This is a genomic window from Stenotrophomonas maltophilia, from assembly GCF_047497515.2.
Lineage (GTDB): Bacteria > Pseudomonadota > Gammaproteobacteria > Xanthomonadales > Xanthomonadaceae > Stenotrophomonas.
In genome coordinates this window covers 1-56,144 of the sequence record NZ_JAXAXL020000003.1, presented here as the reverse complement: position 1 = coordinate 56,144, position 56,144 = coordinate 1, and the positions used below count along the sequence as shown (strand labels likewise).

Sequence of the window (56,144 nt, the reverse complement as noted above, 5' to 3'; positions counted from 1 at the left end):
CCAGCGCCCGCAATGAGCCCTGGAACGCACGCAGATCCTCCACGATGCTGCGCTGCCCAGCGGCATCCAGCGCCGGTACCTGCCAACGCTCGAAGATCGCCTCGGCCACCAGCTCGCGCAGTGCCGCCAGATTCGCCACATGCTTGTACAGCGCGATATGGCTGACACCCAGTGCCGCCGCCACGCCGACGAAGCTCAGCCCCGGCAGCGTCATGGCAATGCCGGCGTCGGCGATGCGCTCGCGGGTGATGCTGGGCGGTCGCCCACGGGAGGCGGTCTTTTTTTGTGCAGCCATGCGGTAACGGTTCCTGCGTGATGCGCGGGCAAGGGCTGTCATGGTGGTCCGCCGCCACGCAGTGGTCAACGCGTCGCGTGTCCCTCGGACAGGCCCGGGTTGCGGCGCGATCAATTTAGTTTACTATGATGTAACTAATTCGCATCTGCAGTGTCCAGGATCGTTGTCGATGTCAGCGTCCCCCACGTCAATCACCCCGGCCGGGCCGCTGCGCAGCGCCGACCATGATCGCGGCCTGCAGGCGCTGCAGGTCCAGGTGGTCGCGGTCGTGCAGCCGTGCGCCAGCCTGCTGCGCCTTCTGGTCCAGCTGCCGGAACACGCAGAACTTGCGCCCTGGCAGCGTGCCAACACCGCGGTGCGCATCCAGCTGGGCGCCGGGTTCGGCGATGTGTCACGGATCTACACCGTGCGCAGCGTCGATGCCGCCACCCGCCAGTTCACCCTGGACGTAGTGCTGCACGAGGCGCCGGGGCCGATGCTGGCGTGGGTACGTGCGCTGCGCCCCGGTGATGCCTTCGGTCTGACCGGGCCGCGCCCCCATCTGCAGGTGCCGCAGCGCGAAGGCACCTGCGCCCTGCTGTTCGCAGACCAGAGCGCCATCCCAGCCCTGTTTGCCCTGCTGCAGCAGTGGCCTGTCGGTCAGCGTGCGCAGGCCTGGGTCAGCTCGGAGGATGCTTTCCCGGTAGACGAGCTGCCGCACCTCGACGGTGTCTGCGTGCATCGCCTTGCCACCGGTGACGCGCCCTTGCTGCAGCAGGCGCGCCAACAGCAGCCGCCGCCTGGCAGCACGGTCTGGGCGGCCGGGGAGCGCGAGGAAATGCGCGCCCTGCGCCGCCACTTCATCGAAACGGTCGGCCTGCCACGCACCGATGTTGCCGTTGCCGGCTACTGGAAGCGTGGCGAGACCACCACCGAAACCGACCAGCGTCGCCGCCGCAACTACGAGCGCGTGCTGGCACGCGGCGGTGGCCTGCAGGACCTCGACGACCTCGCCGACGATATCTGATCCACACGGCAGCATCCGCGCCACGCGCTTCGTTCCACCCAGCCACAGATCGCCCACGCACCTCGCGTGCAGCACTGCCACAGCGGCAGCGCCGTGCCCTCTGCCAGCCATTCCACAGCTCGCGTCGTCCTGCCCCTGCAGGTCATCGACGGCGCCGTGCTGGCCGATCGCACGACCCACCACACGAGAACCGCCATGTCCCTCCCCCTGCGAACCCTGCCCCTCCCACGCCGCTCGGCGCTGTCCCTGGCCGCCCGTGCAGCGTTGCTGCCCACTCTGCTGATCGCCATCGCCGCGCACGCCAACGATGCACCCGATGGCGCCCGCCAGCTGCCCACCGTGAACGTGCGCGCCGACAAGACCGCCCCCACCGATGCCTATGCCGGTGGCCAGGTCACGCGCGGCAGCCGCGTCGGCCTGCTCGGCGAGCTCGACTTCATGGACACGCCGTTCAGCACCACCCGCTACACCGCCGACTTCATCGACAACATCCAGGCGCCGGACCTGGTACGGGTGATCGCGCTGACCGACCCCAGCGTCTACAGCAGTGGCTCCAGTGGTGGCATCACCGACTACTTCAACATCCGCGGTTTCGGTGTCGCCTCGTCGGATATCGGATTCGGTGGCCTCTACGGGCTGATTCCCTACTACCGCGTCACCCCGGAACTGGCCGAGAGCATCGAGGTGCTGAAGGGCCCGTCCGCGCTGCTCAACGGCATGCCGCCGGGTGGCTCGGTGGGCGGTGCGGTGAACCTGGTACCGAAGCGTGCCGGCGACACGCCGCTGACCCGCTTCACCGCCAGCTACGGCAGCGACGCGCAATTCGGTGGCCATCTGGATGTCGGCCGCCGCTTCGGCGCGGACAAGCAGTTCGGCGTGCGCCTCAATGCCGTGCACCGCGACGGCGACACTGCCACCGACCACCAGCAGCACAAGACGCAGCTTGCATCGCTCGGCCTGGACTGGCGTGGTGAGCGCTCGCAGGTGTCGCTGGACCTGTTCAGCAGCCGCGAACATGTGGATGGCCTCAATCGCGGTGTATCGCTGGCGCCCGGCCTGGCCGTGCCCCGCCCGCCGAAAGCCAGCACCCTGTTCGCACCGGACTGGACCTTCAGCACCGTCAAGGACCAGGCCGCTGCGCTGCGCTGGTCGTTCGACATCAACGACCACCTGCAGGCGCATGCCAGTTACGGGCACGGCCACACCGATTTCGACTCCATCGCCAGCGCCACCACGCTGATCACCAACGCAGCCGGCGACTTCCGCAACAACTTCGCCCACCAGCGCTTCATCTACAGCAAGGACACCGCCGAAGCCGGCCTCTCGGCACGGTTCCGCACCGGTACGGTCGATCATGCACTGGCGATCAGTGCGGCGTGGTACCAGCACGACCAGAAATTCGGCTTCAAGCGCAACCTGCTGGCCAGGGATTGGGTGACCAACATCTACAACCCGCAGTGGGGCCCGGCCATTGATCGAAGCTTCAGTGACGCGTCGCTGCCGAAGACCGCGGAAGTGCGCACCACCAGCTTCGGCATCGCCGATACGCTGTCCTTCATCGATGATCGCGTGCAGCTGACCGTTGGCATCCGTCACCAGACCGTGCTCAGCGATACCTTCGATGGCGGCACCGGCAAGCGCACCGCGCGCTACGACGCCAGCGCCAATACTCCGGCCGGTGCACTGCTGTTCAAGGCCAATGATCGCTTGTCGCTGTATGCCAATTACATCGAAGGACTGAGCCAGGGCAGCACCGCCCCGGCCACCGCCGCCAACGCTGGCGACGTGTTCCCGCCGTACAAGACGCGCCAGCGCGAGGTCGGTGCCAAGGTTGACTTCGGTCGCCTGGCCAGTGTGCTGAGCGTGTACGAGATCGAGAAGCCCGGCGCCTACACCGACCCGGCCACCAACGTGTTCTCTTCCGGCGGCCAGCAACGTAACCGTGGCGTGGAATGGACCGTGTTCGGCCAGGCCACCGAACAGCTGCGCGTGCTCGGCGGCATCGGCTGGCTGCAGCCGAAGCTGACCCGCACCCAGGGCGGCATCAACCAGGGTCGCCTGGCCACCGCCACCCCGCAGTGGCAGGGCAAGCTGGGCGTGGAATGGGATGTGCCCGCCGTGGCCGGCCTCACCCTCACCGGCAATGCAGTCAGCCTGTCCAAGGGCTACATCAACGCAGACAACAGCCAGTGGGTGGCGGGCCGCACCGTGTTCGATCTCGGCGCCCGCTATGCACTGCAGGCCGCCGGTCACCCGCTGGTGCTGCGTGCCACCGTGCAGAACCTCACCAACAAGGCGTACTGGGCCGGCAGCCTCGGCTCCGGGCTGGGCACGCCGCGCACCGCGCTGCTGTCGGCCACCGTCGATTTCTGATGCCTGATACACGGGCGCCCCGCCATCGCGCAGGGCGCCCCGGAGAACTGATGTGAGCGTTTCCCGTACCGCTTCCGTGCTGGCCTGGCTGCCGCTGGCCTCACGCATCCTCGCCGCGCTGTTCGGTGGCTACGCCTTGGCGGCCCTGTGCAGCATCGCCGCACTGGCGCTGCCCATCGATGGCCGCCAAGCCGTGTTCACCGGCATGCTTGCCAGCTTCCTGCTGTATGCCGGCGCCGTGGTCTGGGTATTCGCAGTGCGCTCGGCATGGCGTGCGTGGCTGGGCCTGGTCATCGCCGCGCTGCCGCTGTGGTTGATCGCACAAACGGTTGGCGACGGAGGCGGGGCATGAGCCAGGTGGATCGCTCCCCGAAGCCACGCGGCATCCGCCAGACCATGTCCGACCTGCATATCTGGGTGGGGCTGCTGGCCGGCTGGATCCTGTACGCGATGTTCCTCACCGGCACCGCCAGCTACTTCCGCGACGAGCTCTCGCGCTACACCCGGCCGGAAATCGCCACACCGTCTACGTTGCCGGACCCTGCTGCGGTCGCGCAGCGTACCGTCACGGCGATCATGGCCGACACGCCTGGGGCCAGCCAGATCAACCTCAGCCTGCCCAGCCAGCGCATGCCATGGGTGTCGGCGATGTGGGCCAGCCCGGGCGGACGTGGCCGCCACGGTTTCGACTCGGGCCTGTTCGATGCCAGCACCGGTGCACCGCTGCAGGCCCGCGATACGGGTGGCGGCGACTTCTTCTACGCCTTCCACTTCATCCTGCACTACATGCCGGCCATGTGGGGCCGCTGGATCGTCGGCCTGTGTGCGATGTTCATGCTGGTGGCTATCGTCAGCGGCGTGATCACCCACAAGAAGATCTTCGCCGACTTCTTCACCTTCCGCTGGGGCAAGGGCCAGCGCTCGTGGCTGGACGGTCATGCCGCGGTCTCGGTGCTCGGCCTGCCCTTCCATTTCATGATCACCTGGAGCGGGCTGGTGATGCTGGCGGTGCTGTACATGCCGTGGGGCCTGGCCAAACTGCCGGACAAGCGCCAGCAGGCCGAAGTGATCAGCGAGATGCGCCTGTTCCTGCCGCCGCAGAAGGCAGCAGGCCACCCTGCTCCGCTCACCCACGTCGGTGCGCTGGTGCAACAGGCCGAGCAGCGCTGGGGCACTGGCGCTGCAGGCAGCGTGCAGGTGCAGAATCCCGGCGACGAGAACGCACGCGTGGCCGTGGTGCGCGCGCAGTCCAGCCGTGTTTCCACCACCCCGAACTACCTGCTGTTCGACGGCAGCGATGGGCAGCTGCTACAGATCAAGGAGCACTCAGGCGTCGCCGCCGATACCCAAGGCGTGCTGTATGGCCTGCACCTGGGCCGCTTCGCCGATACCACCCTGCGCTGGTTGTACTTCATCGTCAGCCTGGCCGGCACCGCCATGGTCGGCACCGGGCTGGTGCTGTGGACGGTCAAGCGACGCGCGCAGCTGCCCGATCCGCAACGGCCCTACTTCGGTTTCCGCCTGGTCGAGCGGCTCAACATCGCCACCGTCGCCGGGCTGTCGGTGGCGATGGCCGCCTACCTGTGGGCCAACCGCCTGCTGCCCGTCGCCATGGACAGCCGCGCGGCCTGGGAGGTGCATCTGTTCTTCCTGGCCTGGGCGGCCATGTTCGTGCACGCCACGCTGCGTACACCGAAGCGCGCATGGATCGAACAATTCCTGCTGACGGCAGTGCTGCTGGCGCTGCTGCCGGTGCTCACTGCGATGACCACCTCGCACCCGCTGTGGCACGCGCTGGCGATGGCCGATTGGGCGTTTGCCGGCACTGACCTGACCCTGCTGGCATTGGCCGCCCTGCACTCATTGCTGGCCTGGCGCACCTGGCGGCATGCGCCGAAGGTGAAGCGCGCTCGGCCGTCTGCCGCGTCACGCAATGCGGTACCGGAGGCCGGCGCATGATCCACCTCGTTCTGTTCATGCTGTCAGTAGCGGCGTTCGCCTGCCTTGCACTGTCAATGGAACGCCATCAGCGGGACGTGGTGCGTCGCGTGCTGAGCGCGCAAGCGACCCAGCAGCTGCGGGCCATGGGGTGGGCGCTGCTGGTGTTCAGCACGGTATTCGCGGTGCGCGGGCTGGGGGTGGGATCTGGCCTGGCCGCACTATCCGGCCACACCAGCGTGGCCGCCGGCGTAGTGGTGTTGGCGATGGTGGCGCATGCACGACGGTATCGGTAGATGCCCACCAGACTAGTTTGGAATTGCTTCGGTAGGTGCCCACCTTGGTGGGCACGAATGCCCGGACGCTACAGGAACGCAGCCATGCGCTGCAGCTCATCGTCCAGCGCGCCCCGAAACACCTTGTCGCGGGCCAACGACCTGCCGGCATAGCCCACGCTCGATGCCAGTTCACCGTCGCGTACGCTGAGATTGGCCCAGCCCACCACCTGGTCGTGCCACAGCACCGGCAGTGCGTAATAGCCGTACTGGCGCTTCGGCGCGGGCGTGTAGGCTTCGAACTTGTAGACCCACTCCCACAGCAGCTCGAAGCGGCGGCGGTCCCACACTACCGGGTCGAACGGCGCCAGCAGGCGCACCTGCTCGTCCGGCGCATGGCGGCGCGAGCGTGGATTCTCATCTGCCGGCCAGTACCAGGTGGTACCCTCCAGCGTGCAGCTGGCCAACTGCTGCCTGGCCAGCGCCAATGCCTTGCGGGTCTGCTCGGCCAGATGCGGTGCGCCATAGCCCAGCAGTCGCACCAGGTAGGTCAGGCTGGCCGAAGGCAACGGCGCGTACTTGCGCACCACCAGGTCGATCAGGGCAGCGGCGCGCTCGATCTGCGCCTGTTCGCTGGCATCGGCTTCGGCGTGGTCGGCCACCGCATAGATGCGCGTGCCACTGTCACGCCGCTGCACGCGCAGCAGGCCGCGGTAGTGCATGCCATCGAGCAGATGGGTGCTGGCATTGCTGGTACCGCCCCAGTAGTTGGTCACCCGGCCGTGCGCGAAGGCCTGGTCGACCTCGCGCGGGTGCACGCTGCCGCGCTCGCGCACGAAGGCCAGCACGTCCGCCGCGCGACGCTGGGTTTCGGCGTCCCACGCGCGCCTGGACATCCGAGGATGCATCAGCGCCAGGTGCTCGCGTGGCAGGAAGCCGTAGTTCACCAGGCAATCCTCTTCCACCGGCAGGCGCGCATAGCGCCGCTCCAGATCCCCTGCGCGATAGTCCTTCACCCGATGGCGCAGGGTCAGATCCTGCGCGCGTGCCGGCGCACGGATCGGGTCGGCCTGCACGAAGCCCAGGCGGCGGATCGCGCTCAGCAGCGTGGTGGGTTTGAACAGCGTGCGCGCTACCGCGTAGCGGCGTAGATCATCGAGGGTGGGCGTGGCAGGCATGGTCGCATTGTAGATCTACGCCATGCGTGGATGGGGCCGAGGCCAACCGTGCAACGGCATCCACGCATGGCGTGGATCTACCGAAGCTTCAGCACTTCCAGCGAACCGATCACCAGCGCACGATGGGCTTGAACAGCGTGCGCGCTACCGCGTAGCGGCGCGGGTCGCATTGTAGATCCACGCCATGCGTGGATGGGGCCGTGGCGAACCGTGTAACGGCATCCACGCATGGCGTGGATCTACCGAAGCTGCAGCACCTCCAGCGAGCCGATCACCAGCGCACGCATGCCCTGCTTGAACTCGGTGATCACCTGCCCCTCTTCGTCATCGGCAATCGCGTAGATCGTGTCGGCACCGGCGATGCAGTAGAACGCGATGGTGGCCAGCAGCCAACGCGCCTTGTCCAGCGGCAGGCCGAACACTTCGGCCACATGCGCCTGGTGCGAGGCGATCTTGTCCAGCATCGGCGCGGTCGCCACCGAGCGCCGCAGCAGGTACGGCGGCAGCCCGGGGTGCGCCTTCACCACCTCGCACAGCGACGCCACGAAACCCATCAGATAGGCCTCCAGCCCGCCCGGCGCGTCGGCCGAGGCGCGCGGGATCTGCCAGCGCTGGAACACGGTATCGGCCACCAGCCGCTTCAGCGCCTCCAGGTTGGCCACGCGCTTGTAGAGCGCGGCCTGGGTCACGGCCAGTTCGGCGGCCACGTTGGCCATGGTCAGGTTCGGCAGGCCCAGCTTGATGCCGATGTCGGCCAGCCGATCGGGGGTGATGGTGGGCGGGCGGCCACGGGCCGGCGCCGGGATCTCGGAATGCATGTTCATACCGTTGCGAGGGTGCCAGCAAATGAACCCTCTTGTCCGCCCCGTGCAATTTAGTTTACTTTACTCAACTAATTCGGAATGCGTCTGGTTCGCAACCACGGCGCACGCCGGAATCGAGCCCGTGGCTCACTTCCCGCCAGGTTTCCACCCAGCCGACAACCCTGCGCTGCGCCCTCTCCCCGTGCTAGCCGATGGCAGCGCGCCAGGCGCGTTCGCACCTGCGATTCACAGGAATCTGGCATGACCGTGCAGTTCGTTCGCTCTTCGATCCTTCGTCCGGCCCTGGGTACCGGCCGTGTGCTGATGCATCCGCCGGGCGCGGCCCGGCGCTATCGGGCATCGGCGCTGGCGCTGGGCCTGCTGGCCTCGTTCGCTGCGCTGGCCGACTCGGCGCCGTCCACCCTGCCCTCGGTGCAGGTGCAGGAACAGCGCCGGGTGACCGGCGACTATGCCGGTGGCCAGGTGGCGTCCGGCAACCGCGTCGGCCTGCTCGGCGACAAGGACTTCATGGACACGCCATTCAGCACCGTCAGCTATACCGAGGCCTTCATCCGCGACCGCCAGGCCAGGGACCTGACCGATGTCATCGCCGCGTCCGACCCCACGGTGTTCAGCAACGGCGTCACCGGTTCGTGGAGCGAGAACTATTCGATCCGCGGTTTTGCCTCCAGCACCAGCGACACGACGTTCAACGGCCTCAGCGGCATGGCGCCGTACTACCGCACCTCGCCGGAGATGTTCGAGCGCATCGAGGTGCTGAAGGGTCCGTCCGCATTGCTCAACGGCATGCCGCCGGGCGGCTCGGTCGGTGGCAGCGTCAATCTGGTGCCCAAGCGCGCGGGCGAGCAGCCGCTGCTGCGGGTCAGCGCCAACTTCGCCTCCGATGCGCAGCTCGGCACGCACGTGGATCTGGGCCGCCGGCTGGGTACCGACAAGCAGTTCGGCATCCGCTTCAACGGCGCCTTCCGTGATGGCGACGGTGCCGTGGGCAAGCAGAGCAAGAAGGTGCAGCTGGGCGCGCTGGCGCTGGACTGGCGCGGCGCGCGCGCGCGCCTCTCCGCCGATCTGTACAGCGCCGACGACCGCGTCGATGGCCCCGCCCGTGGCGTTGGCCTGGCGCCGGGTGTGGCCATTCCGCGGCCGCCGCGCGGCGATACCCTGATCAACCCGGACTGGGCCTACGTCGACAGCCGCGACAAGGGCGCGATGCTGCGCGGCGAACTGGACATCAATGACAACCTGATGGCCTACCTGGCCTATGGCACCAGCAAGACCGACTACCGCTACAACGGTTCGATCAGCGCACAGGTACTGAACCCGGCCGGCGACTTCACCACGGTGATCGGCCAGCTCGCGTTCGACATCAAGAAGCAGTCCGGTGATGCCGGCCTACGCGGTTCGTTCCACACCGGCAGCGTCGGCCACCAGTGGGCCGCGAACGTAACCCATTACCAGCACACCCAGAACGACTACGGACGCCGCAGCGTGCCTGGCTGGGATTGGACCACCAACCTGTACCACCCGGTGTGGGGCCCGGCCGCGCCGTTCGTGGCACCGCACATCTCGCATACCGAGTTGAAGCTGGACAGCATCGGCTTCGCTGACACGCTGTCGTTCGCCGACGATCGCGTGCAGCTGACCGTGGGTGTCCGCCGCCAGCAAGTGCTGAGCGAAACCTTCAGCGTGGCCACCGGTGCGCGCACCTCGCGCTACGACGAGAGTGCCACCACCCCGGCCTTCGCCCTGCTGGTGAAGGCCACCGACAAGGTCTCGGTCTACAGCAACTACATCGAGGGCCTGAGCCAGGGGGCTACCGCGCCGATGACCGCCGCCAATGCCGGTGATGTGTTCGCCCCATTCCGTACCAAGCAGAAAGAGCTGGGCCTGAAGCTGGACCTGGGCCGCTTCGCGCACACGTTTGCCGTGTATGAGATCAAGCGACCGAGCAGCTACACCGATCCGGTCACCAATATCTTCTCGTTCGGTGGCGAGCAACGGAACCGCGGCGTGGAATGGGGCTTCTTCGGCGCACCGCTGGATGGCGTGCGCCTGATGGGTGGCGTGGCCTACGTGCAACCCAAGCTGACCCGCACCGCAGGCGGCGTGAATGAGGGCCGCATCGCTACGGCGGTGGCACAGCGCCAGGCCAAGCTGGGCGTGGAATGGGATGTGCCGGCGCTGGAGGGTTTGACCCTGACCGGCAACGCCACGGCGATGTCCAAGCAGTACATCAGCGCCGACAACCGCCTGTCGGTGCCAGGGCGTACCTTGTTCGACGTGGGCGCGCGCTACAGCACCACGATGACCGGCCGGCCGCTGGCGTTGCGCGCCAGCGTGAACAACGTGGCCAACAAGGCGTATTGGGGCATGCCGTTGTTGTCGAGCCTGGCGCTGGGAGCACCACGGACCGTGTTGCTGTCGGCGACGATGGACTTCTGAGCAGCAACCACGCATGGCGTGGACCTATTGGAGAGCCGAGCCCGCTCGGCTCTCCACATCAGCAATCACGAGTCCACCCGCTTGCTCAGGACGTCGGCGGAAACGGCTGCGGCGGATCCGCTTGTATCGCGCGCGAACACTTCAAGCGGGATCGAAGGCGTACGGTCCTCCACACGGCCCTCGAGTCTCGAGTCCAACGGTACACCGCGCTCACTGACGTGCATCAGTACGACCTTCACGGTTTCCCACCGTTCGCCATTCGCATCCGGCTCGGCCAGCGCTGCAACATGGACGTGCTCCCCGTCCTGCAGCGCCGCGGCAGATCCCCGGGGCATTCGAATCCTGGAGCTCCACTGAGCATCCTGCAGTGGTCCCGGCGGACGAGCGCGCCATCAGAAGCGCGTATGCTGGCCATCCCTGCTTGTGAGACACCCCCCATGACCCTGCGCACCCTGTACCCGGCCATCGAACCGTACCGCGAGTTCACCTTGCCGGTCAGCGATCTGCATACGCTGCATGTCGAGGAATGCGGCACGCCCGACGGTATCCCGGTGGTGTACCTGCATGGCGGGCCAGGTGCGGGTATCTCGCCCACCCATCGCCGTTTCTTCGACCCGGCGCGCTACCGCGTCGTACTGATCGACCAGCGCGGCAGCGGGCGCTCCACGCCGTTCGGCGAGCTGCGCGACAACACCACGCAGGATCTGGTGGCCGACATCGAAAAGGTGCGACAGCATCTGGGCATCGAGCGCTGGCTGGTCTATGGCGGCTCCTGGGGCTCGACACTGTCGCTGGCCTACGCACAGGCGCATCCGGAACGTGCCACTGGCTTGATCGTCCGCGGCGTGTTCCTTGGCCGCGAGATCGAGAATCGCTGGTTCGCAGAGGCCAACGGCGGTGCGCGCTGGATCTTCCCGGAACGCTGGGACCGCTACGAGGCCTACATCCCGGAGGGCGAGCGCGCCGACATGATCGCGGCGTACTGGACGCGCCTGGACAGCGCCGACGAGGCCACCCGCATCGAAGCCGCGCAGGCCTGGCTGGGCTGGGAGGACAACGCCGCCACCCTGCAGCACGATGTGGATGCCGTATCCACCGATGACCCGCTGGACACGCTGGCCAAGGCGCGCATCGAAGCGCACTACTTCCGCAACGGCATCTTCCTTGAACCCAACCAGCTGTTGCGCGACATCGATCGCATCCGCCACCTGCCTGCTGTGATCGTGCAGGGACGCTACGACATCATCTGCCCGCCGCGCAGCGCCTGGGACCTGGCCAAGGCGTGGCCGGAAGCGCGACTGGAGATGGTGACCTCGGGCCACAGTGCGAACGAACCGGCCACGGTCGATGCGCTGGTGCGGGCCACCGATGCGTTTGCCGACCTGCTCCTGCTGTCGCCTGCCTGACAATGTCGTCAGCTGGCGTGCCCAGGGGCGCATCAAGCAGCGCGTGAACGGCGTCCTACGCCACCGCCAGCATCGCCCGATTCTTCGCACACCGCTTACACACCGCCGCCGATGATCCGGCCGTGGGCGCCATGGTGGCCGCCCCTTCGTCTACAGGAGCACGCCATGACTGGTTTTCGTTTCCTTCCTGCTGTACTCGTCGTTGCCACCGGCCTGCTGCTGGGCGCCTGCTCCAAGCCGCAGGAAACCGGCACGCCGAAGGCCGCCGAGGACGTGACCGAAGTGAAGCTGATTCCAGCGTACGAATCACTGGACAAGGACAAGGACGGCATCGTCACCCTGGCAGAGGTCGATGCGGTGGCACCCGAGTGGGCCAAGCGCCTGAAGGCCTGCGATACCGACCGCGACCAGAAGCTGAGCCGCGGCGAGTATGACGTGTGCAAGCAAACCTCGGCCGCGTCCCATTGATTCAAAGGACCGGCGCGCCGACGCGCGCGCCGGCTCTGTTGACCGCGCTGGCCGTGCACGCTCTCCCGCCCGTGGCTATACCAAGGTATAGCCGGGCTAACCCACGAGCCTCTAGGACTGCCCCATTCAGGGGCGGACAATAGCGCCAATGGCCAGGGCAACCCTGGCCGGCACCCTCCCCTCATGGAGACGCAGATGGACCCCGACCCTGCCGGGCGCGACGCGCCCCGGATGCCTGCCTGTTGCCTGTTCCTGGCGCCTGCCAGCCGGTCCCTGCCTGCCTGAGTGACGGGGGATCGCCAGGTGCCGCCTGCCTGGAGATCGCCCCCATGTCCTACAAGATCCTCTACATCACCCTGCGCCGCCTGATCGGTGAGCGCGATGTTGCCGCCCTGCGCAGCCAGCTGCTGCAGCACGGCCCGGTCATGTTCGCCCGTTCGCTGTCGCTCGGCTCGCCACGCGTGGTGGCCGACGCGCTGTCACTGCTGCCGATCAGCGAGCGCATCAACGTGCTGCGCCATCTGCCCTACCCCCTGCGCGATGCGATGAAGCCGCTGTGCATCGGCGGCAGCCAGCGCCTGCACATGCAGCCGTGGTCGCCGGCGGTGCTGGCGATGCGCCACGCCTGACCTGTTCCATCCGTTCCGTTCGTGTTCCGGCCCCGGCCGGCTCTGACATTCGAGGAGAGTCCCATGAGCCTGCTCAACGCCTGGTTCAACGCCTTCCTGCGCAGCCGTCGCGCAGGCAACCTGTTCCGCCGCCGTGCGATGCCCGAGGCCGGCTTCGGCGCGGGCAGCGCTGAAGCGGCGCCGTTCGCGCTGACCACCGGCCTGGTCACCCTGGCCCAGCAGCCGGAGGCGGAGCTGTTGGCCACGCTGGATTCGCATGCCGATGGCCTCAGCCCGCACGAGGCCGGGGAGCGGTTGGCCACGCTCGGCCCCAACGAGGTCGATCACGAAAAGCCGCTGCCGTGGTGGCGCCACCTGTGGCAGTGCTACCGCAACCCGTTCAACCTGCTGCTGACCGTGCTGGCGGCCGTGTCCTGGGTGACCGAGGACCTCAAGGCGACCATCGTGATCGGCGCGATGGTGCTGCTGTCCACGCTGATCCGCTTCGTGCAGGAGGGCCGTTCCAACCGTGCAGCCGAGCGCCTGAAGGCCCTGGTCGGCAACACGGCGCGAGTGCTGCGCCGCAATCCAGGTACCGAGGCCGCCGACGTGGCCGACCAGTACTTCGGTGCGCACCTGCACAGCCGTCGCCCGGCGCGCCTGCTGGACCTGCCGATCCGCGAGCTGGTACCCGGCGACCACATCGTACTGTCGGCCGGCGACATGATTCCGGCGGACTGCCGCGTGCTGACCGCCAAGGATCTGTTCGTGGCGCAGGCGGCGATGACCGGTGAATCACTGCCGGTGGAGAAGTTCGCACACCCGGGCGATGGCCTGGCTGGCCTGCTGGAGCAGCACAACCTGCTGTTCATGGGCACCAACGTGGTGTCCGGCACCGCCACCGCCATCGTACTGGCCACCGGCAACCGCACCTACTTCGGCACCCTGGCCCAGCGCAGCACCGCCACCGACCGCGCGCCCACCGCGTTCCAGGCTGGCGTCAACAGTGTCAGCTGGTTGTTGATCCGCTTCGCGCTGGTGATGGTGCCGTTCGTGCTGCTGATCAACGGCTGGACCAAGGGCGACTGGACCGAGGCGTTCCTGTTCGCGCTGTCGGTGGCGGTGGGGCTGACCCCGGAAATGCTGCCGATGATCGTCACCTCAACGCTGGCCAAGGGCGCGGTGCTGCTGTCGCGGCGCAAGGTGATCGTCAAGCGCCTGGATGCGATCCAGAACTTCGGCGCGATGGAAGTGCTGTGCACCGACAAGACCGGCACCCTCACCCAGGACAAGATCGCGCTGGAACGCCACACCGACGTGTTCGGCAACGATTCGGAGGACGTGCTGGCGTTTGCCTACCTCAACAGCCACTTCCAGACCGGGCTGATCAACCTGCTCGACCGCGCGGTACTGGAGCACGTGGAGCTGCAGAGCTCGCTGCGGCTGTCGCAGGACTACCACAAGGTGGACGAAATCCCGTTCGACTTCGAGCGCCGCCGCATGTCGGTGGTGGTGTCCGAGCGCGAGGATCATCACGAGCTGATCTGCAAGGGCGCGGTGGAAGAAATGTTGGCCGTGTGCAGCACCGTGCGCGAGAACGGCCAGGACATGCCGTTGGACGAGCGGCGCTTGGCGCGCGTGCGGCAGACCACCGAGGAACTGAACGAACAGGGCCTGCGCGTGGTGGCGGTGGCGATGAAGGAAACCGCCGCCAGCCAGACCGCGTACTCGCAGGCCGACGAGTGCGACCTGACCCTGGTCGGCTACGTGGCCTTCCTCGACCCCCCGAAGGAGTCCGCCGCGCAGGCACTGCAGGCGTTGGCCGCGCATGGCGTGGAGGTGAAGGTATTCACCGGCGACAACGAACTGGTCACCGCCCGCGTCTGCGCCCAGGTCGGGCTGGACGCGGACACGATCCTGACCGGCCCGCAGATCGAGCGCATGGATGATGGCGCGCTTTCGCGTGCGCTGCATCACCATCGCGTGTTCGCCCGGCTGACCCCGCTGCACAAGGAGCGCCTGGTGCGTGAGCTGCGTGCTCAGGGCAAGGTGGTCGGCTTCCTCGGCGACGGCATCAACGATGCGCCTGCGCTGCGTGCGGCCGACATCGGCATCAGCGTGGACAGCGCCGTGGACATCGCCAAGGAGGCTGCCGACATCATCCTGCTGGAAAAGAACCTGATGGTGCTGGAGGAAGGCGTCATCGAGGGCCGGCGCACCTTCAACAACATGCTCAAGTACATCCGCATGACGGCCAGTTCCAATTTCGGCAACGTGTTCTCGGTGCTGGTGGCGTCGGCCTTCCTGCCGTTCCTGCCGATGCTGCCGCTGCAGCTGCTGGTGCAGAACCTGCTGTACGACATCTCGCAGATCGCCATCCCGTTCGACAACGTGGACGAAGAACTGGTGCGCAAGCCGCTGAAGTGGAACCCGGCGGGCATCGGCCGCTTCATGGTGTTCTTCGGGCCGATCAGCTCGATCTTCGACCTGACCTGCTTCGCCCTGATGTGGTACGTGTTCGACGCGCGCACCGCGGCCGACCAAGGCCTGTTCCAGTCCGGCTGGTTCGTGGTCGGCCTGCTGACCCAGACCCTGATCGTGCACATGATCCGCACGCCGAAGGTGCCGTTCCTGCAGAGCATCGCCGCGCCGCCGCTGCTGCTGATGACCGGCCTGATCATGGCCATCGGCGTGGCCCTGCCGATGAGCCCGCTGGCCGGCTACTTCAAGCTGCAGGCCCTGCCGGCCGGCTACTGGCCGTTCCTGGTGGCGATCCTGTTCGGCTATGCCGTGCTGACCACCGCACTGAAGCGCTTCTACATCCGTCGCTACGGCTGGCAGTAAGCGCCGGCCGCCTTGTCCAAGGAGAAGCACAATGGACATCAATCCGAACCTGCCGGCGTTCAACGCCGGCGCAACCCTGAGCTCGCTGATCAGCTTGACGGTGGCCTTCGTACTGGGTACGGCCATCGGCCTGGAACGGCAACTGCGCCAGCGCACCGCCGGGCTGCGTACCAACACACTGGTGGCAGTGGGCGCGGCGGTGTTCGTCGATCTCGCCGTGCGCTTCCATGACCTGTACGGCGGCCCGCCGTCGCCGCTGCATGTGGTGGCCTATGTGATTTCCGGCGTCGGCTTTCTCGGTGCCGGCGCGATCATGAAGGACGGTGCGCAGGTGTCCGGCCTGAACACCGCCGCCACCCTGTGGGGCTCGGCGGCGGTGGGTGCGTGCGCGGGCATCAAGCTGCTGCCGGAAGCGCTGATGGCCGCGATCTTCGTGCTGGCCGCCAACACGCTGTTGCGGCCGGTGGTCAATCGCATCCAGCGGCAGCCGCTGCCGGAAGCCTTCAGCGAGGCGACCTATGCGATCAACGTGGTCTGCCAGCGCGAACAGCAGGCCGACGTGCTCGACCAGCTGTTGCTGCTGCTGGAGCAGGCGCAGTACCCGGTTCGCGCGGTGGACCAGCGGCCGTTTGGCGAACGCGACGTGGAAATCGAGGCGGTGCTGTACGCCACCACGGTCGATGCCGGCGAACTGGATGCCGTACTGGCAACGCTGGCGACCACGCCTGGCGTACTGCAGGGCTTCTGGAACGCCAGCCTGGAGGAGTAGTGCCGGCCGCTGGCCGGCAGCCTCATGATCCCCCGACGCACTGTGCATCGCTTCGGTAGGTGCCGGCCGCTGGCCGGCACAAACCATCAGATGCCATGCCCACCGCTGGGGTAGTGCCGGCCGCTGGCCGGCAACCTCATGAACTCCGGCTACACCATGCAGCTGCCGGCCAGCGGCCGGCACTACCAAGCATCGCTTTGCTATCCTTTCCGCCCACGCCAGGGAGCTGTCCCGATGCCATCACTGTCGCCCCGTCGCCCGCTGGTGCTGCTGGCCCTGATCGTCGTGATGGCGGCGATCTTCCTGATCGACACCGTCACCGACTACGCCGTTGCGGCGGCGTGTTTCTACGCGGCGGTCATCCTGGCCGCCTCGCGCGTGCTGAGCGCACGCGGGCTTATCGCACTGGCCCTTGCCTGCATCGCGCTGACCGCTCTCAGCTTCTTCCTGACCCGCTTCGGCACCTACCGCATCGGCCTGGTCAATTCGGTGATCGGCATGCTGGTGATCGGCATCACCACCTATCTGGCCCTGAACATGGAAGCGGCCAAGGCGGCGGTACAGGAGGCGCAAGGACGGTTGCTGCGGGTCGCGCGCGCGTCCACTGTGGGCGAGCTGACCACTTCCATCGCACACGAGGTGAACCAGCCGCTGGCGGCCATCGCCAGCAGTGCCGAGGCGTGCCAGCGCTGGCTGGCACAGGACCCGCCGAACGTGGACAAGGCCCGGCAGACCGTGGCCCGCATCCTGTCCGATGCGCACCGCGCCGGCGACGTGATCGCGCGCATCCGCGGCCTGACCCAGGGTGCCGCGCCGGAGCGACGCGCCTTCGACCTGAACCAGGCAGTGGAAGAAATGCTGGCACTGTCACGCAGCGAGCTGGATCGACATGGCGTGGCGGTGGCGTTGCTGCTGGATGCCGACCTGCCACCGGTGCAGGCCGACCGGGTGCAGGTGCAGCAGGTGATCGGCAACCTGATCCTCAATGCGGTCGACGCGATGGAAGCGGTGCCTGCCGCCGACAGGCGCCTGTCCCTGCTGACCCAGCGCGACGGCCAGCGGATCAGCCTCAGTGTGCGCGATCGCGGTGTCGGCCTGCCCGCCGACCATCCCGAGCGTGTGTTCGATGCGTTCTGGACCACCAAGTCACATGGTCTTGGCCTCGGCCTCAGCCTCAGCCGTTCGATGATCGAAGCCAACGACGGCCAGATCCGCGCCGAGCGCCCGAGCGGCGGCGGGGCCTGCTTCGTCTTCGACCTGCCCATCGCCACGGATGTCGCTCATGCGTAAGCCCACCGCCCCTGTCGCCGATCCGGCACCGATCGTCTACGTGATCGATGACGATCCCTCGGTGCGTGCGGCGCTTGAGGATCTGTTGGCGTCGATGGGGCTGCAGGTAAGGGCCTTCGCCTCCACCCAGGCGTTCCTGGGCCACGAACTGGAAGATGCACCGGCCTGCCTGGTGCTGGATGTACGCATGCCCGGCCAGAGCGGGCTGGAGTTCCATCGCAGCATGGGCACGCATGGCCTGCAGCTGCCGGTGGTGTTCATCACCGGCCACGGTGACATCGCGATGGGCGTGAACGCGATCAAGGACGGTGCCATCGAATTCCTGACCAAGCCGTTCCGTGACCAGGAACTGCTGGATGCGATCCACAAGGGCATCGAGATCGACCGCCAGCGGCGCCGTGACGGCGAGGCGCTCGATGCCCTGCAGCAGCGCTGGAACACGCTCAATGCCGGTGAGCGCGAGGTGGTCGATGGCGTGGTGCGCGGTCGCCTCAACAAGCAGATCGCCGGTGACCTCGGGGTCAGCGAAATCACGGTGAAGGTGCGCCGCGCGCAGGTGATGCGCAAGATGGGCGCGCGCACCCTGGTCGACCTGGTGCGCATGTACGACCGGCTGCAGGCAGGCGCGGGCTGACCCTGCAGCAAGGCAGAGCCGTCGGCAGCGTCGAACAGCATTGTGCTTGCGCTATTTCCGGGTGGCCAGCACGATCACCCCGGCCACGACCAGGCCGATGCCGCTCCACTCGCGCAGGCTGGGCCGTTCACCCAACAGCAGATAGGCCAGCACGATCACCAGTACCACGCTGAACTTGTCGACTACGGCCACCTTGGCGAGTTCACCGCTCTGCAGCGCGCGGAAGTAGAACAGCCACGAGGCGCCGGTGGCGAGCGCCGACAGCACCAGGAACAGCTGGGTGCGCCCCGGCAGCAGCAGCGGGTTGGACCACTTGCCGGTGACCACCACCAGCGGCAGGATCACCGCCGCCACGATCAGGGTGCGGATGGCCATGGCCAGATCCGAATCCACGCCCCTGACGCCGACCTTGGCGAACAGCGCGGTCAGCGCTGCGAAACACGCCGACAATCCGGCCCAGACCAGCCACTGCGGAACATTCTGCATGTCGCGCCACTCCCGCTTCGAAGAGACCTCGTCGACAACGCTACTCCAATCGCGTGCCTGCGCAGGCCACGCCGTACCGGGTATGGATCAGCTGCGCTGCAGGCGCCGCTTCAGCCGCGTGTCCAGCAGTCCCACGCCCAGCAGCACCAGGCTGGTCAGCCATCCGGCGGCCAGCAGGTGCATCCATGGCAACGCCAGGCCCAGCACCAGCAGCGCGGCGGCGCCCAGCAGATGCGAGCGCGGCGCGTGCCCATAGACCACGCGCTTGTACAGGGCACTGCCCAGCAGATAGATCAGCGGGCCCGCCACCATCACGGTGGCGTACACCGTGCTGACGGCCGCCGCCGGATGGTCCATGACCAGATCGTTGCCCACTGCGGTGGCGATGATGCCGGCGATCAGCAGCGCGTGCACGTAATGAAAGTTGGCGCCCATCCGCCCCGGATCTTCGGCATGGGTGATCGCCTCGGTGGCATCGCGGCTGGAGATGCCGAAGTACAGCCACCACATGGCGATCGTGCCAGCAAACGTGGCTAGCACCGCCGAGACCACTTCGCCGCTCCAGTGCTCGACTTCACTGAGCACGCCGCCGGTGGCCAGCAGGGTTTCGCCCAGTGCCACGATCACGAAGAGCTGGCAGCGCTCGGCCAGATGCCCGCCCTCGATGGTCCAGTCGCGGGTGTGCGAACGGCCCATGCCCGGGAACGCGAAACCGAACATCGGCGAGATGTACTCGCAGGCCACCGCCACCGCCCACAAACCCAGGCGCAGAGAGCCATCGGCCGCAGCACCGGCCAGCCAGAAGCACGCCGAAACGCTGACCCAGGCCAGCATGCGGCGGAAGTTGGGGGCCAGCGGATGGTTGCGGCCGACCTCGAACAGGACGAATGCCGTGCGCCCCACCTGCATCGTGGCGTAGGCCCCGGCGAACATCCAGGCCCGCTCGGCAAACGCCTCGGGGATGGACGAGGACATCAGCAGCGCCAGCAGCATGGTGGCAAACAGCAGGCCGCGGATACGCGGCGCCTGCGGGTCGAACCAGTTGCTGACCCAGCAGGCGTACTGCCAGCCCAGCCAGACCGCGAACCAGAGCACCAGGGTCTGCAGCACCCCGGCCAGATCAAGGTGGTGCAGCAGATGATGGCTGAGCTGGGTCACCGCGAACACGTAGACCAGGTCGAAGAACAGTTCTTCGTAGGTCACGCGGGCATGGTGGCCGTCGCGATGGCGCAATGCCGGCAGGCGCACTCGGGTCATCATTGGCAGCCTTCAGCGCGCCAGGCGCCAGTAGAGGAACCCGGCCAGCAGGGCCGGCACCGCGAACACCAGCAGCAGGATCGGCAGTTCTTCGCGGACGGCATACCCCGCCCTGCTGACGCCCACCCACATATTGGCGACCGCCACCAGCAACCAGGTGCCGATGAAGGCCAGCAGGGCCGCGGGCAACTGCGAGCTGCCCACGCTCCACAGATGGCCGAACAACAGGAACACCCCGAGCAGCAGCGTCCCACCCACGATCACCAGCAGTACGTGCATGTCTTGGTCCCCGTTGGCCTGGAGGCAGGCTATCGCGCGCTGATTCTGCGCTCCAGACGATGATCATGGTTTCACCTTCCAGGCCCAGCGAACAATCAGCAACGCCAGGCAACCGATAGCAAATGCGAACGGTTCCCATTAATATCCAATCACCGTGCAGGGATCATCGCCGCGCGGCCCGCCTTCCACTTTTGCCGGTCCGGATGTCCCAGTCGCCCACGCCCCCACTGTCTGCGCTGCCGCTGGTGTCTTCGCTGGTGCGCCATTACGAGGAACTGGTGGACTACCTGCGGCACCGCTTCCGCTCGCCTGCGCTGGCGCGCGAGGTGGTGCACGATGTCTGCGTGCGCCTGCTGGAGCGTCCGGGCCCGCACGATGCACGGCAGCCGATCGCGTTGTTGCGGCGGATCGCCCACGATGCGGCAGTGGATCGCTGCCGGGCCGAAGACCTGCGCCGGCACTGGGTGGAGCCGCGTGCCGAACTGCCCGAGGGCGCGTGTCCGTCGCCCGGACCGGATCAGCACGCACACGGCCGCCAGGCCCTGCAGCGGCTGAGCGCGGCCATCGAACGCATGCCTTGCCGGCGCCAGCAGGTCTTCATCCTGCACAAGATCCATGAGCTGCCGCAGGCCGAGGTCGCCCGCCGCATGGGCATCGGCCTGAAGGCCGTGGAGCGCCACCTGCGGCTGGCCCTGGCCGATTGCCGCCCCCCTGCGGAACCGCAATGAAGCCCAACCCGCCGCCCGTATTGCCGCCGGTCGAACCCGCCAGCACCGAGCAGGTGCTGGAGGCGCATCGCGATGCCCTGAAAAAGCGCTTCCCGATGCCGGCTGCGGAGGCGCTGCAGCGTCGTCGCGGCGGGCGGGCTTCGAAAGCAGCGCTGGCGGTGCTGCTGGCTGCCACAGGCGTGTTCATTGCCGACCCAGCGTGGCAGGTGCGCGACTACCAGACCGCCGTCGGCGAACGCCGCACCCTCACGCTTCCGGACGGCAGCCACCTGCTGCTCGACGCCGGCACCCATCTGCAGGTGCGCCGCCATCTGCGCTCGCGGCAGGTACGCCTGGCCCAGGGCCACGCCCGGTTCGAGGTCCAGCACTCAGCCTGGCGTCGCTTCGAGGTCGATGCCGGCCCGGTGCATGTGCGCAACTACGGCACAGTGTTCGATGTTGATCGCCAGGGGGACCTGAGCGAGGTGACACTGTGGCGCGGCGAGGTCGGTGTCCGCGTGGACGGAGGCGGTCCCGAGCAGCGCCTGCAGCCGGGACAGCGCCTGCTCGCCCAGCGGGGATCGCTGTCGCCTCCCGAGCCGGTCAGCCCGGACCGGGCCGACTGGACCACCGGCCGCCTCCAGTTCGACCGCCTGCCGCTGTCGGAGGTGCTGCGCGTCTTGCAGCGCTATCACGACCGGCCGATCGTACTGGATGACCCGGCGCTGGGGCCGCTGCTGGTCTCGGGCGTGTTCGATGCCGACCGTGCCGAGACCGCTGTTGCGCTGCTGCCGGAGATCCTGCCGGTGCAGGTGCGCACCGCCGCCGACGGCAGCCTGCATCTGAGCGCACGACACTGATCGCGTGCGCGAGGGTGGGTTGTGCGCCCTCCCATCCGGCAGGTGCTTGAACCCCTCCGAAGGACCCCGCATGACCCGCCTTGTTCCGCCTGTCGCCCTGCGCCGGCTGGCCCCCACCCTGCTCGCCGCCTGCCTGTGTGCCGCGCTGCCCGTCGCTGCGCAGACCCGCGCGCCCGCCGCCGTGCAACTGCACCTGCCTGCCGGTCCGCTGCAGGCCTCGCTCAATGCGCTGGCCCGGCAGAGTGGCATCCAGTTGTTGTTTGCCACCGACAGCGTCAGCGGTCGCAACGCGCCCGCGCTGGAGGGCACCTACACGCCGCGCGATGCGTTGCAGCGCCTGCTGCAGGGTCACGGCCTGACCCTGCAGGAGCGCTCCCCGGGCGTGTTCGTGGTCAGCGCCGGTACCGTCCCGGCCAAGGCCGGTGCGCCGGCGCGAGCTACCCCAGCGGCCGCCCCGACCTCCCTGGCACGCGTCACCGTATCGGCCTCCACCGCGCGCATGCCGCAGGGCGAGACCGCCATGCCCAACACCATCACCGTGCTGACCCGCGAGGACATCGCCCAGCAGCTGGCGCTGGGCTCGGATGTTTCGCGCGTGCTGTCGGCGCAGATCCCGGCCTTCGCACCCGCCCGCGAGAAGATGTCCAACTACGGCGAGAGCATGCGCGGCCGCGGCATCCTGTACATGGTCGACGGCGTTCCGCAGTCCACGCCACTGCGTGACGGCTCGCGTGATTCGCACACCATCGACCCGGCGATGATCGAGCGCATCGAAGTCATCCACGGCGCCAACGCGCTGCAGGGCATCGGCGGTACCGGTGGCATCGTCAACATCATCACCCGCAGCGCGCCCAGCGAACCCGGTGGGTTCCTGCTCGACACCAACATCAGCTACAGCAGCGCCCTGCCCAGCCGTCGCGATGACAGTGGCCAGCGCGGTTCTGCGCTGGTCGGTGTGCGCGGTGAGCAGTTCGACCTGGTCGCCGGCCTGGCCTATGAAAGGCAGGGCCTGTTCCTTGACGGTGAAGGCCGTTCGATCGGCACCAATGCGCAGGGCGAGCTGATGGATTCGACCTCGTCGAACGTGTTCGCCAAAGTGGGTTGGAACCTGGCCGAGGGCCATCGGCTGCAGGTGATGGCCAACCGCTACGAACTGCGCGGGCTGGACAACTACCTGGCAGTCAACGGTGACTACCGCACCGGCCGGCCGACGATTTCGGTGCGCGGCGACACCCCGCTGGAGCCGCCGATGAACCGCTCGCGTTCGTTGACCGTGGACTACAGCGCCGCCGACCTGTTCGGTGGCCGCTTCCAGGCACAGGCCTTCGCGGTCGACTTCGAAGGCCGCTATGGTGCCAGCCAGTGGGACCCGTGGGGCAACACCGGCGCCAATGCTGCATGGGACCAGACCCAGAACGAATCGGACAAGCGCGGCTTCAAGTTGACCCAGAGCTGGACCCGCATCGCCGATACCACGCTGGATGTGACCCTGGGCCTGGACGGCCTGCGCGACCGCACCCACCAGGTGCTGCTGGCCAGTGGCATGAACTGGGTACCGCAGACCACCTACCAGAGCCTGTCGCCGCTGCTGCAGCTGCACTGGTGGCCGACCGACCACCTGATGCTGTCCGGCGGCCTGCGCTACGAAAAGGGTGAACTGGAGGTAGGCGACTACACCACCCTGCCGCGTTACGGCTCGCGCAAGGTAGCCGGCGGCAAGCCGACCATGAGCGAAACCCTGCCCAACTTCGGCGCGGTCTGGTACCTCAACGATCGCCTCACTGCCTACGCTTCGTACTCGGAGGGCTACACCGTGGCAGACGTCGGCCGCGTGCTGCGCGCGATCAACCGCGATGGCCAGCGCGTGGACAGCCTGATCGATCTGTCCCCGGTCGTGTCGGACAACCGCGAAATCGGCCTGGAGTACGACGACGGCCGCTTCAGCGGTGACATCGCCTACTACACCTCCGAATCCAAGCTGGGCTCGGTGCTGGTCTACGACCCGGGCATCGATGCCTACGCCGTACAGCGCCAGGCCACCCGCGTGGAGGGGTTCGAAAGCAACCTGCGCCTGCGCCTGGGCGACAGCCGCTTCGGCCTGGGCTATGCGCGCGCCAATGGCCGCTACGACGCCAACGTCGACGGCCGCCTGGACAGTGACCTGGCCGGCGTCAACATCGCACCGAACCGGCTGACCGCGTTCTGGGAGCAGAGCTGGACCCCGCAGCTGAGCACGCGCCTGCAGGCCAGCCATGCCTTCGACCGCGACTTTGACCAGCTCGGCGCACGCGTGGCGGCGTTCAAGGGCTACACCACGATGGACCTGGTCGCCCGCTATGCGCTGGACAGGCACAGCTTCACCCTGGGCGTGCAGAACCTGGCCAACACGCAGTACATCAGCTACTACTCGCAGACCACGCCGTCGAACCCGAGCTACTTCTCCGGGCGCGGCCGGGTGCTGACGCTGGGGTGGCAGTACCGGTACTGAGGCGGCGCAAGGCCCGGGGCAACACTGCCCCGGGCCCCTGCTGCGGGCCTCCGATCACGCGGCGTAGCGCCGCTCACCCTGCAGCCAGGTCTCCATCACCTTCAGTTCGATGACCTTTGCCGGATCGATCGTCAGCGGATCGCGGTCGAGGACCACCATGTCCGCATACTTGCCGGGTTCCAGGCTGCCGGCGATGTCGTCCACCCGGCACTGCCATGCCGCGTCGATGGTCACCGCGCGCAGCGCCTGCTCGACGCTGATGCATTCGTCCGGGTTCAGCACCTCGCCACCGTCACGCATGCGCCGGTTCACCGCGTTGTCGATGTAGCGCAACGGCTCGATGGTGGTGACATTGAAATCCGAATGCAGCGAGATGCGCAGCTTGCCCTTCAATGCCGAAGCGCAGGGATCATAGAGTGCAGCGCGCTTCGGGCCGAGGATGTTGTCCCGGAACGCTTTCCCCCAGTAGTACACGTGACCGATCAGGAACGAGGGTGAAACGTTCAGATCGGCGAGCTGGGTGATCTGCTCCCAGTGGAGCACGCTGCAATGCTCGATGCGGTGGCGATGATCGGCCCGTGGCGTTCTGGCCAGTACGTTCTTGAGGGCGTTCAGGGTGGTATCGATGGCGGCATCGCCATTGGCGTGGATGCCCACCTGCCAGCCGAGATCGTGGGCGCGCTGAATACCCACTTCCAACTGCGCCTCGGTGTAGTTCAGCGAACCGCGCTTGTCCGAGCCGAGGTAATTCTCGCGCTGATAGCCGGTCTGCGCCTGGTTGGAACCATCGGACCAGAACTTGATCCCGGTCAGGCGGAAGCGGTCATCACCGTGGCCTGGCTTCAGCCCCAACTCCACCCAATCGTCCATCAGGTCCGAGGTAAGAAAGCCTGAATAGCGGATCGGCGGATTGTTCGCCATCACGCGATTGAGCACCTTGAGATCGTTCACGCCGCCAGTCCCGATGCCGGCATCATGCAGGCCGGTGCAGCCAGCCTTGGCCGCATCCGAGAACAACCGCTCGATCAGTGCGACGTAGTGATCCTCATTGGGTTTTGGCATCTGCTCAATGAACGGCTTCATCGCGGGAGACTCCTGCATCCTTCCCGTCAGCGTCCCGTTCTCCCGATCGTAACGCCCTTGGTCCGGGTTCGGCGTCGCATCGGTTACGCCTGCAGCGGCGAAGCCCTTGCTGTTGCTGTAGGCAACGTGCCCGTTGGATTCAAGGACGAACACCGGATTATCCGCAGCGACCGCGTCCAGCGCCTTCATGGTGATCGGGTCCCCCGGCATCAGCGAGGGGTCAATGCCCTGCGCGACCACCCAGTCGCCCGGTTTGGCCGCACTGGCGGCGGCACCGATCTTCGACAGCGCCTCGGCAAGCGTGCCGGTACTGAACGGTGTCACGTCCACCCAGTCGGCCAGCATCGCCATCGCCGAGTGCATGTGCGGGTCGATGAAGCCTGGCAACAGCGCCCTGCCGCGCAGGTCGATCACCTCGGTCTGGCGCCCGCCATGCAGCATGACCTCCTCGCGGCTGCCCGTGGCCAGGATCCGCCCCTGCCGAACTGCGACGGCCTGCACCTTGCCCTTTGGCCCCAACGTATGGATTGGACCGCCATGAAAGATCCGATCCGCCGGCCCTGCCAGATTCGGTGCTGGCGGAGCCGAGAACGCTGTCAGCGGTACGGCCGCCCCGACCAGCGTCGCCGCACCCAGCCCGACCATCCCGCCGAGAAACTCGCGACGTGCCTGCAGGAATGCTGCGGCCCCTGGATTGCACACAATGCACATGCGCCTGCTCCTTCCTTGTGGTCGGTGCAGGCTACCCCGTGCGATGCGAACACGTTGCGAACTGCATCGCCCTTTCACGGCCGCTGTCGCGCCAATATTCCGGCACCCGCAATACCGGCTTATGGCAGGCATGAGCAATCATCGAAACGGCCTCGGAAGGCGCCGTGCTAGCCTCGATCCACCTTCCCGAATCCCCTTTCACATGCGCCAGCACATGCTCGTCCTCACGCTTGCAGCGGTACTCCCGGTGGCACACGCCACCGCCGCCGAAACACCGCTGCCACAGCTGCGGGCCTACACGGTGGATGCGTCCTGGCTGCAGCCGATGGCACCGCTGCAGATTGCCGACCACACCTGGCAGATCGGTACGCAGGACCTGACCGCGCTGCTGGTACAGACCGCCGACGGTGCGGTGCTGCTGGACGGCGGCATGCCACAGATGGCCGGTCACCTGCTGGACAACCTGAAGGCGCGCGGCGTGGCAGCGCAGGACCTGCGGTTGATCCTGCTCAGCCACGCACATGCCGACCACGCCGGCCCCGTGGCGGAACTGAAGCGCCGTACCGCTGCGAAGGTGGTGGCCAACGCGGAGTCGGCGGTGCTGCTGGCGCGCGGTGGCAGCGATGACCTGCACTTCGGTGATGACATTACGTTTGCACCCGCCAGCACCGACCGCATCATCATGGATGGCGAGGTGGTCACGGTGGGCGGCATCGCCTTCACCGCGCACTTCATGCCGGGGCATACGCCAGGCAGCACGGCCTGGACCTGGACCGATACGCGCGAAGGCAAGCCGGTGCGCATCGCCTACGCCGACAGCCTGAGCGCGCCCGGTTACCAGCTGCAGGGCAACGCCCGCTACCCGCATCTTGTCGAGGATTACCGGCGCAGCTTCGCCACCGTGCGCGGGCTGCCCTGCGACCTGTTGCTGACGCCACACCCGGGCGCCAGCCACTGGGACTATGCCGCCGGCAGCAAGGCAGGTGCCAAGGCACTGACCTGCAAGGCCTACGCCGATGAGGCCGAAAAGAAATTCGACGCACAGCTGGCCAAGGAAACGGTCCGGGCCCGTTGATTCCGTAGAGTCGAGCTTGCTCGACTGAAGCGAAGAGCAGTCGAGCACAGCTCGACTCTACAAAGAGCAAGCCGAGCGTGGGCTCGGCTCTACAAGGTCAGCCGCCCTGCCCATGCTCGGCGAATGCCTCGATGCTGCCATCGGTGCGCACCAGCTCGACGGTGTACGGCTGCACGTAACCATCCGGCATTTCCATGCCCGGCGAACCGGCGGGCATGCCCGGCAGCACCAGGCCGCGCGCCGCCGGGCGCTCAGCCAGCAGGCGCTTGATGTCCTCGGCGGGCACGTGGCCCTCGACCACGTAGCCGCCGATCTCGGCGGTATGGCAGGAGCCCTTGCCGACTGGCACACCCAGCCGGACCTTGATCGGGTTCATGTCATCGGTATCGCGCACCTCCACCTGGAAGCCTTCGGCCTTCAGATGGTCGACCCAGATGCCGCAGCAGCCGCAGCTGGCGGTCTTGTGCACCACGGCGATGGGCAGTGCGGAATCGATCGTGGCCGGGCTGGGCGTGGTGGGCGCCGCCGGGGCCTGCGCTGCAGGCAACGCAGCGGTGGCGTCTTCAGCAGCGCGTGCGCAGGCAGCGGTGGCCAGCACGGTGCCCAGCAGCAGGCCGAGGGACAGAGAACGGTTCATGGGTTGATTCCTTTGCAGATGCGGGCAAGGCAGCCCGCCGGCCTCGCCTTGAAGGCGCAGGCAGATTGGAGAATGAATCGAGCAATCGCGGACGCCGCACGCCCGCAGGGAATCAACCGATGGGTGGCCGCAACGGGTCCGGCATTGGCGGCGGTGCGCGTTGCCGTGAAGGGGCGTGCGCCGGCGCCTCGCGCCACGGCAACGCCGGCGTTCCGCTCATCGTGGCCAGCATGCCCAGGCAGGCCGGTGGGCATTCGCACTCACCGCCCGCGCAGAACGCTGATGCCGCTTCACCGCAGCATCCGGCCATCGCAGCGGAATGCGGGGCGGTGCAAGGCTCGGCGGTGGATGCCGCAGTATCCGGCAACGACGCAAGCGCCAATGCCGGTGCGTTCAGCACCAGGGCAACAAGCAGCATCCATCGCAGCAGCAGGCCAGGCAGGTTCACGCGTGAATGATAGCCGATGCGCGCATTACACCGTTGCCGCCGCCATCGCACGCACCCGTACCGGAATCGACTTGGCCGCCGGGGTGCCGCTGATCCGGTCGTAGTAGTCCAGCGGCAACAGCGGATTCAACTCGGGGTAGTAGCCGGCCAGCGCGCCGCGCGGCATCGGGTAGTCCAGCACGGTCAGGCCGTCGATACGCCGGCTCACGCCGTCGCGGCTGATCGTCTCAAGGCTGACCTGCGCCTCCTTCTCCAGCCCTCGCGCCAGCCGGTCCTCGATGTTCATGAACAGCACCATGCGGTCGTTGTACACGCCACGGTAGCGGTCGTTGTAGCTGTAGATGGTGGTGTTGTACTGGTCATGCGAGCGCACCGTGGCCAGCCGCAGCATCTCCGGGTCATCCACTGGCTCGTCCACGTCCAGGCCGGGCATCACCAGGATGTTGGCCTTGCCGTTCGGCGTAGGCCACACGCGGCGACGCGGTGGAATATCCAGATGGAAGCCGTGCGGCTGCTGGATGCGCTGGTTGAAGCCGGTGTAGATCTCCGGGTACACCGCCGCAATCAGCTCACGGATCGGGGCGTAGTCGTGCATGCACGCGGCCCAATCGACCTTGCTGCCCGGCAGCGTTGCCATCGCCATGCGGCAGACGATCTCGACCTCCGGCAGCACCTCGGTGCTGACCGGCTCCAGCACGCCGCGCGACGCGGTCACGTTCGACATCGCGTCCTCAATGGTGACGAACTGCTCGCCGGCCGGTGTCACGATACGTTCCGAGCGCGCCACCACCGGCAGGATCAACGCATCACGGCCGTGTACCAGGTGCCCACGATTGAGCTTGGTGGCGATGCCGACGGTCAGCTCCAGGCCGCGCATCGCCGCATAGGCACGCGGCGTATCGGGCACGGCGTGGATGAAGTTGCCGCCCAAACCGATGAATACCTTGGCGCTGCCGTCCAGCATTGCCTCGATCGATTCGACCACATGGTGGCCGTGCTCACGCGGCGGATCGAAGCCGAACACATGCTGCACGCGGTCCAGGTAGGCCGGCTTGGGTTTCTCGTCGATGCCGACGGTGCGGTCACCCTGCACGTTGGAGTGGCCGCGGATCGGCCCGATGCCAGCGCCCGGTTTGCCGAAGTTGCCGCGCAGCATCAGCAGGTTGGCCACCTGCTGCAGCAGGCGCGAGCCGTACTGGTGCTGGGTCAGGCCCATGCCGTAGCAGATCACGGTGGCGTTGGAGCGGATGTAGATCTCCGCACAACGGCGGATCTGCGCTTCGGAGATGCCGGAGACGCGAACGAGATCGCCCCAGTCCTGGGCCATCACATCGTCGCGCAGCGCGTCCAGCCCCACGGTGTGTTCGGCCAGGAAGTCGTGGTCGAGCACACGCTCGCCCTGCACCTCGCGTTCGAACATCACCTTCATCATGCCCTTGATCAGCGCCAGGTCGCCGCCGATGCGGATGTGCACGAACTCGCTGCTGATCTCGGTCGAACCCAGCGTGGCCATCTGCACCACGTCCTGCGGCTCGGCGAAGCGGATCAGCGCGCGCTCGGGCATCGGGTTGACCGCCACGATCGGAATGCCACGTTTGCGCGCTTCAACCAGGTTGCTCATCATCCGCGGCGAATTGGTGCCGGTGTTCTGGCCGATCACGAAGATCGCCTCGGCATGCTCGAAGTCCTGCAGCACGATGGTGCCCTTGCCTACGCCGATGGCCGGTGGCAGGCCACGGCTGGTCGGCTCGTGGCACATGTTCGAGCAGTCCGGGAAATTGTTGGTACCGAACTCGCGCACGAAGATCGAGTACAGGAACGCCGCTTCATTGGGCGTGCGGCCGGAGGTGTAGAACTCGGCCTGGTGCGGGCTGTCCAGCGCCTGCAGGTGGCGGCCGATCAGCGCGAAGGCATCGTCCCAGCTGCACGGTACGTAATGATCGATGGCCGCGTCGTAGCGCATCGGCTCGGTCAACCGGCCCTGCATCTCCAGCCAGTAGTCGGTCTGCGCCATCAGTTCGGTGACGGTGTGCTGCGCGAACAGCTCACGCCCCGCGCGGAACTGGGTCGCCTCCCAGGCCAGTGCCTTGGCGCCGTTCTCGCAGAATTCCAGCTTCCTGCGCTCGTCCGCATCGGAACGCGCAGCTCGGGCATTTGAAGCCACCGGGCTGGTTCATCGCCAGCAGCGCCTTCGAGCCCTTGCCGATCACGCTCTGCTGCAAAAGAACCTTGGCGGTCGCGCCGGCAGCGCCCCAGCCTCCGGCGGGCTGGTTGTAGGGCTTGTAGCGCGGCGGTTTCTGCTCGGACATGGTCGGCAACCTGGCGGTAGGAACGCAATGACGTAGGGCACTGCAGAGGCCACAGCGCCGGTTGGCGGCGCGGCCAGCTGCACAGTCAAGCACGGCTCCGCGTACGGCGCCAGCGCACAGCGCGGTTTCAGGCACAGCCTGCCATGGCAGCGGTTACAGCCACGTCTGTGCACGGCCACTGCGCTATCCTCGATCGCGCAGGTGGTCGGCCATCTGCACATTTTTCCTGTCCGGACACGCTGAATGCCTGATTCGACCCCGCCGCATACCCCGCCTGCCGGCACGGCGCAGCGCCCGTTGCAGCGCTGGCGCAGCGAGGGGCAACAGCAACACGTTGACGTAGTGGCCGAGGAAGTACCGGTCGCCCTGCGCTACAACGGTGCGGCCTTCGCGGTGATGATGGCCACCCCCTGCGACCTGGAAGACTTCGCGCTGGGCTTTTCGCTCAGCGAAGGGTTGATCACCGCGCCCTCGCAGTTGCTGTCGATCGAGGTGAAGCCACAGCTGGAAGGCATCGAGCTGCAGATGACCGTGGCCGAGGACGCACCCGGCGCCGACCTGGACCCGGCCAACGGACGCCTGCTGCCCGGCCGGGGTGGCTGCGGCCTGTGTGGCACGCGGCAACTGGAGGATGTGCTGCGGCCGCTGCCGCAGATTCGTAAACAGCGCAGCTACCCACCGGCCGCGTTGCAGCGGGCGCTGGCCTCGCTGGTCCACTACCAGCCGATGAATGCGGTGAGTGGCTCCACTCACGCCGCCGCGTGGGCCGACGCCCATGGGCGGATCGGCTGGGTGCGCGAGGATGTCGGCCGCCACAACGCCTTGGACAAGCTGATCGGCGCGCTGCACCACAACGAACACGCCCTTGACGGCGGCCTGCTGGTCATTTCCAGCCGCGCCAGCTACGAGATGGTCAGCAAGGCCGTGCGTGCCGGCGCCAGCGTCCTGGCTGCGGTGTCGGCGCCGACCGCGCTGGCGATCGACCTGGCACGCAGCGCCGGGCTGTGCCTGGTCGGGTTCGCGCGCGAGAACGGGTTCAATGTGTACACCCATCCCGAGCGCCTGCGGGCGGACGAACCACCTCGGTAGCGTCGACCGCTGGTCGACTAACGCGCGCAGCGCGGGCTTTTCGCCACCTGAACGAAACGCAGTCGACCAGCAGTCGACCCTACCGAAGGGCCGGACGTCACGTCAGCGCAGCGCCACCTTCGGGAAATCCACCGGCACCTCGAACGCTACATTGACGTAGTTGGTGAACAGGTTGAGTGCCACATGGGCGAGGATTTCGACAATCAGCTCATCGTCGAAACCCGCCGCGCGCAGCGCCTGCACATCGCCATCGGCGATCTGCGCGCGCTGCTCAACCACTTTCAGTGCGAAGCCCAGTGCGGCGGCCGTGGCCGGATCGCTGGACTGGCCGATCTGCGCGGCGGCCATCTGTTCGCCACTGGCGCCGCCCTTGCGACCCAGCGCGGTGTGTGCGGCCAGGCAGTACTCACAGGCATTGCGGTTGGCGATGGCCACGGCGATCTGCTCGCCCAGCAACGGTGACAGGCGGCCAGCGCCCAGCGCACCGAACGCGCCCCACATGCTCTGCAGCGCGGCCGGAGAATTGGCCACGGCACGGAACATCGCCGGGGTGGCACCGAAGGCGGCATGCACCTGGCGCAGCAGGGCCTGGCGGTCGGCGGTGGTGGCGGATGCATCGATCAGGGGGACACGGGACATGGAGGATCTCCTTGGAAAGCGCCCGGGATTGGACGACCCGGCCATCCTAGGTAGACTCCATGGACACATCAGGCCATATCAGCCGCTTGTATTGTCCATTCGTCCATGAGCGCCTCTCCAAACCCCGCAGGCACCTCCGCGCCCGACCGCCTGTCCTCGCTGCTGGAACGTTTCCGCGTGCAGGCCGCGCTGTTCCACAGCGGCCCGCTGTGTGGGCGGCATGTCTTCGAGCCGCAGCCCGGGCGCGCGTTCCTGCACATCCTTCGCCAGGGCGAGATGGAGGTCCGTCACCCCGATGGCGATACCGCGCTGCCACGCCTGAAGATCGACAGCCCCAGCCTGCTGCTGTACCCGCAACCGCTCCACCACGTGTTCCACAACGCGCCGCTGGAGGGCCCGGATTTCACCTGCGCCACGCTGGATTTCGATGGTGGTGCGCGCAATCCGATCGTGCAGTCATTGCCGCCGGTGATGGTGGTGCCGCTGGCGGCGATCGGCGAACTGGACGACACCCTGCACCTGCTGTTCGCGGAGGCCGATCGCCAGCGCTGCGGTTCACGGCTGCTGACCAACCGCCTGTTCGAAGTGGCGTTGATCCAGATCCTGCGCTGGGTGGTCGACCACCCGGATGCAGCGGGTGTCAGCCATGGGCTGATGCGCGGCCTGTCCGATGCACGGCTGGCGCGCACGCTGGTCGCGATGCATCAGGCGCCACAGCTCGAATGGACGCTGCCACGCATGGCGGCCACCGCCGGCATGTCGCGCAGCGCCTTCGCGGCGGTGTTCAAGGAGGTGATGCAGGCAACGCCCGCGAGCTACCTGCTGGACTGGCGGCTGAGCCTGGCCTGCGCGCAGTTGCGGGCAGGCGTGGCGGTCAAGCAGGTGGCCATCGAGGTGGGGTTTGCCGATACCGCGTCGTTGTCGAAGGCGTTCCGCAAGCGGTTGGGAGCCTCGCCACGGGCGTGGCTGGCCGCGAGCGCAGCGCAGGCTGGGTAAATGGGTAAGGGGTAGCGTCGACCGCTGGTCGCCTATCGCGCGAAGCGCGGGGGTTTCGTGGCCTGGCCGAAGAACAGCCGACCAGCGGTCGGCTCTACCACGGGTGAGGTCGGCGCGTTTGTGGCCTGGCCGAAGGGCAGCCGCCCAGCGGTCGGCTCTACCAGGAGCGATGCCCGCGTGTTGGCCGATGGCCTAGCTGGCCGATCCATCGCTCCTGGCCAGCAGCCCGGCGATCCGCTCGGCGACCTGGGCACGCACGCCCTCATCCAGCTGCCCTTCGTACATCGCTTCGTAGATCCACAGGCCATCGGCCGCCAGCCGCGCCACGAAATTGTCCAGCGCGGCCGGGTCGTCCTGCCCGGATGAAGGCGGCAATGGCGCCCAGCGTCGTACCGCCGGGCCCCATGGGCGCTCATCGGCATCCGGGTCGGCCGATTCGAGCATGAACATCAGCTCGGCACGGGTGGCGCTCTGCGCCGACACCCGCACGAAGGTCTGGTAGCGCTCCAGCGCGGTCGCTTCGCCGGCGCGCTTGCCCAGCAGCGCTTCCATCGACGCTTCCCAGGCCTGCACCAGGTGCTCGTCGATGCCGCGCAGCAGCGCCTCGCGCGAGGGGAAGTGGTACAGCAGGCCGCCGCGGGTCAGCTGGGCCTCGGCCGCCACCGACTCGAAGGTCACCGCACGCACGCCGTCACGATTGATCACGTTGACGGCGGCGTCGAGGATGCGGTCGCGCTTGCTGGTTCTCATCGCGTCATTTTACGCGATCGGCCGCACCCTCGCGGCCACCGACGCGGCCGCGCAGCAGGCGCGCGATGACCGCCGCGCCTGTCGCCAGCATCACCGTGATCACCAGCAGCACGATCTGGTAACCGCGGTCGTACGCGGCCGTGGCCAGCGTGAACCACTCGCCCTGCCCGCTCTCGCGTGCCACATGCAGGGCCTGGGTGAAGCCCTCGCGTGCCAGTGCCGGCATGTCGGCCGAAGACGGCAGGAAGGCGCTGTACATCGCCGCGCTCAGGCTGCCCAGCATGGCTACCGCCAGCAGGCCACCGAATTCGTAGGAGACTTCCTCCACCGACGAGGCCATGCCTGCGCGGTGCGCCGGCACGTTGTTGAGGATGGCGGTGGACGCCACCGAGATGGCCGCGCCCATGCCGAAGCCGGTGATGGTCATGCCGGCCACCACCCAGCCCAGGCCGTGCGGGAAGCCGAACGCGACCACGCCGACACCCACCGCGCCTGCGGCCAGGCCACCGCAGATAAGCGGACGCAGGCCGACCCGGTGCAGGATGCTGCCGCCCAGCAACGCACTGGGCAGGCTGCCCACCGCCGCCACCGACACCAGCAGGCCCGCCTGCAACGGGGTGAAGCCTGCCACCAGCTGGAAGCGCTGGGTGGTGACCAGCTGCAGGCCGGCCATCGCGAACAGGGTGAACACCGCCGACAGCGTGCCGGCCAGGAACGCGGGATTGCGGAAGATCGCGAAGTCCAGCAGCGGGTACGGCAGCTGCTGTTGGCGCCGCGCGAACGCCGCACCGCTGATGACCGCCAGCAGCAGCGCGCCGGCGCCCAGCGCGTACGACGGCGGCGTGGCGATCAGCGACTTGATCGCCAGCACCAACCCGGACAGCGCGGCAAGCGCCAGCACCGAGGACACAAGATCCCAAGGGCGCGAGGTATCGCGCTGGCCTTCCGGCGCCAGCAGCAGCGTGGCCACGAAGGCGACCACCACCACCGGCACATTGATCAGGAACACCGAGCCCCACCAGAAATGCTGCAGCAGCCAGCCACCGATGATCGGGCCGAGCGCGGCGCCAACGATCGCCACCGAGCCCCAGATCGCGATGGCGATGTTGCGCTCGCGCTCTTCGTGGAAGCTCAGCCCTATCAGCGCCAGCGTGGCCGGCATCATCGCCGCCGCACCCACCGCCAGGAACGCGCGCGCGGCGATCAGCTGCGCGGCACTCTCCGCGAATGCCGCGGCCAACGAGGCAACACCGAACACCACCAGGCCGATCAGGAACATGCGGCGGTGGCCGATGCGGTCGCCGAGTGTGCCGGCGCCGAGCAGCAGGCCGGCCATCACCAGCGGATAGGCATTGATGATCCACAGCGCCTGGCCGTTACTGGCCGACAGCTCTTCGGTCAGGGTGGGCAGCGCGGTGTAGAGCACGGAGTTGTCCAGCGTGACCAGCAACAGGCCGGCGGCCACGGTGAACAACAGCGCCCAGCGACGGGCGCGCGACAGGGCCGGAGCACCGGCCAAGCGCTGGGACAAAGCCATGGGAGAACCTGATGGGGTGGAGTACGGCCATAACTATACCGGATGTCCTGTATAGTTACGATCTTCGGAATCCACCGGTTCAGCTTCTGTAGAGGCGAAACTGCTCGATCGGACGCCCCAGCCAGGCATGGCCTGGCTCTACAGGGAAGCACTCACCGGCAGTCTTCCGGCAATGCGGCAATCACGGACACCACGGCCGCCTGCATGCCCTGCCCCACGGCCATGTCCAGCTCGCCGCCAATGCCGCCGTGCTGGCGGCGCAGTTCGTCCTCGCACAGGCTGCGCACCCGCCCGCGTGCATTGGCGCGCAGGCTGCTGCAGCGCCAATCGGTGCCGCCCAGCGGCAGCACCGAATACACCACGCTGTTGCACGCATTACCGGCGCGTTGCTGCAGCGACTGCCCGCCGAAATCGCGCGGTTCACTGCTGCGCTGCGGATCGAAGTAACTGTCGGGGAAGGTGCGTGCGTACTGCTCGATGTCCACGTCCATGCTGCGGCCCGCGGCCAATGGCATCTGCAGCGGCTGGCCACAGCGCAGGGCATCGGCGCGATGCTGGATGTACTGGTAGATCGGCCGGTCAAGCGTGGGATCCTGCTGGGTCACCGCGCTGACCGCCGCCAGCACCGGCAACGATGCGCGATTGGCCATGCGCGCCAGCAGCCCTGCCTGTGCTGGCTGGCAGCGGTCACGCAGCGTGGCCGCCAACAGGAACAGCACGTCATTGCGAAAGGCCGGCTCTTCGATCATGCGCTGTTCGATGCGCTGGCGCGCATCCGCCGCGGGCGCCGGGAACGCGATCGCCGGTGGTTCGGAGACCGCTGCACGCCGCTGCCACCACACGGCCAACGCCACGCCGCTCACCAGCACGCACGCAACGATGACCCAACGCGCACGCATCAGTTATGGATCACGGTCAGCGTTGCCGCAGCGGCGTCGTAGGACGCGCTGGCGATATCCGCATCGAAGCGCTTCACCTGCAGGCGGCCGGCCAGCCGGTACGGGTCCCACAGGTCACCCAGCGCGATCGGCGTGGCCAGGGTCACATGGATGATCTGGTTCGGCGGTGGTGGCGGCACATGGATGCAGGCGCCGTAGAACGGCACGAACAGCAGTTCGTCGACCAGCCCGGCATCGTTGGTGCCCAGCGGCACCACGTAGCCGTCCAGATCCACGGCACGGCCATCGGCGGCATCGACCACCTGCGACGAGCCGAACTGCCTGGCGCGGTCGGGGCTGGAATGGTCGATCTCCTGCCCCGGCGGCGTGCCGGAACCGGTGTCGTCGATCAAACCGCCCACGCCGTCCATGCCGTTGCGTGACAGGCCGATCTGCGGCGGCGGCCGTTGATAGGTCACTTCATCGGGCCGCAGCGCATCCCAGCGGTTGATGGCGGTATCGGCCACGGTTGGCTGCGCGGTCTGCGCGGTCTGCGCGGTGCTGGCAGGTGCGGCGGTCGGCACCGGCTGCGTACAGCCAGCCAGGCACAGGCAGCCCACCAGCATGGCAACGTGCTCACGGTTCATAGGGCCTCAGGTGCGCATCGCGCATGGTGTAGGCAGAGCCGGCCAGGTCGTCATCCAGCCGCTCCGCGCGCAGGGTGCCGGCCAGGAAGAACGGCGAATACATGTCCGGCATTTCGATCGGGCGTGGCAGCACCACGTGCACGATCTGGTTGGGCGGTGGCGGCGGCACATGGATGCAGGCGCCGTAGTACGGCACGAACAGGAACTCGGTCAGGCGCCCGTCCTGTGCGTTGGCCAGCGGCACCACGTAGCCCGGCAGGCGCACCGGCCGTTCCAGCACCGCGTCCACGGTGCGGAAGGTGCCGAACTGCGGCATGCGCCGGTTGCCGTTGTGCTCGACCTCGGGGCCCTCGCCCCGCTCCAGCGCGGCCAGCTCATCACCGGGCATCATCTGCAGCCAGTCCAGCTCCTGTTCTACAGCCGTGCCCGCCGTCACGGCGCCATCGCTATCCATCACCGGCGACGGCGGCAGCGCCTGTACGCCGGTATCCACCGGCCGCTCGCAGGCAGTCAGGAACAGCAGCATCGGCAACATCCACAAGCAGCGCATGCTCAGCCTCCCGGCGACAGGCCATCGGCCAGCGTGCGCCGATAGGCCAGCAGCGCCGGCACCAGCCCGGCCACCGCACTGATCACCAGCACGCCTGCGGCCCACGCCAGCTCGCGACCGTCCGGCCATACATGGGTGATCGACAGCCCGAAGCTGGCCAGCGCCCACGCGCGGCCCGCCAGGCTGGCCACGGCCAGCACTGCCAGCGCGAGCACGCAGGCGAACGCGCTGGTCGCCACCGCTTCAACCACCAGCAGGGCGGCGATGTAACCCGGCCGCGCACCGATCGCACGCAGCACGGCCATCTCACGCCGCCGTTCCTGCAAGGTCGAAACCAGCAGCGCCACCAGCGACACCATGCCCAGCAGCACCACCATCGCGCTGATCAGCTGCAGGGCACGTTCGGCCGTGCCCAGCGACTGCCACAACTGCTGCAGGGTCACGCCCGGCAGGATCGCCAGCATGGCCTCGTCCGGGTACTCGTTGATCCTTCGCTGAACCGAGAAGGTGGCGATTCGCGAGTTCAGGCCGAGCATGAACGCCGTGATGCTGGTGGGAGTCAGATCCAGGTGACGTGCCTGCTCGGCGCTGACGCGCTGGCTGCGCAGCTGCACACCCGAGCGCCAGTCCACGTGGATCGCCTCGATGGCCGGCAGCGAGACCAGTACCGATGAATCCACCGGCGTGCCGGTACGCTGCAGGATGCCGGCCACGCGGAACGGCTTGTCGGCATGGGTGGCCAGGGTGACCGCGCCGGTGCCATGCGCCAGCACGATCTCGTCGCCAACACCGACCCGTTGCGCAGCGGCCACTTCAGCCCCGATCACCGCGTCGTACAGATCGTCGAACCGCCGCCCCTGCGCGAACGCCAGCGCGTGACCGGCGCCGTAGCGATAGTGATCGAAGTAGCCGCCACTGGTGCCGATCACCCGATAGCCACGCCAGGAGTCACCCAGTGAAAGCGGCACCGCCCACTTCACCTGCGGCAGCGCCGACAGCTCCTGGTAGGACTGCCAGGACACGTTGTTGGTCGGGTCGCCAATGTGGAACACCGAATACAGCAGCAGGTTCACCGGCCCCGAACGCGCACCAACGATCAGGTCGGTACCCGACACCGTGCTCGCGAAACCCTCGTGCGCCTGCGTGCGCACGCGTTCAACGCCCAGCAGCAGCACCACGCTGAGGGTGATCACCAGTACGGTGAGGCCAACACTCAACGCGCGGCTGCGCAGGCTGGCCCAGGCAAGTTCAAGCATGGGCGCCACCTGCACGGTTGATCTCCGCCAGGGCAATGGTGCGGTCGAACAGCGGCTGCAGGCCATCGTCGTGGCTGACCACCACTACCGTGGTGCCGGCCGCCTGGCATTGTGCGGACATCAACTGCAGGAAGGCCGTGGCGGCCTCCCGGTCCAGCGCCGAGGTCGGTTCATCGGCCAGCAGCACTGCCGGCCGGCCAATCAACGCACGAGCGGCAGCCACGCGCTGCTGCTGGCCGACACTCAGGGTGCCCGCGCGCCGCTGCATCAGCGCCGGGTCCAGCTGCAGGGCGCGCAGCAGGCGCGCGATCTCGGCGTCCAGCGGCCCGCTGATGCGCTCGCTGCGCAGGCGCGAGAAGCGCAGGCCCAACGCAACGTTGTCGCGCACACTGAGGAACGGCAGCAGGTTGAACTGCTGGAAGATCACGCCCAGGTGGTCGGCGCGGAAGCGGTCGCGCCGGGCGCCACGCATGGCCTGCAACGCCTGTCCGGCCACCTCGACGCGGCCCTTTCCAGGCAGCAGCACCCCGGCCAACAGTCCCAGCAACGTGCTCTTGCCGCCGCCACTGATCCCGCGCAGCAGCACGCTGCTGCCCTGCTCGATCCACAGCTGCGGAATGTCCAGCACCAGGCGCAGGCCATAGCCGAACTGCACCTCATCCAGCCTGATCACCGCAGCGCTGCTCACGGCGCCAGTACCACGCGCAGCTGGGTGGCGGTCAGCACGCTGCGGCCCTGGCCACGATCGGTTGCGGTGTTGACGATGACCTCGTGCAGGCCGGGGAATACCGCCGGCAGCCGCATGACCAGGGCGCGCAACGCCGCCGGATTGGCACAGCGGTACTGCAGGTTGGCGCTGAAGCCGGCGTGCCGGTGTTGCCCGGCTGCGGGTGCCGCGTCGGTTGCATCGAAGCCCTTGGCGCTGGCATCGCCGCTGGCCAGCCGGCAATGCGCCGCCGTCGGCAGCGTTACCCAGCTGCCGCTCTTCAGCACAGCGGTAGCGCGTGCCAGCGATGCCCGTTCAGTGGCGTTGGCTGGCGGTCGTTCGAAATCGAGGATGCCGATACCCGGCGCCTGCAGGGCCAGTTCCAGCACGCCCTGGTCGAGCGCGAGATCAACAGTGGCCTGGCCGTGCACGTGCGCGCCAAGCTGGCGGACGTCATGGGCCTGCGCGGCGCTGGCAGCCAGCAGCAGGAAAAAAGCAGCGGGAAGCTTCATGGGGGAGACTCCAATTGTTACTATGTAACATTATGGACCATATCCCCTCGATGCCCGCAAGGGCCCTGGCCCAGCCGCCAACTTCGGCACGCTGGCATCCCCACCTCGATCTCGCAGGTGCCTGGCTGTCGCTGGCCTGTGCCGCCCATTGCATCGCCCTGCCGCTGCTGCTGGCCTTCGTGCCGGCCGCGATGATGGCGCTGCGCTCGTTCCAGCACCCCGGCCATGGCGCGATGACGCTGCTGCTGATGATGTCGCGCTGGGAGTGGCTGTTCGCACTGGTGGCCTCGGCGCTGGCGCTGGCCAGCACCGCGGCGGGGCTGCGCCGGCATGGCCGCCGATGGCCGCTGCGGCTGGCCTGCGTGGGCGCCGGCCTGCTGCTGTCGGCGTCCTTGTATCTGCCGCTGAAGGAGTCGCTGCTGTGGCACGGGGTGGCAACGGCCTGCGGCGGCGTGCTGCTGGCATGTGCGCATATCGGCAACCGGCGCGCGCTGCACAGCCCTCGGTAACGCTGCGAAGATGCCGGCCAGCGGCCGGCACTACCCGTCATTGGTAGCGCCGGCCGCTGGCCGGCGCGTGCCCCGCCACCTCAGAAGCGATAGCCCACTTCCGCGCCGAAGATGCGTGGGCTGTCGACCGGGCCGTAGTAGTTGCCATCGCGGCCGAATGCCAGGTTGTCGAAGATCAGGCCGTTGATGCGGCGCTTGTTGGTGAGGTTCTGTACGAACACCCGTCCACTCCACGGCCCGCGCTCATAACCCAGCTGCGCACCCAGCACCGCGACGGCCGGCTGGAACGCGCGGTTGCGTTCGTCCAGCGCACTGGAGCCGGTGAACTGCGATTCCAGCCGTGCATAGAGGCCGGACTGGAGCTGGTAGCGCGCCGCCAGATAGCCCGTGTAATGCGGCGTCAGCTTGACCCGCTTGCCGTCCAGGTTCTGGTCGACGCTCACCCATAGTTTGGTGTACTTCGCATCGACATAGCCCACGTTGGCCATCAAGGTGAAGCCGGGCATCACCTCGAACACGCCCTCCAGCTCGGCGCCGCGCGAACGGATCGACGCATCCGAGCCCACGTAGTCCGACGAGATCGGGCGGCCGTTGGCATCGGTGGCCACCTGGATCTCCTGCCAGTTGTCCGAGGTGATGTGGAACAGCGCGCCGCCGATGTGGCCACGGCCACCGGCCAGGTTCATCTTGAAGCCCAGCTCATGGCTCCACATGCGCTCGGACTCATAGCGCAGCACCTTGTCGTTGACCACATCGCTCTGCGCTGCGGCCAGATTGAAGCCGCCCGGGATGTAGCCCTTGGCCGAGGCCGTATAGAACGACAGGTCGTCGGTGGCGTCGTAGCGCAGCGACACCCGCGGCAGCGTGGCCGAGAAGGTATGCGCCAGCGCGGCATCGCGATACAGCACGCGGCCGCCGGCGCCGAGGTCCAGCGCACCGGCACGCTGCTCGGTGGAACGCCGCGCCTGCTCATGGCGCAGGCCCGCACTCGCGGTCAGTTGCGGAAGCGACGGGAAGGTGTAGCTGGCGGTGGCGAACACGCTGTAGTCCTCCCCCTTCGATGTCTGCCGCGGCGCCAGGTTGTAGCTGTCGAGCCCACGCAGCGCAGGACCAACGAACGTACCCAGGATCGAATCCTTGCTGTTGCGGTAGGTTGACACACCGGCCATCCAGGTCAATGCCTGGTCACTGGGCGAACTGAAGCGCGCCTCGGCCGTCCATTCGTTCTTCCGGTCGTAGATGCGGCCTGCCAGTGCTGCGCTCTGGGTCATGTCGAAGTCGTAGCCGGCCGAGGTCACTTCCTCGTTCCGCCAGGACGCGGCCACGTCCAGCGTGCCGGCCTGCAGCTGCCATTGCGCGCTCAGGCCCGCCACCGACTCATCCTTCTCGGTGCGCTTGGGTGCGTCATTGATGTAGGTGAAATCAGCGGCGAGACGGCCGCCGTTGAGCGAGGTGCCATAGGTGCGGTTGTACAGCTCGGTATCCAGCGGCAGGTACTCGTACTCGAACATGCCCGGCGCGCGGGTGCGCAGATGGTAGGCCAGTGCATTCACCGAAACGTAGTCGCTCGGCCGCCAGCGCAGCTTGCCCTGCAGGTAGCCCTCGCCCACCTTGCCGCGCGCACCGGAGGGCGTGAGGTTCTTCAGGTAGGCATCCTCGTCCGAGCCCATGAACGCAACCGACCCGGACAAACTGCCATCGCGGCTCAACGGGCCGGCCAGGAAGCCGTCCAGTGCCGTGCCGTTGCCATTGCCGAACCAGGTACTGCGCACATTGAGTTCGCCTTCGCGCGCATCGGCCGGACCGCGCGTGCGCACCAGCACCAGGCCGGACTCGCTGTTGGCCCCGTAAAGCGTGCCCTGCGGCCCGCGCAGCACCTCCACCGACTCGACCTGGTTGAGCACGGCATTGCTCAGTTCACGGAATGGAATGCCATCGATATAGACCGACGCACGGTTGACCAGGAACGGATTGGACTCGATGCCGCGGATCGAGATGAACATGTTGCTCAGCTGGCCCATCGCATTGAACTTCACGTTCGGCGCGAGCTTGTCCAGGTCACGGAACTCGGTGACACCGGCCTCCTTCAGCGCTTGCCGATCAAGCACGGTGACCGACAGGTCGCTCTTCAGGTACGGGGTATCGCGCTTGGAGCCAGTGACACGGACACCGTCAAGCGTGGCCGGGTCGGCCTGCTGGGCAAGCGAGGGCATGGCAGGAATGAGCAGGGATACCGCAACAAGGGCGGCAGCAGGCGTGGACGACTTCAACGGACGGACCTCAAGGGATGGAAAGGCGGACGCGCGGGCGGCGGCAGCGCGAGTCAAGAGTGTTATCCTGTAACATTCGCGCCATCCCGCCACTCCATTCGCGGCAGCGCCGCTCCATTTCCGGATCCGTGATGCCCGCCCTCGCCGACCAGTTGCTGCGCGAAACCGGCCCCCAGGCTGCGGCCGCCCACCTCAGCCCGGACGGCGCGGTGGTCCTGCTGCGCCACCGCTTCGAGGCCAGCGAAGGCGAGATGGGCCATCCGCAGCAACTGCGCCTGGGCATGGCCATGGCCGGCGGGGGGTGGCTGCAGCAACGCACGCTCAACGGCGTGCTGCAGGCCCCGTGGCGACCGGGCCAGTTCAACCTGGTCCTGCCTGGCGACAGCGGCACCTACGCCAGCCCCGCTGTGGACGTGCTCGGCATTGCCATCGACACCCGCGCGTACCCGCACCACGCGCTGGCGCTGCAGCAGCTGCAGCCTTTGGCAGCGCGGCTTCACCACGACCCGGTGATCACGTCGGTGCTGCAGGCGCTGTGGAGCAGCGCGCAGGCCGGTGCGTGCCTGCCCGGCTTCCTTGAGCACGGCGCGCAGGTGCTGCTGCATCGCCTCGGCCAGCTTGCCGGCCAACGGCGCGATACGAGAGGCACGGCCACGCCCCTTTCGGCGCAGCGACTGCGGCAGCTGGAGGCGTATATCGATGCACAGCAGGGCCAGCCGCTCAGCGTCACCGAGCTGGCTGCCGCAGTGCAGATGCAGCCATCCAGCTTCGGCCGCGCCCTGCGCGCTGCCACCGGCCTGCCACCGTATGCATTCCTGACCCGGCACCGCATGCAGCAGGCCGGCGCCGCCCTGGCGCAGGGCCGCACGGTCACCGACGTTGCGCTGGCCAGCGGCTACGCCAACCCCAGCAAGTTCAGCGCGGCGTTCCGCCGTGTGCTCGGTTGTTCGCCCTCCGCCTGGATCGAGCAGGCGCGGTAATGACGGCCGTTGGCCGGGTAATGCAGAAGCCGGCCAGCGGCCGGCACTACGCTGCTTAGTCAAACAGCGCCGCCACCCAGTCGATGAACACCCGCAAGCGCGGTGAAGGCGTGCGGTTGCGCGGGTAGACCAGGCTCAGCGGGCTCGGCGTGGGTGGCATCTGCGGCAACAGTTCAACCAGCTCGCCCCGCGCAATGTACGGATCCATGCGGTAACGCGGTGCCTGGATGATGCCCAGCCCCGCCAGCGCGGCGCCGAGGAACGCATCGGCACCGGACACCAGCACGCGTGCGGGCAGCGGTACGTAGCGGACCTGCCCGCCCTGCTGGAACTCCAAGGGAATCAGCTGGCCGGTGGCGCTGGAGAGATAGCCGACCATCTCGTGGCCGTCCTTCAGGCACTCAATGCCCTCGGGCATACCCTTGGCCCGCACGTAGTCCGGCGAGGCCACGGTGACCTCGCGCAGCAGCGCCAGCCGTCGCGCCGCCAGGTCGCTTTCGGCCAGCGTGCCGACCCGGATCGCCGCATCCACGCCTTCGCGCAGCAGGTCGACATAGCGGTCACCCTCGCTGACGTCCAGCTCGATGTCCGGGTAGCGCCGCAGGAAGTCCGGCAGGTGCGGAAACAGCAGATGCCGGCCCAGCGTGCCATGCACCTCGATGCGCAGCAGGCCGCGCGGTGGCACGTCACGGAACGCGGCCTCGGCGTCGTCCATGTCGGCGATCAACCGCAGGCAACGACCGTAGAAGGCTTCACCCTCCAGGGTCGGTGCCACCAGCCGCGTGGTCCGGTTCAACAGGCGCACCCCCAAGCGCTGCTCCAGCGCCTTGATCGCATCGGTCACCGTGGCCCGTGGCAGGCCAAGGTCCTCGGAGGCGCGGGTGAAACTGCGGCGCTCGACGATACGGACGAAGGCGCGCATGGCCGTGAAGCGGTCCATTGTTCGGCTGTCCGGATGGTGTTGGCCGATTATGCACGATTGCCCGCCGCGACCTGGTGCTGGATGCCAACCAAGGTTGGCATCCACCAGATCACTTCACACAGGGTATTAGCATTTACCGGATCTCGCGGCGGCGGTGCACCCAGTAGTACAGCGTGGGCAGCACCAGCAAGGTCAGCAGCATCGCCGACAGCAGGCCGCCGATCACCACCACCGCCAGCGGCTTCTGGGTCTCGGCACCGATCGCGTGCGAAGTCGCCATCGGCAGCAGCCCGAACATCGCCAGCAGCGCGGTCATCAGCACCGTGCGCAGGCGCTGCAGCGAACCCTGCACCACCGACTGCAGCAGGTCCATGCCCTGTTCGCGCAGCTGGGCGAAGCGACTGAGCATCACCACCCCGTTCAACACGGCTTGCCCGAACAATGCAATGAAGCCGATCGCCGCCGATACCGACAACGGAATGCCGGTCAGCCACAGCGCCAGGATGCCGCCGATCATCGCCAACGGCACGTTGGCCAGGATCAACGCCGCACTGCTGATGTCCTTGAAGGCATCGAACAGCAGCACGAAGATCAGCAGCACCGACAGCGGAATCACCCAGCCCAGCCGCTTCATCGCGCGCTGCTGGTTCTCGAACTCACCGGACCACTCCAGCCGATAACCCTCCGGCAGCTGCACGCTGGCGTCCACGCGCTTGCGCATGTCGGCCACCACGCTGCCCATGTCGCGCCCGGCAATGAAGATGCTGACCGCCTTCACCCGCTGTGCGTTCTCGCGCGAGATGTTGATCGCACCGCTGGCCATGCGGAAGTCGGCGACATCGGACAGCGTCACCGCGTGGCCGTCACCGATGCCTACCGGCACCGTGCGCAGCCGCTGCAGGTCGCGGTCGGCATCGTCCAGCCGCAGCGTGATCGGGAACTTTCGATCCCCCTCCCACAGCTCGCCGACCTGGCGCCCGCCCAGTGCGGTCTCGATCACTTCGTCGATGTCGCGCACATTCAGGCCGTAGCGCGCGGCCCGGTCACGATCGATCTCGATCTGCAGTTGCGGCAACGCGCCGTCGCGGTCGATGAAGGCACTTTCCACGCCGTCCACGCTGCGCACCTGGCCGAGGATCGCCTGGGCTTGCCGGTTCAACACGTCCAGGTCCGAACCGCTGACCTTGATCACCACCTGGCCCTTGATCTGCGAGATGCTCTCCAGGATGTTGTCGCGCACCGGCTGCGAGATCGAGAACTCCGGCCCCGGTATGCGCTGCTCCAACGTGCGCTGCAGGTCACTCACCAGCTGCCGCTTGTCCACGCCCTTCGGCCATTCCTTCTCCGGCTTCAGCGCCACCAACGCCTCGATCTGGTTGGCGCCCTTGGCATCGGAACCATCTTCCGGGCGCCCCAGCTTGGCCACCACCGTCGATACCTGCGGGAACGTGCCGACCAGTTCTCGGATACGCCGCGACTGCTGCTGCGCCTCGGCCAGGCTGGTGCTGGGGTCGAGCGTGGCGGTCAACCAGATCGACCCCTCGTCCAGCTCGGGCAGGAACTCCGAGCCCAGCCAGGTGCCAAGCGCCAGCGTGCCGACCAGCAGCGCCACCGCGGTCAGCACCACCGCGCGCGGGCGTGCCAGGGCACGCTCCAGCACCGGCCTGTACCACCCGGTCAGGCGGTCCATCAACGGATTGCCGTCGCGCATGCGGTCGCGGCGCAGCCACCAGTAACAGAACAGCGGGACCACGGTCAGCGCCAGGACCAACGCACCGATCAACGCCGACGTCACCGAATAGGCCATCGGCGCGAACATGCGGCCTTCCTGGCGCTGCAGGGTGAAGATCGGGATATGCGCGGCGATGATGATCATCATCGAGAAGAACGTCGGCCGCCCCACTTCCGATGCCGCCGAGAGGATGGTCGAGAAACGCGTCTTCCGGTCGGCGTTGGGTGGCAGCTTCGATAGTCGCGAGACGATATGCTCGGTGACGATCACCGCACCATCGATGATGATGCCGAAGTCCATCGCCCCCAACGACAGCAGGTTGGCCGGCACGCCCCACAGGTGCAGGCCAAGGAAGGTCGACAGCAGGGCCAGCGGCATCATGGCCGCCACGATCAGTGCCGCGCGGGCGTTGTACAGGAACAGCCACAGCACCAGGAACACCAGCACGGCGCCTTCCAGCAGGTTGCGGAACACCGTTTTCAGCGTGGTCGAGACCAGCCAGGAGCGGTCGTAGAACGGCTCGATGCTGACCCCGGCCGGCAACTGGTTCGCCTCGATCTCGGCGATGCGAGCATGCAGGGCGTCGAGCACATCGGACGGATTCTCGCCCTTGCGCATCAGCACCATGCCGAACACCGCATCGTCGTTGTCATCCTGCCCGACCAGGCCCTGCCGTGGCAGCCCGGTGTCGGCGATGCTGGCCAGGTCGCGCACCAGGATCGGCGTGCCGCCGCGTTGCCCGACCACCACGTTGCCGATGTCGGCCGGCGAGCGCATCAGGCCCACGCCGCGGATCAGGAACTGCTGCTGGCCGCGCTCCACGTAGCCGCCGCCGGCATTCGAACTGCCCTTCTCCAGGGCCTCGGCGAACTCACCGAGGCTGATGCCGCGATCGCGCAGCTTGTCCAGGTCCGGCTTGACCTGGAAGGTCCGCGCGAAGCCACCGAAGCTGATCACATCGGCCACGCCCGGCACGGTGCGCAGGCTGCGCTCCATCGTCCATTCCTGCACGGTGCGCAGCTGGGTCGAGGTCAGGTGCGGGCCTTTCAGTACGTAGCGGTAGATCTCGCCCACCGCCGAACTCATCGCCTCCAGTTCCGGCGTCACCCCTTCCGGCAGCTCCACGCCCTGCAGGCGTTCCAGCACCTGCTGGCGCGCGAAATAGTCATCGGCCTTGTCATCGAAGGTCAGGATGATCATCGACAGGCCGAACTGGGTATGCGAGAACACCCGCACCGAATGCGGAATACCGGACAGCGCCACTTCCAGTGGCATCGTCACCTCGCGCTCCACCTCTTCGGCGGCGCGGCCCGGGTGCAGCGAGACCACCGTCACCTGGGTGTCGGACACATCCGGGAAGGCTTCCACCGGCAGCACGCGGAACGCGGCGATGCCCGCGCCGATGAACAACAGCAGCGCCAGCATCACCATCAGCGGCTGGCGCAGGCAATAGGCAATCAGGCGATCGATCATGGGGCAGCGTGCCCCGCGCCGCTGCTGGCCGCCGTCGGCGCACCGTCGACCAGCTGCTGCAGCAGCAGGCCCCCTTCGACCACCACCCTGCTGCCTGCCGCCAGGCCCTCACGCACCCACAGGCGGCCATCGCCCAGCTCTTCAGCATGCACCGCGTGGCGCACGAAGCGGCCCTTGCCTTCCTCCACGAACACCACCTGCGTGCCGTTGATCAACAGCACCGCCGCATCCGGCAGCGAAACGCCGCCCTCGGCCGGCAGCGCCACCTGTGCGCGCACATACTGCCCGGCCTTGAATCCGCGCGTGCGGTTGTCCAGCTCGGCGCGGGCCTGGACCACGCGGCGCTCGCTGTCGACGAAGTCATCCACATGCTGCAGCGTGGCCTGCAGGGGTTTGCCATCGGCACCCGGCACGCTCACCGGCATGCCGGCCTTCAATCGCCCGGCCAGGCTTTCGGGGATGTCCAGCAGCAGCCACAGGCGATCCGGATCGCCGATCACCGCCAGCGGCTGTTCGCTGTCGGGGCTGACCGACATGCCCGGGCTCATCCGCCGTTCCACCAGCACGCCCTCGATGGGCGCACGCAGCGGCAGGCGTTGATCGACGTGCTGGCCGTTGCCATAGGCCTTGGCGAAGGCGGTTGCGCGCGCATGATCGGCCTGGCTGCCGGCAAAGTTGGCCTCGGCTTCGTCCAGTTCGCGCCCGGACGCCACGCCAGCGGCGTGCAGCTCGCGGGTGCGCTCCAGCTCCTTGCGGGCCTGCTGCAGTTCGGCGCGGCCACGCGCGCCCTCGGCCTGAGCCTGGCCGAACTCGGGCGAGGTGATCCAGGCGATGACCTGGCCGGCCTTCACCTGCTGGCCAGGCTGCGCCTCGATGCGCGCGACCTGCCCCGGCAGCGGCGTGCGCAATGCGCTGGAGCGGGTCTCATCCCAGACCACACGGCCCGGCAGCTGCAGGCTGGCACTGGCACCGGCGGTCACCGCCTCGCTGCGCAGCACGTCCAGCTGGCGGCTGTCGGCCGGAAACTGGATCTGGCCAGCACTGACCTGCGGTGCATCTTCGGTATACGACGCCGGCTCGCGGCCACAGCCGCTGAGCAGGGCCAGTGCCAGCAACACCGGCAGCAGCGCATGGCGCGCGCGCGGGCGATGGGCGACGGTGGACTTCATCGGGACTCTCCTTCGGCAACGGATGTGGCGGCTTCCCAGCGCGCCAGGGCAATGGCATGGTCGGCACGCGCCTCGATCAGCGCGGCCTCGAAGTCGCGCCAGCTGCGGCGCGCATCCAGCAGGTCGGTCAGGCTGGCGGCACCACGGCGGTAGGCCAGCTCGATGCCCTGCACTGCCTTGCGCGCGGCATTTGACTGCAGCCCTTCGTAATCGGTGCGGCGCTGCGCGGCGGACTGTGCGCTGGCCTGCAGCTGGTCCAGTTCGGCGCGCGCTTCGCGCTGCAGCACCTGCAGTTCCAGTGCGGCACTGTCCCGATCCGCTTCGGCGCGCTGGATGGCACCGCGTGTGCGCGACGGTTCACCCAGCGGAATGGTCAACGACACGCCCCAGGTGACGCCGCCGATGTCGGTCGGCTCACGTTCGGCCTCCACCCCCAGCTGGATGTCGCGATGGCGCTCGCTGCGGGCCAGCGCCACACCGGCATCAGCGGCAGCCAGGCGCGAATGCGCGGCACGCAGATCGGCACGCTGCTGCGGGTCGAACCCACGCGTGGCGGCCACACTGCGGGTGTCGGGCCACGGGTCGTCGGCACTGAGGCTGCTGCTGTCATTGCTGCCGAGCAGCAGCCCCAGCGCGTGCCGGGCGTCGCGCAGATCCAGCGCCGCCTCGCGCGCGGCATCGGCCACGGCAAGGTCGTCCACCGCCAACCGCGCACGATCGACCGGCGCCATCGCCCCGGTTGCGACCTGCCTGTCCGCTGCCGCCATCTGTTCGGTCGAACTCTGGCGGTTGGCCTCGGCAATCTGCACCCGCTCCTGCGCGCTCTTCAGGCCGAAATACGCCTCGTGCAGCGCCACCTGCTGGCGGCGTCGGGTATCGAGCATCTCCAGCCCGGCCACCTGCAGCAACGCGTCCGCCTGGCGGATGCGCAGCGCTCGCTTGCCACCACGCTCCCAGGTCCAGCCCAGGCCCAGCGTGCTGTCCACCCGCTTGTCCTGCCAGCGGCCGGAGCCGATGCCATGCTTGGGGCTGATCTTGCTGCTGCCGATGGAGAGCTCGGCCGCCGGACGCAGTGCGGCGGTCTGCGCATCGCCCTGCACGCCGCGCAGCTCCAGCGCCGCCGCACGCAGGTCCGGGTTGTGCGCTTCCATGGCGCGCTGCGCGTCCGCCAGGGACAGCGCCGACGCCGCGGGCGCGCACACGAGGGCGGCCAGCACAGCCGCAAGTCGAAGGGAGAAATTCATGCGCGTCACGGTAAGGTGACGCACTTGCGCCAAACTTGCCCCAACCTTGCACGAAGCTTGCAATGCGAATCCTGCTGATCGAAGACGACGCCGCCCTGGCCGATGGACTGATCCGCGCCCTGCAGGGCGCCGGGCATCTGTGCGACCACCTTTCGCGCGGGCTGCATGCCCCGGCCGCGCTGGCCAGCGCGCCGTATGACGTGATGGTGCTCGACCTGTCGCTGCCCGATGTCGATGGCCTCGACCTGCTGTCGCGGTTGCGCAACGACGGTGTCACCCTGCCGGTACTGATCCTGACCGCGCGCGATGGCGTCGACGATCGCATTCTGGGGCTGGACCGCGGTGGTGATGATTACCTGGCCAAGCCTTTCGCACTGGGTGAGCTGGAAGCGCGGCTGCGTGCGCTGTCGCGCCGCCGCAGCGATGCACCAGCACAGAAGCGGCTGGGCCGGTTGTGCTTCGACAGCATCCGCAACGAGGCGCAGGTGGATGGCCAGCGTGTCGAACTGACCGCACGTGAGCTGGCGCTGGTCGAAGCGCTGATGCAGCATCCCGGCCGCACCGTCACCAAGCAGCGCCTGTTCGATGCGCTGTACAGCTGGGACCACGAGGCCAACCTCTCGGTGATCGAGGTGCATGTCAGCCGCCTGCGCCGCAAGCTGGAACAGGCGCGTGCCGGCGTTGGCGTCCGCATGCTGCGCGGGCTCGGCTACCGGCTGGAGGCCGGCGGTGACTGAGCGCGTGCACAGCTTGCGTGGCCTGCTGCTACGGCGCCTGTGGTTGCCGCTGCTGGTGCTGATGTTGTGCAGCGCGGTGGGTTCATTCGCACTGGCGCGCTTCTACGCCGGCCAGGTCTACGACCGCTGGCTGCTGGACTCGGCGATGTCGCTGTCCGAACTGGTCGAGGTGCAGGATGGACGCGCCTCGATCGAGATCACCCCAGCGGTGTCGCGCATGTTCACCTGGGACACCACCGATGAAGTGCATGGCGAAGTGGTCGATGCTGGGGGCGGACGCCTGTACGGTGACCTGCCCGAAGCATTGCCGCGCCCCGCCGTTGCCGCCGCACGCGATGGCGAGGCCGTCTACTACGACGCGCGATTGCGTGGGCAGCCGGTGCGCATGGTCGAAGTGGTGGTCAGCGCCGGACCCGGCCACGAGATCCGCTTGCGGGTGGCTGAAACGCTGCGCAAGCGCCACCGGCTGGAGCGCAAGCTGCTGATGACCAGCATCCCGTTCCAGGCCGCGATCCTGGCGCTGGCGGCGTGGCTGGCGTGGTCGGGAACCGGCGCCGCCGCGCGCCATGCCAACCAGGTGGCGCGCCGCTTGGCCAGCCCACGCCCCGACCCGCTGGCGCCGTTGGAGCCTGCACAGGAGGCGCCGCGCGAACTGTGGCCGGCGGTAGAGGCCTACAACGCGCTGCTGCAGCGGCTGGATGCGATGCAGGCCGCGCAACGGCGCTTCGTCAGCAATGCCGCGCATCAGCTGCGCACCCCGTTGGCGGCGATGCAGGTGGAACTGGAGAGTTCATTCCGCCAGCATGATCCACAGGCGCAGCAGCTGGCGTTGTCCGGCACGCTGGCCGGACTGGCGCGGTTGCAGCATCTGGTCAACCAGCTGCTGATGCTGAGCCGTTCCGAAGATCCGCAGGGCAGCGCGTTGCCGCTGCAGCCGGTGGATCTGGCGGTGCTGGCGCGCGGCGTGGTGGAGCGCTATGCGGACAGGGCGTTGGCTGCCGGCGTAGACCTGGGTTACGACGGGCCGGACGAGGGCGTGTCGATCGCGGGTGATCCTCAGCTGTTGCGCGAAGCGCTTGGCAATCTGCTGGACAACGCGCTGCGCTATGGCAGCGTGCGCGGGGTGATCACGCTTGGCCTGCAGAAGGACGCCGAAGGCGTGCAGGTGTGGGTGGACGACGATGGCGCCGGCATTGCAGAGGCCGAGCGCGGCCGTGTCACGGAGCGCTTCTACCGGGCCAGCAGCGAAGGCGACGGCTGCGGCCTGGGGCTGGCGATCGTGGCAGAGATCGCACAGCGGCATGATGCGGCATTGGTGATCGATACCGCGCCGATCGGTGGCGCGCGGGTCGGATTGCACTTCCGCTCCCGGTAGATGCCCGCCTCGGTTGGCAACTGCTGCGCCCGTAGCGGGAAATATCGGTGGACGCCAACCTTGGTTGGCGCTGCCCATCGGCAGCCCTTGATCTACGCAGCGACCAGCCGTGCCCGGCCGCAGCTGGCACGATGCCTGAGCCGTGAAGCCGCCACGCGCCTTGCGACAGCATTGCTACGCTGATTCAGTCCATCCAGAACTGATCGGTGCTTCTCATGCCGCTTCCTCGACCTTCACTTCTGAAATCCCTTGTGCCAACAGCACTTCTGCTGACGGCGTGCCAAGGCTCGACCGTCAAAGCGCCCCAGAAGCACTCTCCTGAGCTCACTGCACGGATCGAAGCGCTGTCGCAAAAGACCCAAAAAGACCTTGTGGAGGTGGAAGGCGGCACCTTCATCATGGGCGATTTCGGCCCCATCGACCCACGCGCGAAGATGCCCTACAGCGGCAGGCGCAACGACGACGTGCTGCGCGAGGTGACATTGAGCAGCTACGCAATCGGTGCGAAGAAGATCACCTACGCCGACTTCGACGTCTATACCGATGCAACGGGCCAGCCCCGGACCGCGCAGTACCCGATGGATCTGGAGTACCGGAACCTGCCGGACGATCTACCGGTCGGCGTGAGCTGGGAGGACGCGCAGCAGTACTGTGGATGGGTCGGAGAGCTGATTGGGCGAAAGATGGAGCTTCCGACGGAGGCCCAGTGGGAGTACGCAGCACGTAACCGGGGCCAGTTCGTGATCTGGCCCACCGATGATGGCAGCGTCGACGATGGGAGGAATGTTGGGGATTACAAGACGGTCCGCGCGTACGCCTCCAAGCATGGCTATACGATCGGCCCAACCCCTCTGGGTCAGTATCCGCCCACCCCACTGGGTCTTTACGACATGATTGACCATGGGTTTGAGTGGGTCTTTGACTGGTATCGGGATCCTTATGACATTTCCGACATACGAGACCCCCGCGGACCCGCACATGGCGATGAAAAGGTCCAGCGAAGTCACAGCAATCAGGGCGGAAGCGCCCTTTTCATCGTATCGATGACGTTCACTCGCTTCAAGAACGACCCGACCCCTGGTCCCGACCCACTTCTCTCGGAGGAAGGGAGGCGACTGTTCAATCCCAACGGCTTTAACCGATTCCGCTGCGCAGCCGCCGCATCTCTACGTCCCGTGGGAAGCACCGCTTCGCACTCCTCACCCCGGTCATGAGCGCCCCGCCATATCTGGCATTGCTACGCTGATTCAGTCCATCCAGAACTGATCGGTGCTTCTCATGCCGCCTCTTCGACCCGTCCTTCTGAAATCCCTTGTGCCAACAGCACTTCTGCTGACGGCGTGCCAAGGTTCGACCGCCAGAACGCCCCAGAAGCACTCACCTGAGCTCACAGCGCGCATCGAAGTACTGTCGCAAAAGACCAAGAAAGACCTTGTGGAGGTGGAAGGCGGCACCTTCATCATGGGTGATTTCGGCCCCATCGATCCACGGGCGAAGATGCCTTACAGCGGTGAGCGCGACGACGACGTACTGCGTGAGGTAACGCTGAGCAGCTACGCGATCGGTGCGAAGAAGATCACCTACGCCGACTTCGACGTCTATACCGATGCAACGGGCCAGCCCCGGACAGCGCAGTACCCGAAGGATCTGAAGTATAGGAACCTGCCAGACGACCTCCCGGTCGGCGTGAGCTGGGAGTCGGCGCATCAGTACTGTGGATGGATTGGCGGGCTTATCGGGCGCAAGATGGAGCTGCCGACGGAGGCGCAATGGGAATACGCGGCGCGCAACCGAGGGCAGTTCGTGATCTGGCCCACCGATGATGGGAGCGTCGACGATGGAAGGAATGTCGGGGATTACAGAACCATCACGCAGTATGCTTCCCAGCGTGGCTACATGTCTGGTCCTACTCCGCTTGGACAGTATCCGCCCACCCCGTTGGGCCTGTACGACATGATTGATCATGGATTTGAGTGGATGTTTGATTGGTATAGCAATACTTACGACATTTCAGACACGCAAGATCCACGCGGACCCGCACATGGCAAGGAGAAGGTTCAACGAAGCCACAGCAATCGAGGAGGGAACTCGCTCTTCATCGTGTCGATGACGTTTACCCGGTTCAAGGACATTCCAGACCCTTCTCCAGACCCCCTTCTCTCGGAAGAAGGAAGGCGCCTGTTCAATCCGAACAGCTCAAACAGGTTCCGTTGCGCAGCCGCCGGCCCTCCCAGTTCAAAGGACAGCTGACGCAGCCCAGCAACAGGCCTGCACCGCTATTCATCTCTGGGGTCGTAACGCCTGCAAACTAGGATGCGTTTGCAGGCGAACCACTGTGACCAAGTATCGCAACAGCCCGTTGTTGCTGCCCACGCGAGCGCAGGTAGTCGCCATCAATGCTTGCAAATGTAGGTGCGTCCCTGCCGTCAAGCGCCAGGAGTGCATCGAGGTCCATCCGCTGCAACTGCACTACCTCATACCCCTTTGGAAAGCTACCCAGCAGTCTTCTGCGATGGGCAATGAACTGCTCGACGTAGCTGCTCCCCAGCCGATCTGATGGCACATCACCTTCCGCATTGATTGGATCAATTACTTTTCCTTTAAGGTCACCTGATAACGAATTACCATAGTCAAGAAATTTAATTATATCGCCTTCAAGCTTGCCCAGTGGCTCACCGCTAGGCTCGCCGTCGGCAGTCATGTACTGAAACATCGCCAGCCATTCACTGACAAGGCTGACGCCCCTTATCACGCGGATTACAGCCTTCTTGTGATCAGGAAGGTAGTGCAGCTGAGGGTCAAAAACCCCCTCGAGTTCGGCTGGATTCTTCATATGCGTTATCCAGTTGTGACGAGTGATGGTGTAGAGGAGCATTCCACGAGTCACAGGTGTTGCGTACAAGAGCCATGCACTATTGAGATCTGAACTTCCCGTAGTGGAGTTGATTCTTCGAACCAGTTCAATTCGATTCTGCGCAATCTGCGCTTTGCCAATCTGATCTTCTACAGCCTTGAGCGCGCGGTCCATGTTCTGGGCGAGGAACCTTTCTACAGATCCTCCAGCGGACACCTCGAGGAAGGCGATCTGGGAGAAGTACTTCAGCGCATCTCGCGCAAAGAACATCAACTCCTTAAACCCAGCATGTGCCAACTGGTAATACACCCACTTGGCGAACTCCAGCATGCCTTCCACCCCCACCACGAAATCCAGCGCCCCCTTGCAGCCAATGCCCAGGCACAATCGCGCACTGACCTTGATCCGGAAACGCCCGTCCGCGTAATACACATACAGCTGCGCCTTGGCGCCCACGCCCGCAGAACCCGCCACATCCAAACTCAGCTTCGCAAGCGTTACCGGTGTTCCCTGCTGGGGCGGCAGCCATTGCAATTCACCCGCGGGCGTCAAGCCCGCCTCAACACCCACAAACGCCTCGGCATTCACCTGCATGCCATTCAAAGTCTCGGGCGGCTTCTCGCCCACCGCGG

48 protein-coding genes and 2 pseudogenes (1 of these 50 running past the window's edge) are annotated in these 56,144 nt (G+C 67.2%); 26 read left to right on the top strand and 24 right to left on the bottom strand.

Annotation, left to right across the window (positions count from 1 at the left end):
• A protein-coding gene (locus ACMZPQ_RS07150) for a TetR/AcrR family transcriptional regulator (RefSeq protein WP_197582801.1) crosses the window boundary here: on the bottom strand, nt 1-295 show its 5' end (the start). Its footprint begins 320 nt before the window's first position; only the first 295 of its 615 coding nucleotides appear in the window; it begins with the start codon at nt 293-295; its stop codon lies beyond the left edge, outside the window.
• 169 nt (nt 296-464) lie between these two features.
• Between ACMZPQ_RS07150 and ACMZPQ_RS07145 the strand changes: the two genes are divergently transcribed.
• From ACMZPQ_RS07145 to ACMZPQ_RS07125, 5 genes are all read left to right on the top strand, one after another.
• Entirely contained in the window at nt 465-1,301 is an 837-nt protein-coding gene (locus ACMZPQ_RS07145) for an SIP domain-containing protein (protein ID WP_197582800.1), read from the top strand.
• A gap of 195 nt (nt 1,302-1,496) precedes the next feature.
• On the top strand, nt 1,497-3,674 hold the full coding sequence (locus tag ACMZPQ_RS07140) for a TonB-dependent receptor (RefSeq protein ID WP_197582798.1): 2,178 nt from the start codon (nt 1,497-1,499) through the stop codon (nt 3,672-3,674).
• 52 nt (nt 3,675-3,726) lie between these two features.
• Nucleotides 3,727-4,026 carry a DUF3649 domain-containing protein gene (locus ACMZPQ_RS07135; protein ID WP_197582797.1) on the top strand — a complete coding sequence of 100 codons (300 nt, stop codon included), beginning with the start codon at nt 3,727-3,729 and terminating at the stop codon, nt 4,024-4,026.
• Nucleotides 4,023-5,633, top strand: coding sequence for a PepSY domain-containing protein (locus ACMZPQ_RS07130; RefSeq protein ID WP_197582796.1), 1,611 nt, complete (start codon nt 4,023-4,025; stop codon nt 5,631-5,633). Before ACMZPQ_RS07135 ends, ACMZPQ_RS07130 begins: the two co-directional genes overlap by 4 nt.
• Nucleotides 5,630-5,908: a DUF3325 family protein gene (locus tag ACMZPQ_RS07125; RefSeq protein ID WP_197582795.1), complete on the top strand. Its 279-nt coding sequence runs from the start codon at nt 5,630-5,632 to the stop codon at nt 5,906-5,908. The genes ACMZPQ_RS07130 and ACMZPQ_RS07125 overlap by 4 nt, the downstream gene beginning before the upstream one ends.
• 68 nt (nt 5,909-5,976) lie before the next feature.
• On the opposite strand, the gene ACMZPQ_RS07120 is transcribed toward ACMZPQ_RS07125, so the two are convergent.
• Together ACMZPQ_RS07120 and ACMZPQ_RS07115 are read right to left on the bottom strand one after the other, a co-directional pair.
• Entirely contained in the window at nt 5,977-7,065 is a 1,089-nt protein-coding gene (locus ACMZPQ_RS07120) for a DNA glycosylase AlkZ-like family protein (protein WP_197582794.1), read from the bottom strand.
• Between the two features lie 239 nt (nt 7,066-7,304).
• Complete coding sequence (locus tag ACMZPQ_RS07115; protein WP_197582793.1) at nt 7,305-7,889, bottom strand: TetR/AcrR family transcriptional regulator; 585 nt, start codon at nt 7,887-7,889, stop codon at nt 7,305-7,307.
• 303 nt (nt 7,890-8,192) lie between these two features.
• Here ACMZPQ_RS07115 and ACMZPQ_RS07110 point away from each other — a divergent pair, with 303 nt between their 5' ends.
• The 8 genes from ACMZPQ_RS07110 to ACMZPQ_RS07075 all read left to right on the top strand — a co-directional run bounded on the left by ACMZPQ_RS07110 (nt 8,193) and on the right by ACMZPQ_RS07075 (nt 18,347).
• Entirely contained in the window at nt 8,193-10,328 is a 2,136-nt protein-coding gene (locus tag ACMZPQ_RS07110) for a TonB-dependent receptor (RefSeq protein WP_312648271.1), read from the top strand.
• Between the two features lie 443 nt (nt 10,329-10,771).
• Nucleotides 10,772-11,734 (top strand): prolyl aminopeptidase, encoded by a 963-nt coding sequence (gene pip, locus ACMZPQ_RS07105; protein WP_197582806.1) that lies wholly within the window; start codon nt 10,772-10,774, stop codon nt 11,732-11,734.
• A gap of 165 nt (nt 11,735-11,899) precedes the next feature.
• On the top strand, nt 11,900-12,202 hold the full coding sequence (locus ACMZPQ_RS07100; protein WP_197582790.1) for an EF-hand domain-containing protein: 303 nt from the start codon (nt 11,900-11,902) through the stop codon (nt 12,200-12,202).
• A 329-nt stretch (nt 12,203-12,531) separates the two neighbouring features.
• A complete protein-coding gene (locus ACMZPQ_RS07095; protein ID WP_006447714.1) occupies nt 12,532-12,831 on the top strand; it encodes a hypothetical protein in 300 nt (99 codons plus the stop codon).
• A 63-nt stretch (nt 12,832-12,894) separates the two neighbouring features.
• Nucleotides 12,895-15,654, top strand: a complete 2,760-nt coding sequence (mgtA, locus tag ACMZPQ_RS07090; RefSeq protein WP_197582789.1) for a magnesium-translocating P-type ATPase — start codon at nt 12,895-12,897, stop codon at nt 15,652-15,654.
• 31 nt (nt 15,655-15,685) lie between these two features.
• Entirely contained in the window at nt 15,686-16,423 is a 738-nt protein-coding gene (locus tag ACMZPQ_RS07085; protein ID WP_197582788.1) for an MgtC/SapB family protein, read from the top strand.
• Between the two features lie 234 nt (nt 16,424-16,657).
• Nucleotides 16,658-17,713: a sensor histidine kinase gene (locus ACMZPQ_RS07080; RefSeq protein ID WP_197582721.1), complete on the top strand. Its 1,056-nt coding sequence runs from the start codon at nt 16,658-16,660 to the stop codon at nt 17,711-17,713.
• Nucleotides 17,706-18,347, top strand: coding sequence for a response regulator transcription factor (locus tag ACMZPQ_RS07075; protein WP_197582722.1), 642 nt, complete (start codon nt 17,706-17,708; stop codon nt 18,345-18,347). The genes ACMZPQ_RS07080 and ACMZPQ_RS07075 overlap by 8 nt, the downstream gene beginning before the upstream one ends.
• Before the next feature lie 51 nt (nt 18,348-18,398).
• Here ACMZPQ_RS07075 and ACMZPQ_RS07070 read toward each other — a convergent pair whose 3' ends face one another.
• The 3 genes from ACMZPQ_RS07070 to ACMZPQ_RS07060 all read right to left on the bottom strand — a co-directional run bounded on the left by ACMZPQ_RS07070 (nt 18,399) and on the right by ACMZPQ_RS07060 (nt 20,369).
• Nucleotides 18,399-18,833 (bottom strand): EamA family transporter, encoded by a 435-nt coding sequence (locus tag ACMZPQ_RS07070; protein ID WP_197582723.1) that lies wholly within the window; start codon nt 18,831-18,833, stop codon nt 18,399-18,401.
• 87 nt (nt 18,834-18,920) lie between these two features.
• Nucleotides 18,921-20,093, bottom strand: a complete 1,173-nt coding sequence (locus ACMZPQ_RS07065) for a low temperature requirement protein A (protein WP_197582724.1) — start codon at nt 20,091-20,093, stop codon at nt 18,921-18,923.
• Between the two features lie 9 nt (nt 20,094-20,102).
• Nucleotides 20,103-20,369 carry a hypothetical protein gene (locus ACMZPQ_RS07060; RefSeq protein WP_197582725.1) on the bottom strand — a complete coding sequence of 89 codons (267 nt, stop codon included), beginning with the start codon at nt 20,367-20,369 and terminating at the stop codon, nt 20,103-20,105.
• A gap of 203 nt (nt 20,370-20,572) precedes the next feature.
• On the opposite strand from ACMZPQ_RS07060, the gene ACMZPQ_RS07055 reads away from it, so the two are divergent.
• From ACMZPQ_RS07055 to ACMZPQ_RS07045, 3 genes are all read left to right on the top strand, one after another.
• Nucleotides 20,573-21,097, top strand: a complete 525-nt coding sequence (locus ACMZPQ_RS07055) for an RNA polymerase sigma factor (RefSeq protein ID WP_197582726.1) — start codon at nt 20,573-20,575, stop codon at nt 21,095-21,097.
• Complete coding sequence (locus ACMZPQ_RS07050) at nt 21,094-21,936, top strand: FecR family protein (RefSeq protein ID WP_197582727.1); 843 nt, start codon at nt 21,094-21,096, stop codon at nt 21,934-21,936. Before ACMZPQ_RS07055 ends, ACMZPQ_RS07050 begins: the two co-directional genes overlap by 4 nt.
• Before the next feature lie 70 nt (nt 21,937-22,006).
• Nucleotides 22,007-24,424, top strand: a complete 2,418-nt coding sequence (locus tag ACMZPQ_RS07045) for a TonB-dependent receptor (protein ID WP_414485976.1) — start codon at nt 22,007-22,009, stop codon at nt 24,422-24,424.
• 54 nt (nt 24,425-24,478) lie between these two features.
• On the opposite strand, the gene ACMZPQ_RS07040 is transcribed toward ACMZPQ_RS07045, so the two are convergent.
• Nucleotides 24,479-26,152, bottom strand: a complete 1,674-nt coding sequence (locus ACMZPQ_RS07040; RefSeq protein WP_414485977.1) for an amidohydrolase — start codon at nt 26,150-26,152, stop codon at nt 24,479-24,481.
• Nucleotides 26,153-26,420: 268 nt separating this feature from the next.
• Here ACMZPQ_RS07040 and blaL1 point away from each other — a divergent pair, with 268 nt between their 5' ends.
• Nucleotides 26,421-27,293: a L1 family subclass B3 metallo-beta-lactamase gene (gene blaL1 / locus ACMZPQ_RS07035; RefSeq protein WP_197582731.1), complete on the top strand. Its 873-nt coding sequence runs from the start codon at nt 26,421-26,423 to the stop codon at nt 27,291-27,293.
• 97 nt (nt 27,294-27,390) lie between these two features.
• Here the strand turns inward: blaL1 and ACMZPQ_RS07030 are convergent, their stop codons facing one another.
• Nucleotides 27,391-27,930 carry a DUF411 domain-containing protein gene (locus ACMZPQ_RS07030; protein WP_197582732.1) on the bottom strand — a complete coding sequence of 180 codons (540 nt, stop codon included), beginning with the start codon at nt 27,928-27,930 and terminating at the stop codon, nt 27,391-27,393.
• A gap of 119 nt (nt 27,931-28,049) precedes the next feature.
• Here ACMZPQ_RS07030 and ACMZPQ_RS07025 point away from each other — a divergent pair, with 119 nt between their 5' ends.
• Nucleotides 28,050-28,388 carry a hypothetical protein gene (locus tag ACMZPQ_RS07025; protein WP_312646200.1) on the top strand — a complete coding sequence of 113 codons (339 nt, stop codon included), beginning with the start codon at nt 28,050-28,052 and terminating at the stop codon, nt 28,386-28,388.
• A gap of 15 nt (nt 28,389-28,403) precedes the next feature.
• On the opposite strand, the pseudogene ACMZPQ_RS07020 reads toward ACMZPQ_RS07025, so the two are convergent.
• Nucleotides 28,404-30,687 (bottom strand): annotated as a pseudogene (locus ACMZPQ_RS07020) (FdhF/YdeP family oxidoreductase).
• A 243-nt stretch (nt 30,688-30,930) separates the two neighbouring features.
• On the opposite strand from ACMZPQ_RS07020, the gene fdhD reads away from it, so the two are divergent.
• Nucleotides 30,931-31,776 (top strand): formate dehydrogenase accessory sulfurtransferase FdhD, encoded by an 846-nt coding sequence (gene fdhD / locus ACMZPQ_RS07015; RefSeq protein ID WP_197582736.1) that lies wholly within the window; start codon nt 30,931-30,933, stop codon nt 31,774-31,776.
• A gap of 102 nt (nt 31,777-31,878) precedes the next feature.
• On the opposite strand, the gene ACMZPQ_RS07010 is transcribed toward fdhD, so the two are convergent.
• The gene (locus ACMZPQ_RS07010) at nt 31,879-32,415 is read right to left on the bottom strand and encodes a carboxymuconolactone decarboxylase family protein (protein WP_197582737.1); all 537 of its coding nucleotides are present in this window, start codon (nt 32,413-32,415) and stop codon (nt 31,879-31,881) included.
• 105 nt (nt 32,416-32,520) lie between these two features.
• Between ACMZPQ_RS07010 and ACMZPQ_RS07005 the strand changes: the two genes are divergently transcribed.
• Nucleotides 32,521-33,411 (top strand): cupin domain-containing protein, encoded by an 891-nt coding sequence (locus tag ACMZPQ_RS07005; RefSeq protein ID WP_197582738.1) that lies wholly within the window; start codon nt 32,521-32,523, stop codon nt 33,409-33,411.
• A gap of 192 nt (nt 33,412-33,603) precedes the next feature.
• Here ACMZPQ_RS07005 and ACMZPQ_RS07000 read toward each other — a convergent pair whose 3' ends face one another.
• The 8 genes from ACMZPQ_RS07000 to ACMZPQ_RS06965 all read right to left on the bottom strand — a co-directional run bounded on the left by ACMZPQ_RS07000 (nt 33,604) and on the right by ACMZPQ_RS06965 (nt 40,247).
• Nucleotides 33,604-34,161 (bottom strand): TetR family transcriptional regulator, encoded by a 558-nt coding sequence (locus ACMZPQ_RS07000; protein WP_197582740.1) that lies wholly within the window; start codon nt 34,159-34,161, stop codon nt 33,604-33,606.
• A 4-nt stretch (nt 34,162-34,165) separates the two neighbouring features.
• Nucleotides 34,166-35,698 (bottom strand): MFS transporter, encoded by a 1,533-nt coding sequence (locus ACMZPQ_RS06995; RefSeq protein ID WP_197582741.1) that lies wholly within the window; start codon nt 35,696-35,698, stop codon nt 34,166-34,168.
• Nucleotides 35,699-35,850: 152 nt separating this feature from the next.
• Nucleotides 35,851-36,597 carry a hypothetical protein gene (locus tag ACMZPQ_RS06990; RefSeq protein ID WP_197582742.1) on the bottom strand — a complete coding sequence of 249 codons (747 nt, stop codon included), beginning with the start codon at nt 36,595-36,597 and terminating at the stop codon, nt 35,851-35,853.
• Nucleotides 36,597-37,223, bottom strand: coding sequence for a DUF3299 domain-containing protein (locus ACMZPQ_RS06985; protein WP_197582743.1), 627 nt, complete (start codon nt 37,221-37,223; stop codon nt 36,597-36,599). The genes ACMZPQ_RS06990 and ACMZPQ_RS06985 overlap by 1 nt, the downstream gene beginning before the upstream one ends.
• Nucleotides 37,213-37,773, bottom strand: a complete 561-nt coding sequence (locus tag ACMZPQ_RS06980) for a DUF3299 domain-containing protein (protein ID WP_197582744.1) — start codon at nt 37,771-37,773, stop codon at nt 37,213-37,215. Before ACMZPQ_RS06980 ends, ACMZPQ_RS06985 begins: the two co-directional genes overlap by 11 nt.
• A gap of 2 nt (nt 37,774-37,775) precedes the next feature.
• Entirely contained in the window at nt 37,776-39,029 is a 1,254-nt protein-coding gene (locus tag ACMZPQ_RS06975) for an ABC transporter permease (RefSeq protein ID WP_197582745.1), read from the bottom strand.
• Nucleotides 39,022-39,717 carry an ATP-binding cassette domain-containing protein gene (locus ACMZPQ_RS06970; protein WP_197582747.1) on the bottom strand — a complete coding sequence of 232 codons (696 nt, stop codon included), beginning with the start codon at nt 39,715-39,717 and terminating at the stop codon, nt 39,022-39,024. The genes ACMZPQ_RS06975 and ACMZPQ_RS06970 overlap by 8 nt, the downstream gene beginning before the upstream one ends.
• Nucleotides 39,714-40,247 carry a ZrgA family zinc uptake protein gene (locus ACMZPQ_RS06965; protein WP_197582748.1) on the bottom strand — a complete coding sequence of 178 codons (534 nt, stop codon included), beginning with the start codon at nt 40,245-40,247 and terminating at the stop codon, nt 39,714-39,716. Before ACMZPQ_RS06965 ends, ACMZPQ_RS06970 begins: the two co-directional genes overlap by 4 nt.
• 32 nt (nt 40,248-40,279) lie before the next feature.
• Between ACMZPQ_RS06965 and ACMZPQ_RS06960 the strand changes: the two genes are divergently transcribed.
• Nucleotides 40,280-40,756, top strand: coding sequence for a MerC domain-containing protein (locus tag ACMZPQ_RS06960; RefSeq protein ID WP_197582749.1), 477 nt, complete (start codon nt 40,280-40,282; stop codon nt 40,754-40,756).
• An 80-nt stretch (nt 40,757-40,836) separates the two neighbouring features.
• On the opposite strand, the gene ACMZPQ_RS06955 is transcribed toward ACMZPQ_RS06960, so the two are convergent.
• Complete coding sequence (locus ACMZPQ_RS06955; protein WP_312646187.1) at nt 40,837-42,969, bottom strand: TonB-dependent receptor; 2,133 nt, start codon at nt 42,967-42,969, stop codon at nt 40,837-40,839.
• A 188-nt stretch (nt 42,970-43,157) separates the two neighbouring features.
• Here ACMZPQ_RS06955 and ACMZPQ_RS06950 point away from each other — a divergent pair, with 188 nt between their 5' ends.
• On the top strand, nt 43,158-44,006 hold the full coding sequence (locus ACMZPQ_RS06950) for a helix-turn-helix transcriptional regulator (RefSeq protein WP_197583418.1): 849 nt from the start codon (nt 43,158-43,160) through the stop codon (nt 44,004-44,006).
• A gap of 55 nt (nt 44,007-44,061) precedes the next feature.
• Here the strand turns inward: ACMZPQ_RS06950 and ACMZPQ_RS06945 are convergent, their stop codons facing one another.
• From ACMZPQ_RS06945 to ACMZPQ_RS06930, 4 genes are all read right to left on the bottom strand, one after another.
• On the bottom strand, nt 44,062-44,946 hold the full coding sequence (locus ACMZPQ_RS06945) for a LysR substrate-binding domain-containing protein (RefSeq protein WP_197583417.1): 885 nt from the start codon (nt 44,944-44,946) through the stop codon (nt 44,062-44,064).
• Nucleotides 44,947-45,061: 115 nt separating this feature from the next.
• Complete coding sequence (locus ACMZPQ_RS06940) at nt 45,062-48,133, bottom strand: efflux RND transporter permease subunit (RefSeq protein WP_197583416.1); 3,072 nt, start codon at nt 48,131-48,133, stop codon at nt 45,062-45,064.
• Nucleotides 48,130-49,302: an efflux RND transporter periplasmic adaptor subunit gene (locus ACMZPQ_RS06935; protein ID WP_197583415.1), complete on the bottom strand. Its 1,173-nt coding sequence runs from the start codon at nt 49,300-49,302 to the stop codon at nt 48,130-48,132. Before ACMZPQ_RS06935 ends, ACMZPQ_RS06940 begins: the two co-directional genes overlap by 4 nt.
• Nucleotides 49,299-50,546, bottom strand: a complete 1,248-nt coding sequence (locus ACMZPQ_RS06930) for a TolC family protein (RefSeq protein ID WP_197583414.1) — start codon at nt 50,544-50,546, stop codon at nt 49,299-49,301. Before ACMZPQ_RS06930 ends, ACMZPQ_RS06935 begins: the two co-directional genes overlap by 4 nt.
• A 62-nt stretch (nt 50,547-50,608) precedes the next feature.
• On the opposite strand from ACMZPQ_RS06930, the gene ACMZPQ_RS06925 reads away from it, so the two are divergent.
• The 4 genes from ACMZPQ_RS06925 to ACMZPQ_RS06910 all read left to right on the top strand — a co-directional run bounded on the left by ACMZPQ_RS06925 (nt 50,609) and on the right by ACMZPQ_RS06910 (nt 54,908).
• Nucleotides 50,609-51,283: a response regulator gene (locus tag ACMZPQ_RS06925; protein ID WP_197583413.1), complete on the top strand. Its 675-nt coding sequence runs from the start codon at nt 50,609-50,611 to the stop codon at nt 51,281-51,283.
• Entirely contained in the window at nt 51,276-52,658 is a 1,383-nt protein-coding gene (locus tag ACMZPQ_RS06920) for a sensor histidine kinase N-terminal domain-containing protein (RefSeq protein WP_197583412.1), read from the top strand. Before ACMZPQ_RS06925 ends, ACMZPQ_RS06920 begins: the two co-directional genes overlap by 8 nt.
• A gap of 215 nt (nt 52,659-52,873) precedes the next feature.
• Nucleotides 52,874-53,872: a formylglycine-generating enzyme family protein gene (locus ACMZPQ_RS06915; protein WP_414485978.1), complete on the top strand. Its 999-nt coding sequence runs from the start codon at nt 52,874-52,876 to the stop codon at nt 53,870-53,872.
• A 100-nt stretch (nt 53,873-53,972) separates the two neighbouring features.
• Nucleotides 53,973-54,908, top strand: coding sequence for an SUMF1/EgtB/PvdO family nonheme iron enzyme (locus ACMZPQ_RS06910; RefSeq protein WP_495495827.1), 936 nt, complete (start codon nt 53,973-53,975; stop codon nt 54,906-54,908).
• A gap of 58 nt (nt 54,909-54,966) precedes the next feature.
• Here ACMZPQ_RS06910 and ACMZPQ_RS06905 read toward each other — a convergent pair.
• Nucleotides 54,967-56,144, bottom strand: a pseudogene (locus tag ACMZPQ_RS06905) (DNA repair protein); the annotation flags it as partial.

Bases quoted from the DNA above. Each gene is read 5' to 3' on its own strand.
- ACMZPQ_RS07145 (WP_197582800.1), top strand. From the start codon at position 465: ATGTCAGCGTCCCCCACGTCAATCACCCCGGCCGGGCCGCTGCGCAGC.
- ACMZPQ_RS07140 (WP_197582798.1), top strand. From the start codon at position 1,497: ATGTCCCTCCCCCTGCGAACCCTGCCCCTCCCACGCCGCTCGGCGCTG.
- ACMZPQ_RS07130 (WP_197582796.1), top strand. From the start codon at position 4,023: ATGAGCCAGGTGGATCGCTCCCCGAAGCCACGCGGCATCCGCCAGACC.
- ACMZPQ_RS07125 (WP_197582795.1), top strand. From the start codon at position 5,630: ATGATCCACCTCGTTCTGTTCATGCTGTCAGTAGCGGCGTTCGCCTGC.
- ACMZPQ_RS07120 (WP_197582794.1), bottom strand. From the start codon at position 7,065: ATGCCTGCCACGCCCACCCTCGATGATCTACGCCGCTACGCGGTAGCG.
- ACMZPQ_RS07115 (WP_197582793.1), bottom strand. From the start codon at position 7,889: ATGAACATGCATTCCGAGATCCCGGCGCCGGCCCGTGGCCGCCCGCCC.
- ACMZPQ_RS07110 (WP_312648271.1), top strand. From the start codon at position 8,193: ATGCATCCGCCGGGCGCGGCCCGGCGCTATCGGGCATCGGCGCTGGCG.
- ACMZPQ_RS07100 (WP_197582790.1), top strand. From the start codon at position 11,900: ATGACTGGTTTTCGTTTCCTTCCTGCTGTACTCGTCGTTGCCACCGGC.
- ACMZPQ_RS07095 (WP_006447714.1), top strand. From the start codon at position 12,532: ATGTCCTACAAGATCCTCTACATCACCCTGCGCCGCCTGATCGGTGAG.
- mgtA (WP_197582789.1), top strand. From the start codon at position 12,895: ATGAGCCTGCTCAACGCCTGGTTCAACGCCTTCCTGCGCAGCCGTCGC.
- ACMZPQ_RS07085 (WP_197582788.1), top strand. From the start codon at position 15,686: ATGGACATCAATCCGAACCTGCCGGCGTTCAACGCCGGCGCAACCCTG.
- ACMZPQ_RS07080 (WP_197582721.1), top strand. From the start codon at position 16,658: ATGCCATCACTGTCGCCCCGTCGCCCGCTGGTGCTGCTGGCCCTGATC.
- ACMZPQ_RS07075 (WP_197582722.1), top strand. From the start codon at position 17,706: ATGCGTAAGCCCACCGCCCCTGTCGCCGATCCGGCACCGATCGTCTAC.
- ACMZPQ_RS07070 (WP_197582723.1), bottom strand. From the start codon at position 18,833: ATGCAGAATGTTCCGCAGTGGCTGGTCTGGGCCGGATTGTCGGCGTGT.
- ACMZPQ_RS07065 (WP_197582724.1), bottom strand. From the start codon at position 20,093: ATGATGACCCGAGTGCGCCTGCCGGCATTGCGCCATCGCGACGGCCAC.
- ACMZPQ_RS07060 (WP_197582725.1), bottom strand. From the start codon at position 20,369: ATGCACGTACTGCTGGTGATCGTGGGTGGGACGCTGCTGCTCGGGGTG.
- ACMZPQ_RS07055 (WP_197582726.1), top strand. From the start codon at position 20,573: ATGTCCCAGTCGCCCACGCCCCCACTGTCTGCGCTGCCGCTGGTGTCT.
- ACMZPQ_RS07050 (WP_197582727.1), top strand. From the start codon at position 21,094: ATGAAGCCCAACCCGCCGCCCGTATTGCCGCCGGTCGAACCCGCCAGC.
- ACMZPQ_RS07045 (WP_414485976.1), top strand. From the start codon at position 22,007: ATGACCCGCCTTGTTCCGCCTGTCGCCCTGCGCCGGCTGGCCCCCACC.
- ACMZPQ_RS07040 (WP_414485977.1), bottom strand. From the start codon at position 26,152: ATGGTCGGGCTGGGTGCGGCGACGCTGGTCGGGGCGGCCGTACCGCTG.
- blaL1 (WP_197582731.1), top strand. From the start codon at position 26,421: ATGCGCCAGCACATGCTCGTCCTCACGCTTGCAGCGGTACTCCCGGTG.
- ACMZPQ_RS07030 (WP_197582732.1), bottom strand. From the start codon at position 27,930: ATGAACCGTTCTCTGTCCCTCGGCCTGCTGCTGGGCACCGTGCTGGCC.
- ACMZPQ_RS07025 (WP_312646200.1), top strand. From the start codon at position 28,050: ATGGGTGGCCGCAACGGGTCCGGCATTGGCGGCGGTGCGCGTTGCCGT.
- fdhD (WP_197582736.1), top strand. From the start codon at position 30,931: ATGCCTGATTCGACCCCGCCGCATACCCCGCCTGCCGGCACGGCGCAG.
- ACMZPQ_RS07010 (WP_197582737.1), bottom strand. From the start codon at position 32,415: ATGTCCCGTGTCCCCCTGATCGATGCATCCGCCACCACCGCCGACCGC.
- ACMZPQ_RS07005 (WP_197582738.1), top strand. From the start codon at position 32,521: ATGAGCGCCTCTCCAAACCCCGCAGGCACCTCCGCGCCCGACCGCCTG.
- ACMZPQ_RS07000 (WP_197582740.1), bottom strand. From the start codon at position 34,161: ATGAGAACCAGCAAGCGCGACCGCATCCTCGACGCCGCCGTCAACGTG.
- ACMZPQ_RS06995 (WP_197582741.1), bottom strand. From the start codon at position 35,698: ATGGCTTTGTCCCAGCGCTTGGCCGGTGCTCCGGCCCTGTCGCGCGCC.
- ACMZPQ_RS06990 (WP_197582742.1), bottom strand. From the start codon at position 36,597: ATGCGTGCGCGTTGGGTCATCGTTGCGTGCGTGCTGGTGAGCGGCGTG.
- ACMZPQ_RS06985 (WP_197582743.1), bottom strand. From the start codon at position 37,223: ATGAACCGTGAGCACGTTGCCATGCTGGTGGGCTGCCTGTGCCTGGCT.
- ACMZPQ_RS06980 (WP_197582744.1), bottom strand. From the start codon at position 37,773: ATGCGCTGCTTGTGGATGTTGCCGATGCTGCTGTTCCTGACTGCCTGC.
- ACMZPQ_RS06975 (WP_197582745.1), bottom strand. From the start codon at position 39,029: ATGCTTGAACTTGCCTGGGCCAGCCTGCGCAGCCGCGCGTTGAGTGTT.
- ACMZPQ_RS06965 (WP_197582748.1), bottom strand. From the start codon at position 40,247: ATGAAGCTTCCCGCTGCTTTTTTCCTGCTGCTGGCTGCCAGCGCCGCG.
- ACMZPQ_RS06960 (WP_197582749.1), top strand. From the start codon at position 40,280: ATGGACCATATCCCCTCGATGCCCGCAAGGGCCCTGGCCCAGCCGCCA.
- ACMZPQ_RS06955 (WP_312646187.1), bottom strand. From the start codon at position 42,969: ATGCCCTCGCTTGCCCAGCAGGCCGACCCGGCCACGCTTGACGGTGTC.
- ACMZPQ_RS06950 (WP_197583418.1), top strand. From the start codon at position 43,158: ATGCCCGCCCTCGCCGACCAGTTGCTGCGCGAAACCGGCCCCCAGGCT.
- ACMZPQ_RS06945 (WP_197583417.1), bottom strand. From the start codon at position 44,946: ATGGACCGCTTCACGGCCATGCGCGCCTTCGTCCGTATCGTCGAGCGC.
- ACMZPQ_RS06940 (WP_197583416.1), bottom strand. From the start codon at position 48,133: ATGATCGATCGCCTGATTGCCTATTGCCTGCGCCAGCCGCTGATGGTG.
- ACMZPQ_RS06935 (WP_197583415.1), bottom strand. From the start codon at position 49,302: ATGAAGTCCACCGTCGCCCATCGCCCGCGCGCGCGCCATGCGCTGCTG.
- ACMZPQ_RS06930 (WP_197583414.1), bottom strand. From the start codon at position 50,546: ATGAATTTCTCCCTTCGACTTGCGGCTGTGCTGGCCGCCCTCGTGTGC.
- ACMZPQ_RS06925 (WP_197583413.1), top strand. From the start codon at position 50,609: ATGCGAATCCTGCTGATCGAAGACGACGCCGCCCTGGCCGATGGACTG.
- ACMZPQ_RS06915 (WP_414485978.1), top strand. From the start codon at position 52,874: ATGCCGCTTCCTCGACCTTCACTTCTGAAATCCCTTGTGCCAACAGCA.